The sequence below is a fragment of the Mesorhizobium sp. M0904 genome (assembly GCF_040319475.1).
Taxonomy (GTDB): domain Bacteria; phylum Pseudomonadota; class Alphaproteobacteria; order Rhizobiales; family Rhizobiaceae; genus Mesorhizobium.
Window position 1 is genome coordinate 1 of the sequence record NZ_JAMYOC010000014.1, and the last position, 56082, is coordinate 56082.

The window sequence follows — 56082 nt, forward strand, 5'->3', positions numbered from 1 at the left end:
GGCCGATCCGCCGCATCAGGCGCGGCAGGTCGCGCAGGATGGCGCTAAGCCCCATCAGCGCGATCTCGCTGCCGTCGAACAATGGGGCCAGGCCGAGCGCCTGCAAATGGCGGCCGCCGATGCCGACAAGCCGAACGTCGCGCCCGGTCATGCGCTTTAACGCCTGCACAAGATCGGCGCCAAGCAGGTCACCGGACTCCTCGCCGGCGACGATGGCTATCTTCAACGGCCGCTCATTCGCCATGCGCCGGCTCCGCAGCAGGCAGCCCGATCACGAACAAGCCGAGCGCATTGGCACGCCCGATGGTGGCGGGACTTTCGAGCACCAGCGAGCGGCCGGCTTCTACGGCAATGCCGGCCAGTCCGGCGGCATGCGCCGCCTCGACGGTCAGCGGGCCAATGGAGGGCAGATCGGCACGCAGTTCCTGACCGGGCTTGGCGCATTTGACCAGGACACCGCGCGTCCGGCCCGCCAGCCTGCCGTGCCCGCGCAACTCCCTTGTCCGCTCGAGCAGCCCGTCAGTCCCTTCGACGCCTTCCAGCGCAATGGCGCGGCCGCCGACCGCAACAGCCGCTTGGCCGATATCCAGCCCGCCGATGGCTTTTGCCGCCGCGTGCGCCGCCTCGATGTCGCGCCAGTCGGCTTTGCGTGGCGCCGCCTTGGTCAGCAGGCCTTCGGCGGCGACCAGTTCCGGCACGATCTCGTGAGCGCCGACGACTTTGATGCCGCTGCGCTCGATCCTGCGCACGAACAATTTCAGCACCGTATCGTCTCCCCGAGTTACACCGACGAAGAGGCTGGGCAGCCAGGCGAGCAGGCCCAAATTGAGGCGCATGGCGCTCAGCCTGGGGCGGCGCGTGATATGACCCGCGGTTACCAGATGCGTAACGTGATGCCGCTTGAGGATCGGCAGCAGCGAGCCGACGTCTTCCAGCCTCAGGGTTGCCTGCTCATAGGGCTCGAAATCGGCTATGCGGTCGACCTCGCCCGCCGCCATCACGACGAAGGGCAATTTGCCTTGCCGGGCGAGCGCTCGGGCAATTTCGACCGGGAGGCTGCCGCCGCCGGCGATGATACCGACCTTGGCATCTGGCGCGAGATCAAGGCCCTTTCCGGCAGCCTCAATCTTCGTCATCTGCTCTCAGTCTTCATCATCGGCATCGTCGCCGTCGCCACCCTTGAGCGACGGCACGGCATAGTGCCGCTTGCCGCGACCGGCAATGAAATCGACGATCTTCATGGCAGTCGGCGACGAGGCGAACTCCGCCTTGGCGAATTCGATGTTTTCGCCGACGGTCCGGGAGCGATCGAAGATCGTCTTATAGGCTTTGCGCAGCAAATGGATCTCCGAACGTGGCAGGCCGGCGCGCTTCAGCCCAATGATGTTGAGGCCGCGAAGGCTGGCACGGTTGCCAACGGCGATGGCGTAGGGAATGACGTCGCCGACGATCGCCGAGCAGCCGCCGAGAAAGGCGTTATCGCCGATGCGGACAAACTGATGAACCGCGGTAAGGCCGCCGATGTAGACATTGTCACCGACTTCGCAATGCCCGCCTAACGTCGCTTGATTGGCGAAGGTGGCGTTCTTGCCGACCACGCAGTCATGGGCAATGTGGGCATAGGCAAGGAAATTGCCGTTGTCGCCGATCATCGTTTCGCCGCGGCTGGAATCGGTGCCGACATGCATGGTGACGCCTTCGCGGATCGTGCAGTTCTCGCCGATCACCAGCGTGGTACGGCCACCCTTGTGCTTGGTGTTCTGCGGTGGTCCGCCCAGTATCGCCATCGGATAAACCTTGGTCGATGCACCGATAGTGGTCGCGCCAATCACCGAGACATGGCTGACCAGTTCGACGCGGTCGCCGATCACGGCCTCGGGGCCGACGTGACAGAAGGGCCCGATGCGGGCGCCTTCGCCGATTTGGGCGCCTGCATCGATGACCGACGATGGATGGATGACTGTCTGGATTTTCATTAGCATTCGTTTGTCAGCCGCTTGCGACCATCATCGCCGAGATCTCGGCTTCCGCCGCCTTGGCGCCATCGACGAGGGCCTCGCAAGCGAATTTGAGAAGATTGCCGCGTTTCTTGATTTTCTTCACATGAATTTTCAACTGGTCGCCTGGAACGACCGGCTTGCGGAACTTGGCATTGTCGATGGTCAGGAAATAAACCAGCGACGGCTTTTCCGTACCAAGGCTGCGGATGCAGATGGCGCCGGCCGTCTGCGCCATCGCCTCGATGATCAGCACGCCGGGCATGACCGGCTGGTCAGGGAAATGACCTTGGAAATGCGGCTCGTTTATGGTGACGTTCTTGATGCCGATTGCGGATTCGTCGCCATCTATGTCGACGATACGGTCGATCATCAAGAACGGATAGCGGTGCGGCAGGAGCTTCATCAGCCGCATTATGTCAACCGCTTCGAGCGTCGCCGCTGCGATGTCAGCCATTTCCCCCCTCACCCTGTCTGCGCGTCCGTGCAAGTCTGCGCAAGGCTGCTATCTCGCGCATGGCTTCCGCCATCGGCTGCGCCGGATATCCTCCCCAAATCTCACCGGCAGGCACATTGCTCATAAACCCGCTTCTTGCCGCAAGCTTGGCGCCGGACCCGATGGTCAAATGATCCGCAAGGCCGACGCCGCCACCCATGGTGACGTTGTCGCCTATCGTCACTGAACCGGAAATACCCGAAAGCCCGGCTATTATGCAATTGCGGCCGATGCGAACGTTGTGCGCGATCTGCACCAGATTGTCGATCTTGGTGCCCTGGCCGATGATCGTGTCGGACATGGCGCCGCGATCGACGGTCGTATTCGACCCGATCTCGACGTCGTCCTGGATGATGACGCGGCCGATCTGCGGAACCCGCTCCGGACCCTTTGCGCCGGCCACAAAGCCGAAGCCATCCTGGCCGATCCTGGCGCCGCCATGAATGATAACGCGATTGCCGATCAATGCATATTGCACGCTGGCACCTGGACCGACATAGCCGTCGCGGCCAATTTGGGAGGAAGGACCGATAACCGCATTAGGGGCAATGACGGTTCCGCTGCCGATGGCAGCGCGCGGTCCGATGACCGCGCCCGCTTCGATGATCGCACCGGGCTCGACATGGGCGGTCGCATCGATATGGGCGTGCGGCGAGATACCGGTTTCGCCGGTCATCGGTCCAGGCGTCGCAGCCGCCGGGAAAAGCAGGCGCCCGACCGTTGCGAAAGCCTGCTGCGGGCGCGGATGCACCAGAACCGCGATGCCCGCTGGCGCCTTGGCGGCAAATTCGGCAGGGCAGAGAACCGCTGCCGCCCGCAGTGACTGCATCAGGGCGAAATTGCGCCTGCCATCGACGAAGACAAGGGCGTTCTCGCCGCCTTCGTTGGCGGGAGCCAGAGCGTCGATCGAAACATCGGCGAGAGCGGAATCGACAAGCATCGAGCCGGTCAGATTCGCGACTTCGCCGGCCGTATACCGGCGTGAGGGCGCGAAGAACACCGGATCGGTCATTCCAGAAGCAATATCCAGCTAGCGCATGACCCCGAAATCGGAAATCGATCCTCGGAAAAGGATCATGCGCAAATCAAAGTGCTACAACGTCCTTTGAGCGTCCGATAGGACGCGCTGCGCTGTAGTGTCGGATCACTGCCATCCGGATCCAAACGAGCCGGAAGCATCGTTACCCGCACATCAGAAGCGGGTCGATATGCCGAAGTTGAATTCCTGCACGTCGTCGGTCTTTTCCTTCTTGACCGGGATCGCATAGTCGATGCGGATCGGGCCGAAAGGCGATGCCCACATCAAGCCGACGCCGACAGAAGCGCGCCATTCCATGCCGGTCGTCGACTGATTGACGAGGTTGGAGGCAATCTTGCTGCCGTAGAGCGTTGCCGCATCGGCGAATACCGCGCCGCGCAAACCGAAGCTTTCCGGGATGACCGGCAGCGGGAACTGCGCTTCCGCCGAGGCATTGAAGTAAGTGGTGCCGCCGAGATGGTCATTGCTGTTGTCCGAGGCAACCGGACCGATGCCGCCATATTCGAAACCGCGGATCATTCGATCGCTGCTCTGGAAATGGTCGAAGACACGCAGGTCGCCGCTGCCATATCCCTGGACATGGCCGGCACCGCCAGAAATGAGGCCTACCAGATCCAATTGTTCGGACAACGTCTGATAAATGCTGCCGCGCGCTGTCACCTTGATGAACTTGGCGTCGCCGCCCACGCCAGCCACTTCCGTGCCGACGTTGGCAAAAATGCCTTCATGGGGATTCTTCATGTCGTCAATGGTATTGTAAACTAGGCCGAGACTAACCGACGATTTGAGCCACGGACTCTCTTCGACACCGTTTATAATCGCCTGGGAGACATCGCAGGTGGCAGGGTCGCAGTCCTCGTCGAACTCATACTTCTCCTGAGCGATATTATACGCGAGCTGCGTCGAGATGTTGTCGGTAATCGGCAGGCCGAAGCGCACTGTCGCGCCCGTCGTGTCGCTATCGTAATGGTCATAGTTTCGAGTCTGCTTGTAGATGTCGAATCCGGCAGCGATACGGCGACCAAGGAAGTACGGTTCGGTAAACGAGAAGCTGTAATCGCGCGAGTTCTTGCCGCCGCCAGCCGCCACCTTGATGAATTGGCCGCGGCCGAGGAAGTTCCGCTCACTGATTGAACCTTCGACGGACGGACCAGCCGTCTCGCCACCAGTCGAATAACCGGCACCGACCGAGAACTCACCAGTCGATTTCTCGACCACGTCGACCACCAGCACGACTTGATCAGGCTCAGAGCCCGGAACGGTGGAAATCTCGACTTTCTCAAAATAATCGAGTGCTTCCAGCCGCCTCTTCGCGCGCTGGATGAGAACCTGATTGAAAGCGTCGCCTTCGCTGACATCGAACTCGCGGCGAATGACGTAGTCGCGCGTCCGATCGTTGCCGCGGATCTCGATGCGCTCGATATAGGCCTTGGTGCCCTGGTCGATCGTATAAACGACAGAGATGGTGTGGTTTTCGAAGTTGCGGTCACCGCGCGGCGTCACCTGGGCAAAGGCATAACCAGAACCGGCGACCTTTTCGGTCAGCGCGATGATCGTGTCCTCGACATCCTTGGCGTTATAGACATCGCCCTTGTGGGTCTCGACCACCGATTCAAGCGACTTGCTGTCGACCTCGGGGATCGTGCTTTCGACGCTGACATCCCCGAACGTATACCGCTCGCCCTCCTGCACCGTGATGGTGACGGTGTATTTGTTGGTTGTGTCGTCGAGTTCGCCGACAGCCGAGACGACCTGGAAGTCGGCATAGCCGTGATTATAATAGAAGCGGCGCAGCAGCTCCTGGTCGGCGCGCAGCTTGTCCTCGTCATAAACATCGTCGCGCAGCACGAACGACAGGAAGGACGAGCGCTTGGTGGAGATGATGTCCGACAGACGGCGGCTCGAATAGGCGCTGTTGCCGACGAAATTGATCGCCGCAATCTGGGTGCGGCCGCCTTCGTTGATGTTGAAGACCACGTTTACCCGGTTGTCGCCGAGATCCATGATCTGGGTGGTCACGGCGGCATCGTCGCGGCCGATACGCCGGTATGCGGCCTTGACCGCCTCGACATCGGCGTCGAGCTGCTGTTGCGAGAAGGTGCCGCGCGGCTTCAATTGCACCGCGGCTGCAAGCGCGTTGTCCTTGAGCTTCTTGTTGCCCTGGAACAGCACCTGGTTGACGACCTGGTATTCGGAAACCTTGATGACCAGCGTCGATCCGACCTGGTTGATCTGCACGTCCGAAAACAGCCCGGTGCCAAACAGCGCCTTGACCGCATCGTCGATGTCGGAGCTGGAAAACGCCTTGCCGGGCTTGATTGTCACGTAATTGCGGATGGTGTCCGCGTCGACACGCTGATTGCCGGTGACTTCGACTCTGGAGACGACAGCCGCCTCGGCGGCCGATGTGGCAACGAACTGCACTGCGAGCGCGCCTGGTACAACCAGAGCAGCGGACATAGCCACCGCGGACGCGGCGCTCAGAAACTTGGATGCTGCCTTCATCGGGCTTTTGTACCTTTTCTCGAAGTCCCCACGGCGAGAAAACCGGACGTGCGGTAATTTCCCCTACCGTATTAACCGGATTTTCCCTACACGCAAGGCTTCTGGTTAATTTGTATTTACTTAACCCTGTGGCGTGGCTTTCGCGTCACGCATATCCCCACGCATGGTAAACGGCGTCTCAACATTGGTCGCGCTGAAGCCAAATTTCTTCATGATTTCAGCACCCAAACAGATCGTTCCAGAAAACAAAGCCCATGAAGCCGAGCACCAGGATGAGGCCGCTCCGATAAGCCATTTCCATCATCCGTTCGGACACTGGCCGTCGGATGACAGCTTCCACGCCGTAGAACAGAAGATGCCCTCCGTCGAGGGGGGGAATCGGCAGAAGATTGAGAATTCCTATCCCGACTGACAGATATGCAACAAGCTGGACGAGCAATTCGAAGCCGAGCTTTGCCGCCTGGCCCGACATCTTGGCGATCTTGATGGGCCCGCCCAGCTGGCACTTGTCCTCGCGGCCAACAACGAAACGCTGCAGGAACTGGCCGGTGCGCTGGATGACGTGTCCGGTTTCCTGGACGGCCGCCCCGACTGCCCCGGCCGGGCTGTAGGTGATCAGCCGCGGCTGGCCGAGTTCCTTGTTGTTGACGACGCCGATCACGGCCACCTGGGCTTTGTTGCCCAATGCGTCTTGTTGTTCCATCAAGCGCGGCGTCGCCGTGACGGTGATTTCCTTGCCGCCGCGTAACATAACGAAGGTGATGCTGTCGCCGGCGCGGCCCGAAACCAGACGCTGGACGTCGGCAAAGGTCTCGACCTTGCTGCCGTCGACGCTGACGAATCGGTCACCGGGCATGATGCCGGCCGCCGCTGCCGGACTGCCTGCGGTGACTTCAGCCACCATCGGCTCGTATACCGGCCGGCCATATATTGAAAACAGCACGGCAAAGACGGCGATCGTCAGCAGGAAGTTGAACAGCGGCCCCGCCACGACGGTCGCCGCCCGCTTCCAGATCGGCTGCGTGTGGAAGGCAACCTTGCGTTCGTCGTCGCTCAGCGCCTCGACCTCCTCCGAGCTGGGCTGGCTCGACGTCGCGTTCATATCGCCGACGAACTTGACGTAGCCGCCGAGCGGTATGGCGCAAAGCTTCCAGCGGGTGCCGCGGCTGTCGTTGAAGCCGATGATCTCAGGGCCGAAACCGATCGAAAAGGCTTTTGCGCCGATACCGCACCAGCGGCCGACGAGGTAATGGCCCATTTCGTGGACGAACACGACCACGGTCAGCACGAACAGGAAAGGCACCAGCGTGCCGAGGACAAGGCCGTCCGTGCTGAAAACCGCGTGAAGAATCTCGTTCAATTCATGCCCTCAAATTCATCCACGGCGCAGATCACGCCGCGACTGTGACATCAATCCAGGCGAATCCATGACGCAGCCTCGCGCCGGCCCACCGACGATGCCGTTCAAACCGGAAACAGCCCCTGTGCCGGATGGTCGGCGGTCGCGGAAATCCAGCCGATGACGTATAGGGCGAAAGCCGCCGCGACAAGCCCATCGACCCGATCCATGATGCCGCCATGGCCGGGTATCAGCGTGCCGGAATCTTTACGGCCGTGGCGTCGCTTGACCCATGATTCGAACAGGTCGCCGGCTTGCGCGACGATCGAAAGCACCAGTGCGACCACGCCAAGCACGGCGAGGTTGCCCGTTCCGGCTACTGCGGCCAGAAGCAGACCGGCCACTACGCCGCCGACCACCCCACCGAGCGCCCCGCTCCGCGTCTTGCCCGGCGAGATCGACGGCGCCAGCCTTGGGCCACCGACGGAGCGGCCGACGAAATAAGCAAAAATATCGGTCGCCCAAACCACGGCGAATAGGAACAGAATGGCCAGCAGCCCTGAATGATCGCCATCACGCAAGAAGGCCAGCGACAAGCCCGACACGGCCGCATAGGCAAGGCCGGATGCTTCCCACGGTCCTGCCTTGCGCATCGACGCCGCGATGGCAGTGACAGCAACCAGAGCCGCCACGAGCGGCAGCAGCAAAGACGCAGGCAAGCCGGCGACGAGAGCACCAATAAAGACCACGATCAGCGCCTCGGGCAGAAAGCCGAGACCTGCCATAGCACCAGCACCTGCCGGGGCAACGGGGCGGCTCATCCGCGTCCACTCGTAGAAGATCACCGCCGCCATGGCAGCGCAAAGCAACCGGAAGGGCAGTCCGCCGAGCCAGGTCAGGCCAAGCGTCACGATGGCAAGCACGACGGCCGAAATGACCCGGAGTTGGAGGTTGCTCATTCCTCAGCCTGAGGCGACATCTTGGGCGGCAAGTCCGCCGAAGCGGCGCTCGCGGCCGGCGAAATCGCGCAGTGCATCGGACAGGTGCTCGCGACTGAAGTCGGGCCAGTAGCAAGGCAGGAAAACGAGTTCGCTATAGGCGGCCTGCCATAACAGGAAGTTGGACAGCCGAAGCTCGCCGCTGGTGCGGATGACCAGTTCCGGGTCCGGAATGCCCTCTGTATCGAGCGAGCTGGCAAAGGACTCGGCCGTGATCGCCTCGCTGTCGATCTCACCGCGCGCCACCGCAGCTGCGAGCTTGCGCGCGGTGCGCACGATCTCGTCGCGGCCGCCGTAATTGAAGGCAATGACCAGTGTCAGCGCCTCGTTGCTAAGGGTGAGCGTTTCGGCTTCCTCGAGCAGCCCCCTTATGTCGGGCTGCAGCCCTGCCCTGTCACCGATGACCCTGATCCGCACCCCACTCTGGTGCAGCTCGGCGAGGTCACGTCGGATGAAAAGCTTCAGCAGGCCCATGAGGTCGCTGACTTCGGATTTCGGTCGTGACCAGTTTTCCGACGAAAAAGCGTAGACGGTCAGGAAGGAGATGCCGAGGCCGGGGGCGGCGCGCACTGTCTTGCGCAGCGCCTCGACGCCGGCGCGGTGACCAGCCAGCCGAGGCAAGCCGCGCGCCTTGGCCCAGCGTCCGTTTCCGTCCATGATGATCGCGACATGCGCGGGCGTTGCCATGTTCTCACTTCCGGGCCAGCCGTGGCCAGACCCTAGACCTGCATGATTTCCGCTTCCTTGTCGGAAAGCAGGTGGTCGATGGTGCTGATTGTCTCGTCGGTCAGTTTCTGAACCTGGTCGGCCCGTTTGCGATGGTCGTCCTCACTGATGTCGCCGTCCTTTTCCGCCTTTTTCAGAAAGTCCATGCCGTCCCGGCGAACGTGTCGTGCGGCGACGCGGGCATTCTCGGCATAACCGTGCGAGATCTTGACCAGCTCCTTGCGGCGCTGTTCGTTGAGCTCGGGCAGCGGAATCCTTAGATTGGTACCGTCGACGATAGGATTGAACCCGAGATTGGCTTCACGGATGGCACGGTCGACCGCGCTGACCATCGACTTGTCCCACACCGAAACCGAAATCATGCGCGGTTCCGGAACCGACACTGTTGCCACCTGGTTGATCGGCATGGTGGTGCCATAGGCCTGCACCTGGACGGCATCGAGCAGGTTGCTCGACGCGCGGCCGGTGCGCAGCGAAGCCAGATCATGCTTGAACGCGGCGATCGCCCCGTCCATGCGCCGTTTGAGATCGTCGTATTCGCCACTCATCATCGTCTCCTCGACCCGTTAACCCGGGTTCACTGCTTAGGGTAAGCCCTGTTCGAGCCTCATCCGCAACCGATCCCTTTCGGGTTCATGGTCCGGTCAATCGTCTGCGACGACCGTGCAACGGCCGCCACCCCTCAGGATATCGCCGAAACCACCCTTCTCGTGGATCGAATAGACGATTATCGGAATGTTGTTTTCGCGCGCAAGTGCAATCGCCGCCGTATCCATGATCGAAAGCCCGCGTTTGATGACTTCGTCATGGCTGATCCGCTCGAAACGTGTCGCGTGCGGGTCCTTCTTGGGATCAGCCGAATAGACACCATCGACCTGGGTGCCCTTGAACAGAGCATCGGCTCCGATCTCGGCGGCGCGAAGGGCTGCAGCCGAATCGGTGGTGAAGAACGGATTGCCGGTGCCGCCGGCGAAGATAACGACCTTGCCCTGGTTCATGTAGGCGGTCGCCTGACGCTGCGAAAAACTTTCGCAAAGCTCGGGCATGGCGATCGCCGACAGCACCACGGCGTCGACGCCGATCTTGTTGAGCGAGGTGCGCAGCGCCAGCGAATTGATGACGGTGGCAAGCATGCCCATATGGTCGCCGGTGACGCGGTCTCCGCCTTTTGACGCGACTGCGACGCCACGGAAGATGTTGCCGCCCCCTATGACGACACCGACTTCGATGCCCAATGCGCGGGCCTCGGCGATGTCGGCGGCGATGCGGTCGACCACCGATACGTCGATGCCGAAATGCTGCTCGCCCATTAACGCTTCGCCCGATGCTTTCAGCAAGACACGTCGGTAGAGGGGCTTCACCGTCATCTGGTCCTCGTCATCGTGCGTGTGACGCGTTTCGGTGCGCCCCGAAACACTGGGCGTTCCGATACACGAAGGGCGCCACGATGTCACGCGGCGCCCGAGCCCGAAAACTCTCTTCCAGCTTCAGCTTACACGGCAAAAGCACCTTGCATGAACGGGTTCGGCATGTTGCCAGCCGGCTTGTCACCGACTGTCTGACCTCCGGTAAGGCCATCCTGTATTTCCGAGCCGAAGAACGAATACGAAAAAGGGTGTGAAAGACCGGCTCACCGCATCGAGCCGTGCCCGAAGGTCCTGCGCAATGTCGAAATCGAGCGCGCCGAGGTCGTCCTTGAGTTGATCCTACGCCGCGCAAGAATCGGCCGGGCATCCTCGCGGACACCCGGCCGAAAAAGACTTTTAAACGAATAGTTTACTTCTTGACCGCTGCCGCGACTTCCGCCGCGAAATCGGTCTCTTCCTTCTCGATGCCCTCACCGAGCGCGAAGCGCAGGTAGGCAGCGATTTTGGCTGGCGCGCCGATCTCGCTTTCGGCATCCTTCAGCGCCTTCTCGACGGTGATGTCGGGATTGAGCACGAAAGCCTGCTTGAGCAGCACGACCTCTTCGTAGAACTTGCGCAAACGGCCCTCGACCATCTTCTCGATAATCGCTTCTGGCTTGCCGGACTGGCGTGCCTGGTCGGCGAAGATCGCCTTCTCGCGCTCCACCGCGGCCGGATCGAGCTCTTCAGTGGTCAAGGCCATCGGATTGGTGGCAGCGACATGCATGGCAACCTGACGGGCGAAGGCGTTCGCGGCATGCGCGTTGCCTGTCGTCTCGATGGCCACCAGCACGCCGAGCTTGCCAAGGCCGTCGGCGACCGCATTGTGAACGTAGGTTGCGACAGCGCCGTGCTCGACGGTGAGCTTGGCCGAGCGGCGGAAGCCCAGATTCTCGCCGATGGTGCCGACGGCGTCCTTGATGGTCTCGGCGACCGACTTGCCCGAGCCCGGATAGGGAGCGGCGGCAACGGCTTCGGTCTTGCCGCCATAGGCAAGCGCGACCTTCGCGACATTGGCGACGATCTCTTGGAACGCAGCATTGCGGGCAACGAAGTCCGTCTCGGAATTGACCTCGACGATCGCTGCCTCGCGGACGCCCGAATCGACGCCGATCAGGCCTTCGGCAGCGGTACGGCCAGCCTTCTTGTCGGCCTTGGAAATGCCCTTCTTGCGCAGCCAGTCGATGGCTTCTTCCATATTGCCGTTGGTCTCGTTCAACGCCGCCTTGCAGTCCATCATGCCCGCGCCGGTCAAGTCGCGGAGTTCTTTGACCTGTGCAGCCGAAATGCTCATTGTCGCCTCTTTGTCTAAATGCACTGACGCACCATCGATTTTCGATGATGCGCCTGGTGCCGGTAGCGCTTACCGCGCCAACATATTGGAAAGATGAAGGCCGCAGCCGGCCTTCGCTACTATGCTTCCGGGGTCTGGGCTGCCGGGCTCTCGGCGGCCGGGGTCTGCTCGAGCGCCGGCTCGACCGGAGCCTCGACCGATGCGCCGATATCGACACCGAGCGCGCCCTGCTGACGGGCGATGCCGTCGATAGCTGCCTTGGCGATCAGATCGCAATACAGCTGGATGGCGCGGGCCGCGTCGTCATTGCCGGGGATCGGGAAGTCGATCTTGTCCGGGTCGCAGTTGGAATCGATGATGGCAACGACCGGGATGCCGAGACGCTTGGCCTCGAGAATGGCGATCGCTTCCTTGTTGGTGTCGATCACGAACATCAAATCGGGCGTCGAACCCATATCCTTGATGCCGCCCAGCGCCTTGTCGAGCTTTTCACGCTCGCGATCGAGGTTGAGGCGCTCCTTCTTGGTCAGGCCCTGAGCCTCGCCGGCCAGCATCTCGTCGAGCTTGCGCAGGCGCTGGATGGAATTCGAGATCGTCTTCCAGTTGGTCAGCATGCCGCCGAGCCAGCGCGAATTGACATAGTACTGGGCCGAGCGCTGCGCGGCATCGGCGACAATGTCGGAGGCCTGGCGCTTGGTGCCGACGAACAGCACGCGGCCGCCCTTGGCAACAGTGTCGGAAACCTGCTTCAGCGCCTGGTGCAGCAGGGGCACCGTCTGCGAGAGGTCGATGATGTGGATGTTGTTGCGGGCGCCGTAGATATAGGGCGCCATTTTCGGATTCCAGCGGTGGGTCTGGTGGCCGAAGTGAATGCCAGCTTCCAATAGCTGGCGCATGCTGAAATCAGGCAGAGCCATTCTTATTTCCTTTCCGGTTAGCCTCCACGGACACAGGCATTTTTGGACTTTGTCCTCAAACGCCACCGGAGGTTTCAGCCGGATTTCTCCCGGGCAGACACCAAAGTCCGTGTGTGGAATGAGCGCGCATATAGAGGGGAAGCGCGACAAACGCAAGCGGTGTGGCGTCTTGCGGCTCAGCGTGCGGCGATCAGCGCACCGGTGTCATTGTCGCATCTTCCCCTTCGGCACCCGCACACGCCGGAAAACAGCGACGATCTCCTCGCGGGTGCATTCGATGGCGCCTAACCGCACTGCGCGGTCACGCTCCAGCCCGGTTATGTCATAATGCGGCGCCGATGTCTTGGGTGGCCCTTGATAGGACGAGCGCTTGACGCCGAGCTGCGCGGCGAAGCGATGCAGCTCGTCGGTATCGTCTGCCAGCAGATGACACCAGCGGTGGCCGACCCATTTCCAGATCGCCGCATCGACATAGACCGCCATGAGGTTTGCCGCACTCCTTCATCTTGCGCCGACCAACACGCCGCTAACGATGATAGAAGGGATTGGCACAGAAAATGAAGGCGCCGCCGGCCTCGAGTTGCGTCATCGTCCTGGTGACGGTCTCCTGCATCCGGTCGTGCAGTTCGGCGAGTGCCTCCTCTACGGAGCCTTGATAGGCGTGCAAGCCAAGCGGCTCCGGTACCCGGACATAGGCGCGGCGTGGGCCTGCCGGCTGCGGCACGAAACGGTTGATCGTATCGCGCAGCGTACCTTTGCAATAGTCGTTGCGGATCCGCTTCAAATGTTCGGCGATCTCCTCCTGCGTGATGCGCGGATTGGCTGAGGCCCACGGCCCGACACGCTGCAGTCGCTGGATCGTATCTGCCAGCGTTCGGACCTGCGCCTGGTTTTCGGCGCCGTCTATGTTCTCCCGCAGCCAGCGCCGCGAGCGCCGCAAAAGCTCGGCAGTGTCGAGCGTGTCGGCGTCGACCGAGACAAGTTCAGCAAGGCGACGGCCGAGTTCCGCGAGCAGGTCTTTTTGACGTGCGTCATACGAAACCCGCTCATCGGACCGCAGGCCATATGCAGCCTCATCGCGCGACAGCAACGTCGCATAGATATGATGGATGCGCTCCGGCAGCGAATCGGCGGCACGGCGTTCGATCTTCAGGCTGTGCTCGACATAGGCACATTCCTTTGCCAGCGGTGCCTCGACATTCCCCGTGAAAGCAAGCTTCCAGATCACGGGCGCGATCCAAACCTTGAAATCCGGATCCGTCAGGCGGCCGCGCTTCAGCGCCTCGAACCGCATTTCGACCGCACCTGGCAGCAGCGGGGCAACGATGTTGGCATGCCAGCCGACACCGCCTTCGGGATGCAGGAGCACGCCGTGCCCCTTCAGCGCCCAGGCCACCGAATGTTCCTTGGCGGCCGCGCTGTTGCCCGGGATTTGCGCGATCAGATTGTTGGCCAACCAGAATTTCTGCATTAGCCGGCCAAGCCCGTTGACGACGCCGTGCGTGGCCCAGGATGCCGTCAGCGGGCTTACCCGCGAGACGACCTCCTTGTCGATCATCCAGTCGGTAAAGAATTCGGGATGGTTGGGCGTGATGAACGTCGCCTTGCCCGCACCGCAACAAGCCTTCAGCCTTTGCCGGTCATCCTCTGGAAAATAGATGTGGCGGACATTGGCGACGCCGCGCAAACCGGCCAGACGGTTGAACGGCAACAGGTCGCGAAAGCCTGGAATGCCGTGCAGCATGACAATTCGGTTGACGAACGTCATGGCCTTGATCAGCGTCGCATTGGGCCGCGGCGCCACAAAAACGTCGATCCTGCTCAACCTGCTCCCCCACGGCGCTTACCGTCGTTAGGCGATGATGGGCAATTGCGGCATGCTCAAGTCGATACGACACGCCCGCAAGATCAAGCGCTACTATCCCGGATAGCGGCCGGCGGCTTGTCGTTGGTTCGAGCCTATTTCGACGGGCAGGTCTTTGGCTGATCGAACAGCGACAGATTGACCAGTTTGCCGGTCATCGAGAACTCGCCATAGTCCATGACGAGATCGCGCGTGATGCCGTTCTTGTGCAGCTTGAAGCTGATCCGGTATTCCGGCACCTCCTCGCCGCCTTTGTCGGCATCATCGAAATAGGCGATGTCGACCGGCCAGTATTTGTCGGTGGCGAGCTTGGCCAGCGCCGGCGCTTCCGGATCGGCGTTGTCGGCATCGGCTTGCTTGCCGACGACGACGGTGGTGGTCACCACCTTGTTGGCATCCTCAGAGCCGTCGAACAGGTTGGTTTCGTAGAAGCGCTCGCCCTTTTCCGCCTTGCCGATCATTTCGACCATTTGCTGGGTCGGGAACTGGGTCGGCGCGAGTTCCAGGCTGTTCTTCTCGGGCTTGTCGATATCGACCTTGAGACCGTTGGCCTCCTTCGTTGCGGTACCCTTGACCTCCTTGTCGAGGTTCTGGTCAACAAAGGATTTGTTCACGAAGGAGAAGGTCTTGCCCTCGGCGTCCTCAAAGGTGGTCATCTGCTGGTCTGTCAGCCTGGTGTTGTCGCTGGTTACGATCTGGGTCACCAAACGGAACTTTACCGTATAGCCCTCGCAAGGGGAGCCGTTGAACTCGTAGACCATGCGGCCAGTGATGCCGGTGATGCCGGAGCGGTCGGAGGCTTTGTCGAGTGAAATGTCGTAAACCGCGCGATGCGCCTGCAGCGCCGGCACCGCAAAAGCGGGAGCCGCCCAGGAAGCCGCTGTCAAGAGAACGGCGTTGAATGCGAGGCGCGTTGCGCGCATGGGGTGCTCCGATCATCGCGGCTAATGGCAGGCCGCATGGAAAGATGGTCCAGCTTAAAAAAAGTCGTGGCGGAAGCGAGGCAAAAATAGCAATTTCGGCCCGGCCTGCGCGGCACCTTCAAGCAATAGGGAAATAGCATGAGCGAAACAATCGAAAAGCGGCTAAGCGATCTCGGCGTGACGCTGCCGGCCGCCGCCGCGCCCGCCGCCAATTACGTGCCCTATTGCAGGACCGGCAATCTGCTGTTCACCGCCGGGCAGTTGCCGCTCAAGGACGGCAAGCTCCAGGCGAGCGGACTGCTTGGCAGCGATGTCGACACCGCGACCGGCAAGGAAGCCGCAAAATACTGTGCGATCAACATATTGGCGCAAGCCCAGGCAGCACTTGGCGATCTCGAGAAAATCCGTCGCTTGGTGAAGATCACCGTCTTCGTCGCCTCGGCACCGGACTTTGTCGAACAGCATCTGGTTGCCAACGGTGCCTCGGATTTTCTCGCCGCGGTGCTCGGCGATCGCGGCACGCACGCTCGCTCCGCCGTCGGCACCGCCTCCCTGCCGCTTAATGCCGCAGTGGAAATCGAAGCGATCTTCGAAGTCGAATGACCGGGACTGCAACCATGACCGATCTTTCCTGGCTGACCGCCCGGCCCGTCGCCCATCGCGGCCTCCACGACATGAACAAGACGCGCTGGGAGAACACCCTTTCCGCCTTCGCCGCGGCGGCCGAGCGTGGCTACGCGATTGAATGCGACGTGCACCTGTCTTCCGACGGCGTCCCCGTCATCATCCACGATGGCGATCTGCGGCGGCTGACCGGCGAAAACGGCTTCGTCTGGCAGCGTACGGCTGCCGAAATCACCGCGCTGAAGGTCGGCGGCACCGCCGACCATTTGCCGACGCTGCAGCAGGCGCTTGATCTGGTCGACGGCCGTGTGCCGATGGTTGTCGAACTGAAAGGAGCTGCCGGGCACGACGACGGCCTGGTCGAAAGCGTCGGTAAGATGCTCAAGCAATACAAGGGCAAGACTGCGATCATGTCGTTCGACCATTGGCTGATCCGAGAGTTCCCGAAATATGCTCCCGGCATACCCGGCGGGTTGACCGCCTACGGCAACGACAACCACCTGATCGAGGCGCATTTCGCCATGCTGGCGCATGACATCGCCTTCACCTCCTACGCCGCCGGCGATCTGCCGAACCGGTTCGTCTCCTTCGTGCGAGAAAAACTCGGCATGCCGGTGATCACCTGGACCGTGCACGACCGGCCTGCCGTCGACCTGACCTTCAAATATGCCGACCAGATGACGTTCGAAGGATTCGAGCCAGATCTGGTACGGCTTGCTTGAGCGGGCTTGTATGGGTCAGCAGCGAGCTTAAGTAAGCCTCATGGATCAAGGGGACGACTGCGAAAGACAAACGGCGAACGCGGAGCTGTCGATCCGCATCGCGGCGGGCATCGGGGCCTTTACCAGCGCTGAATGGGACAACCTCGGCGGCACTACACGCGGCGATGCCGAAAACGGCTACAACCCACTTGTTTCATTAGCTTTTTTGAGCGCGCTGGAAGATTCCGGCTGCGCTGTTCGGCGTACCGGCTGGCAAGGCCATCACCTGAGGCTGGAAACCGCCCGAGGCAAGCTGCTCGGGGCGGTCCCCTGCTATCTGAAGTCGCACAGCCAGGGCGAATATGTATTCGACCATGGCTGGTCGGACGCATTCGAACGCGCCGGCGGGCGCTACTACCCGAAGCTGCAATGCGCGGTGCCGTTCACGCCCGTCACCGGCCCTCGCCTGCTGGTCGGCAAGGGCGAGCACAGTCCCACCGTCAAGGCCGGTCTTGCGGCCGGCCTGAAGGCGGTGACGGATAAGCTCGGCGTGTCTTCCGCCCATGTCACCTTCGCGCCGGAGGACGATGTCCAGATATTCGCGGCGGCCGGTTTCCTGCATCGCACCGACCAGCAGTTTCACTTCTTCAACGAAGGTTTTTCGAGCTATGACGATTTTCTCGCGACATTAGCCTCGCGCAAGCGCAAGGCAATTAAGAAAGAGCGGCGCGAGGCGCTCGCCAACGGCATCTCGATCGACTGGCTGACCGGCAAGGATCTGACCGAAAAGGCCTGGGACGACTTTTTCGCGTTCTACATGGATACCGGCAGCAGGAAGTGGGGCCGGCCCTACCTCAACCGCGATTTCTTCTCCCTAATCGGCGAGCGCATGGCCGACGACACCCTGCTGGTCATGGCCAAACGCAACGGACGCTACATAGCGGGCGCCATCAACTTCATCGGCTCAGACGCGCTCTACGGCCGCAACTGGGGCTGCATCGAGGACCACCCATTCCTGCATTTCGAAGTCTGCTACCATCAGGCAATCGATTTCGCCATCTCGCGCAAGCTGAAGGTGGTTGAAGCCGGTGCTCAGGGCGAGCACAAGCTGGCGCGCGGCTACCGGCCCGTGACGATGCATTCGGCGCACTATATCGCCCATCCAGGTCTGCGCAATGCAGTGGCCGACTACCTCCAGCGCGAGCGGCGCGAAGTCGAGCGAATGAGCGAATATCTGGAACAGCACACCCCGTTCCGCAAGGACATGGCGGAGTAGGGTAGCGAGCCCAATCGCCCAGCCGCGCGGGCCCGCACGGCCGATGTCGATCGATCATCTTGCCCGCCCGGAACAGCTTCGCTACACGAGACAGCGAGCCAAGAACCGGAGCGCGCGCCATGGCCGAAGCAACCTACGACAGCAGCAACATCTTCGCCAAAATCCTGCGCGGAGAAATCCCTTCGCATCGCGTCTACGAGGATGAAGCGGTCATTGTCTTCATGGATGTGATGCCGCAAGGACAGGGTCACACGCTGGTGGTGCCGAAAGCGCCGTCGCGCAACCTGCTTGACGCGGATCCGGCGGTGCTTGGCCCGCTCTTCGCTCACGTCCAGAAAGTTGCGCGGGCCGTAAAGAAGGCCTTCGATGCCGATGGCGTCACGGTTATGCAGTTCAACGAACCAGCTTCGGGGCAGACTGTCTTTCACCTTCACGTCCATGTCATTCCGCGCTTCGAGGGGATTCCCCTGAAACCGCACAGCGGACAGATGGAAAAGCCTGAAGTCCTGGCCCAGAACGCCGGCAAGATAAGGATGGCGCTGGCAAGCTGAACCGGCGCAAACTGCTCCGGCGGGCGCCGGGTGCTTAACCGGAGGGTGTCACAAAAAAAGCCCCGTTTCCGGGGCTTTTTTACTGGCTGGTTCGTCAGTTCTTACGCGGCAGTTGCGGCACGAGACTGCGCTTGCCGCCGTCCTTACCTTTGGGCTCCGGCTTCTGCGCCACCGCCTTTTTTGCAGCGGGCTTCTTCGCCACCGCCTTCTTGGCCTTCGGCACGTCGTCCGGCTCTTCCTTCTTCGGCTTCACCGGCGCCTCGTCGGCGAGCGATTCGAGCTTCAGGCCGGTCTCGCCGGTTTCCTTCTTCTCGACGGTGACACGCACCGTGCCGCCCTTTTTGAGCTTGCCGAACAGCACCTCGTCGGCCAGCGGCTTCTTGATGTGCTCCTGGATGACGCGGCCAAGCGGCCGGGCGCCCATGCGCTCGTCATAGCCCTTGTCGGCCAGCCATGCGATTGCATCCTGCGACAAGTCGAAGGTCACGCCACGCTCGGAAAGCTGCGCTTCCAACTGCATGACGAACTTCTGCACCACCTGATGGATGACCGGCACCGGCAGCGAGCCGAACGGAATGATCGCATCGAGACGGTTGCGGAACTCCGGCGTGAACAGCCGGTTGATCGCCTCGACATCGTCGCCTTCGCGCTTGGTCGAACCGAAACCGATCGCCGCGCGCTGCGCATCGGATGCGCCCGCATTGGTAGTCATGATCAGGATGACATTGCGGAAGTCGATCTGCTTGCCGTTATGGTCGGTCAGCTTGCCGTGGTCCATGACCTGCAACAGGATGTTGAACAGGTCCGGATGCGCCTTCTCGACTTCGTCGAGCAACAGCACGCAATGCGGATGCTGGTCGACGCCGTCGGTCAGAAGGCCGCCCTGGTCGAAGCCGACATAGCCGGGAGGCGCGCCGATCAACCGCGAAACGGTGTGGCGTTCCATATATTCCGACATGTCGAAGCGGATCAGCTCCACGCCGAGCGAGGCGGCGAGCTGCTTGGCCACTTCCGTCTTGCCGACACCGGTCGGGCCCGAGAACAGGTACGAGCCGATCGGCTTTTCCGGTTCCCGCAGGCCGGCCCGCGCCAGCTTGATGGCCGAGGTCAGCGCTGTGATCGCGGTGTCCTGGCCGTAAACGACGCGCTTCAACTCGATGTCGAGGCCTTGCAGCACCTTCTCGTCGTCTGCGGAAACCGTCTTCGGCGGGATGCGCGCCATGGTGGCGATCGTCGCTTCGATCTCCTTGATGCCGATGGTCTTCTTGCGCTTGGCTTCCGGCACCAGCATTTGCGAGGCGCCGGTCTCGTCGATCACGTCGATCGCCTTGTCCGGCAGCTTGCGGTCGTTGATGTAACGCGCCGAGAGTTCGACCGAAGCCTTGATCGCCTCGCTCGTGTAGCGGACCTTGTGGAACTCCTCGAAATAAGGCTTGAGGCCCTTCATGATCTCGATGGCGTCCTCGACCGTCGGCTCGTTGACGTCGATCTTCTGGAAGCGCCGCACCAGCGCGCGGTCCTTCTCGAAGAACTGGCGGAATTCCTTGTAGGTGGTCGAGCCGATGCAGCGGATGGCGCCGGACGACAGTGCGGGTTTTAACAGGTTCGATGCATCCATGGCGCCGCCGGAGGTGGCCCCTGCCCCGATCACGGTGTGGATTTCATCGATGAACAGCACGGCGCCGGGATAATCCTCGAGCTCCTTGACGACCTGCTTCAGCCGCTCCTCGAAATCGCCGCGATAGCGGGTGCCGGCCAGCAGCGTGCCCATGTCGAGCGCGAAGATGGTGGCATTGTGCAGCACTTCGGGAACGTCACCCTCGACAATGCGCTTAGCGAGGCCTTCGGCGATAGCCGTCTTGCCGACGCCGGGATCACCGACATAGAGCGGGTTGTTCTTGGAGCGGCGGCACAGCACCTGGATGGTCCGGTTGATCTCGCTCTCGCGACCGATCAATGGATCGATCTTGCCGGCCTTGGCCTTGTTGTTCAGGTTGACGCAATAGGCAGTCAGCGCGTCCTGCTGCTGCTTCTTCTTGCCGCCTTCCTCCTGCGGCTCGGCTCCGCTCTGGCTGCCCTGCTCGTCGTCGGCGCCGCGCGGGGTACGCGTCTCGGAAGCGCCGGGGCGCTTGGCGATGCCATGCGAGATGTAGTTGACCGCGTCGTAGCGGGTCATCTGCTGTTCCTGCAGGAAGTAAGCGGCGTGGCTTTCACGCTCAGCGAAGATGGCGACGAGCACGTTGGCGCCGGACACTTCCTCGCGGCCTGACGACTGCACATGGATCACCGCGCGCTGGATGACGCGCTGGAAACCGGCAGTCGGCTTGGAATCTTCATCGTAGCCGGTGACGAGATTGTCGAGCTCGGTGTCGATATAGGTGAGAACCGTATGCTTCAACTCGTCGAGATCGACGTTGCAGGCACGCATGACGGCCGCCGCCTCGGTGTCGTCGATCAGGGCGAGCAGCAAATGTTCAAGGGTTGCATATTCATGGTGCCGCTCATTGGCGAGCGTCAGCGCTTGGTGAAGCGCCTTTTCCAGGCCTTGGGAGAAAGCCGGCATGTTACCTCACTTCTTCTCCATCACGCATTGCAGCGGATGCTGATTCTGTCGGGCGAAATCCATGACCTGAGACACTTTGGTCTCGGCCACCTCGAATGTATAGACCCCGCACTCGCCCACCCCATGATTGTGAACATGAAGCATTATGCGTGTGGCGGCTTCGCGGTCCTTCTGGAAAAAGCGCTCCAGCACGTGGACCACGAATTCCATGGGTGTGTAGTCGTCGTTAAGAATGAGGACCCGATACAGACTGGGCTTCTTGGTCTTGGTTTTTGTGCGCGTGATGACGGCCGTGCCGCGACCGGCCTCATTGCCGTTGCTGCCGTTCTGCATTCGCACCACGTAGCTCGTGGCAGTCAAACCTGTAGTCACGTAGTCCTGCCTCTTTCGAATCCTCATGCATGCTCGACATGTAGGTGTTCGATGGACGATTTTAAGCCCTTCTGTTTAGCTGACAATATGGCTAGGTGGCCAAACTTGCCCGATTTTTCAAATCGTGAAGACCGTAGGCCCCCGATTTCGAGCTGGCATGAAAAAACCCGGCCGTGCGTTCGCGACCGGGTTTGTCTTTGCAAGCCCAGGGGCCGGCTCGGAATGTTCGTCGAATTTACTTCGCCTTGGCGACGATCGATTCGAACGGCTTGTAAGCTTCCTTGGCGAGTTCGGCATAGAGATCGCCAAGCTTGGTGGCCTCGGTGACGAAGCTCTCATAGGACTGCTTGGCATAGTCGGACTGGATCTCGATCGCCTTGTCCAGCGACTTGGCGGAAAAGAGCTTCTCGACAGCGGCGCTACCGGCTTCGAAGCTTTTCTTGGTGTACTCGCCCGCCTCGGCGGCGATAGCCTGTGCACCCTTGGACAGCGAGGCGAAGCTCTTCAATCCGGTGTCCGCAAATTCCTTGCCGTATTTGCTGAAATCTTCATAGGTCTGGGTCATTTCACGCTTTCCCTTGAACGGTTGCCTTGGACGATAGACGCGCCTTGTCGGGCCGCGTTGTGCAATGCGTGTAAATATATTGTGCAGTGCACAAAAGTCAAGATTCCCGCGGCAATGCGCATCGTGAGCTGCCGGCAATCGCTAAGATTCGAATAAAGAGAAGCTCAATCCCGCAGAAAATGGTGAACGCGGCGGTTACCATAAACGGATTGGTAACGCTGCCCGCGTTAGCGTGGCCGAAGGTGAGGCAGGACCCCTTTGCCGCCTCCAAGGCAACGGAAATTCAAAGGAACTATCAGTGCGTAAGGCGTTGTCGGGCTTCGTTTCCAAATCCGCGTCCCCCCTCAAAACGATCATGATCCTCGCTATGGCGATGAGCTTCGTCGTCGCGGACGCGGCTTCATCCATGGCGGCCAAGTCGGCGGCCATCGTCATCGATGCCAAGACCGGCAAGGTGCTTTATTCGTCGGATGCCGATGGCCGGCGCTATCCGGCTTCGCTTACCAAGATGATGACGCTTTATCTGACGTTCGAGGCATTGGCGAAGGGCAGGATCAGCAAGAATTCCCCGGTCGTGTTCTCGGCCAATGCCGCTGCCGAGCCGCCGACGAAGCTAGGCGTCAAGCGCGGCAGCTCGGTCACGGTCGAGACCGCGATCCTGTCGATGGTGACCAAATCGGCAAACGATTCCGCAACGGCGCTTGGCGAGATGCTCGGCGGCAATGAAGCCAATTTCGCCCGCATGATGACCGCCAAGGCGCGGGCGCTGGGCATGAGGGGAACCGTTTTCCGCAACGCCAACGGCTTGCCTGATCCCGGCCAGTTCACAACCGCGCGCGACATGGCGATGCTCGGCATCGCCCTGAGAGAGCATTTTCCGCAATATTACGGCTATTTCTCGCAGCGCTCCTTTCTTTATGGGCGGCAGCGCATCAACGGCCATAACCGTCTGCTCGGACGCATCAAGGGCGTCGACGGCATCAAGACCGGTTACACCCGCGCCTCCGGTTACAATCTGGTCTCCTCGGTCTCGGATGGCGATCGGCGGATCGTAGCGGTGGTCATGGGCGGCAGATCCGGCGGCAGCCGCGACAGCCAGATGGCCGGGTTGATCAATGCCTACATGCCGAAGGCCTCGTCGAGCGGCGGCGGCGTGCTGATTGCCAAGGCTGGCGGTGGCAATCCGATTTCAGCCTTGGCCAAGGTATTTCTACCGAACCATGACGCGCCGACACCGGACAGTAAGCCGAACGACGATGCCGTTGCCTCCCTTGTCGAGGAAAATGCGCCCGTCGTTGAAGAAACCACTCCGGTCGTTCAGGCCAAGAGGGTCAAGACGACGGCCGCGGCGACCGTGGACGACGTGGCGACAGCCCGGGTCGCCGCAGCCTATGCCGAACCGGCGGCAGAGGTCGATCCGGTCAGCACGGCCTCGGTGCCATCCGGCTGGGCAATACAGGTCGCCTCGTCGCCAAAACAGGCCGAAGCGAAGGCTTTCCTCGACAAGGCGACGAAGCAGGCACCCTCCGTTCTGGCCGATGCCTCCGGTTTCACCGTCGCCTTCGACAAGGACGGCGTCACCTACTACCGCGCCCGGTTCGGTGGTTTCGGTTCGAAGACCGCTGCCTGGAAGGCCTGCAACGCTTTGAAAAAGAAGAAGATCGAGTGCTACGCCGTCCAGCAGTAAGCGGCGCGCGAAACGATATCTTTCCCGAAAGTTCTGCGTCGAAGGAGACTAGTTGTGATTGGAGAGCAAGACGTCCTTGGCTTCATTGATCCGCGCCGCCAGGAAAGACGTGCCACCGATATCGGGGTGCAGGCGCTGCATCAGGCGGCGGTGCGCCTTGCGGACATCCGCCGCGGCAGCCCCCGCTTCAAGACCAAGGATCTTGTAGGCCTCCTCCTTAGTCATGGCGCCAGAACCTGGCGCAACACCCAGCCCTTCGCCGTCATTCGCATCAGCGTCTTTGCGCCAGATGGGAAATCTGCCGTCAAGATACGTCTCTAGCAATTGGCGGCTCTCCGGATCGCCGGAGAGTTCGCGATAGAGTTGCTGCAATTCGGCACGCCCCATCGAGCCAAGCATCTTGCCTTCATGGCGCCCGGCCAGCACGAGGCCTTCGAGGCCGCCGGTATCGTGATCGAGTTCCATTTCAAGCGCCGCGGTACGAACTGTCGAACGCTTGCCTTGTGCCAGTTTTGCCGCCGGCCGATTCATGCGCATGGAGCCGTACCAGGCGAGCGCAACCGACAGGATCAAGCCGCCGATGCCCTCGCGCCCGACCAGCAGCACGGCGACGCCGACCAGCCCGAGCAGTACAGGTCCAAGCGTTCTCATGCCGCCTGCAAGCTTCGCCGCATCGGCGCGCAGGAAGATGGTGAGCATGCCGAGAAGCACTAGAAGCAACGCTACAAAAGCGATAATTGCGCTCATCAGTTTCCGCCGCCCCGCATATGCTCGATCATCAGCCGGTCTTCCGGTCTGCCCCGGGCCTCCAGTGCTTTCAGCCCGCCGGTCGCAAACACGGCGACGGACGAAAGCAGGCCGGCCAAGGTTGCGGCAGCCCGCCGATCGAAGCGGAACCAGGCCCCTTTCGACAGCCGCGCAATCTCCTTGAACGCCTTTTCCGCGGCGGCATCATCGCCCTCCTGAAAGACGAAGACAGGAACGCCGTGCAGACCGAGGCTGCCGGCCTTTTCGGCCAGATCATCTATGTTTTCTTCCATCGCGTCGCCGATATAGACCAGCGCGTTGACCTTGGCCGCCGCCGTCTGTTTCAGGGCATGGGCGAGCACCTTGCCGATCTGGGTATGGCCGCTGCGGCAGTCGATGCGCGTCATCAGCTGCTTCAGAGCTTCGGTATCGGTGACGAATGCGGAGGAGCGGCACTCGCCAAGGCCGCGAAAATAGACAAGTTGAACCTTGAGCGCCCCGGCCTTGCCGACGGCGTCGAACATCTCGGCCTGCAGCGCACAGGCGAGATCCCAGGTCGGCTGGCGGCTCATCGTCGCGTCGAGGGACAGGATCAGCCTGCCTGACCCGGTGGCGGATGCAGCGAGCGTCCTTGCCTGACGGAGAAACGCGTCGATCTCGCCGGTGCTCGATTGAGACTCGACCGGTGCAGGATTGGCCCTTGCAGGCACGGGCTGCTTCTTGTCGCTCATGACATTCAAGATGTGGCGTTGTTCCCCGGCTTGCAAGCCCAGATGAGGCGACCTGGAGGACCGATGATGCAATTGCGGACAAGCACTTCGGCTGGCGGTCTTGGCGTTGCGGTTCTCGGCGTCAGAGCAGGCCGAGATCGGCAAGCTCTCGCCTGAGCTTCGGCGGCATCTCGATCAGCCCGGCTTTGCCCTTGCCGAGATCGGCCGGCGCGTCCGCCTGCTTCAGGTAGCGCCATCCCTGGAATGCACGGCGCGGTTGCCAGTCAGTGCGCACGACGTCGGGATCGAGGATCAGATGGCAACGGCCGATGCCCTCGTCATCGGTGAAGGGGCGGATTTCGGTGATCAGCTGGCGGCATTGGACATTGCCCTTGATCACCCAGTAGAGCGAGCCGCCGTCGGTAATCTCGACGCCGCGTGTCGGCACCATGCGGGTGGTGTGGTAGTGCTCGGCCGGTTCGCCGGCGCGGCGCCGCTCGTCGAGACGGAAGGCAATCCACTCTTCCAGATCCTCGACGCTGTCACAGCCGACGCAAAGCTTTATGAGATTGAGAGACATCGTTTAAGGTTTAGTCCAGCACGCGAACGCGTCAACGGCCTGATCGACTTCTCCACAGTGGTGGTCCAGGCCACCAGATTGGCTCTCAGCACTCCACGACATTGACTGCCAATCCGCCAAGGCTGGTTTCCTTGTACTTTTCGTTCATGTCGAGGCCGGTCTGGCGCATCGTCTCGATCGCGGCATCGAGCGGCACGAAATGAACGCCGTCGCCCTTGATGGCCAGCGAAGCGGCGGTCACCGCCTTGACGGCACCAAGCGCATTGCGCTCGATACACGGCACCTGCACCAGCCCGCCGACCGGATCGCAGGTCATGCCGAGATGATGTTCCAACGCGATCTCGGCAGCGTTCTCGACCTGCTCGGGCGTGCCGCCCATGACGGCGCACAATCCCGCCGCAGCCATTGCCGAAGCCGAACCGACCTCGCCCTGGCAGCCGACTTCCGCCCCCGAGATCGAAGCATTGGTTTTGATGATGCCGCCGACGGCCGCCGCCGTCAGCAGGAAATCGCGGATGCTGGGCTGGTCGGCTTCTGGATGGAAATGCAACCAGTAGCGCAGCACTGCGGGCAGAGTGCCGGCCGCCCCATTGGTTGGCGCGGTGACGACACGGCCGCCGGCGGCGTTCTCCTCATTGACCGCCATCGCATAGATCGACAGCCAGTCGTTGGCGAGCAGCGGGTTGGGCCGGTTCTGCTGCCATTGCTCCTGCAGCTTGTCGTGCAGCATCCGGGCACGGCGGCGCACCTTGAGTCCGCCCGGCATGATGCCGTCTTGCGACAGACCGCGCTCGATGCAGCCCTTCATGGCGCTCCAGATGCCGTCGAGGCCGGCGTCGAGCTCCTCGCGCGACATCTGCGTCTCCTCGTTGACGCGCTTCATCTCGGCAATGGAAAGCCCGCTTTTCGCTGCCATGGACAGCATTTCGACGGCGTTCTTGAACGGATACGGAACCTTCTTGCCTTCGGTTGTCGCCGAGCCCCTTGCTTTCATCCGCTGCAGTTCCTCTTCGGACATGACGAAGCCGCCGCCGATCGAATAATAGACGCGCCTCAGCAGCAACCGGTCGCCGGCATCATAGGCAGAGAAGGCCATGCCATTGGCGTGACCCGGCAGCGGCGTCTTGCGATCCAGCACCAGATCCATTGCCGGGTCGAAACGATAGGACGGATGGCCGGGCGGCGAGATCCGCTTCTCGGCGGCGATTCGAGCGACGATGCCGTCCGCCTGGTCGGGATCCACCGTCTGCGGCGTCTGGCCGGCGAGGCCGAGCACCACGGCACGATCGGAGCCATGGCCGATGCCGGTATAGGCGAGCGAGCCATGCAGGCTGGCCGCGATCCGGTCGACCTTGGCGCCGGCCGGGCGCGGCCAGTCGTCTCCCGCAATCTCGTCGAGAAACCGCCGCGCAGCCGTCATCGGCCCCATCGTGTGCGAACTCGATGGGCCGATGCCAATCTTGAACAGGTCGAAAACCGAAAGGAACACGTGGGCGTTTTCTCCTGGGACCTTGTTGAGGTCTACATATAGGAATTCCCATGGTGTTTTCCGCTGTTTTGAAGATCGCGGCGCTGCGCCTGCCGACCTTGTTTGCTCCGGCAGCGACATTCCAGCTTCGGCCATCGAAGCGTCCCCTCTGCCTGTGGTAAAAGCACCGCATGAGCGATTCCTTTCATCTATCGATGGCCGACCTTGCGGCGTTGGGGTTCTTCCTTGCCGCGTGGGTGCTGCATACGCTCGCCGCGGACGGAATGCTGGTCAGCCGCGTGTCGCTGACGAGGGCGATGAACGCGCAGCGCGAGGCCTGGATGCGGACCATGGCCGAGCGCGAGATCCGCATCGTCGACACCGCCATCATGAGTGGGCTGCAGCAGGGAACCGCCTTCTTTGCCTCCAGTTCGCTGATTGCGATCGGCGGCTGTTTTGCCTTGCTCGGCGCCTCCGACCAGGTTCTGACCGTGCTGAGTGACCTGCCGTTTGGCGCTACGTCCTCACGCGCGGCGTTCCAGACGAAGGTGTTCGGCCTGGTGCTGATCCTGGCCTTTTCCTTCTTCAAGTTCGGCTGGGCTTACCGGCTGTTCAACTATTGCTCGATCCTGATCGGCGCCGTGCCGATTCCGCATGGCGAGGCGTCGCGCAATCCGGTCACCGAAACGGCAGTCTGGCGTGCGGCGCGCATGAACATGCTGGCCGGGAAGCATTTCAATTCGGGCCTGCGCGGCGTGTTCTTCTCGATTGGCTATCTTGGCTGGTTCGTCGATCCCGCCGTTTTCGTGCTATCGACGCTGCTGCTGCTGGCGGTGCTGGTGCGCCGCCAATTTTTCTCGGCGGCGCGGCAGGCGGTGCTCGGTCAGCCGCCCGGCCCGGGAAAAGGCCGATCAATGCGGCCCGACAGCCAGTAGGCGGTGAGCCCTATCCATTCGCGGATCGCAACAGTGGTGACCTCCAGCCAGTCGCCGGGATAGGGGAACGTGGCGATGCCTTCCCCACCGGAGGTGCGATAGTCGACTGGCCACGGAATGGTCGAAAAGCCGGCTTTGTCGAACAGCGCCTTGGCGCGTGGCATATGGAAGGCCGAGGTCACCAGCAACCAGGTTTCGCCCGGTTTCGGCGTCACCAGTTCCCTGGTAAAGACAGCGTTCTCGTAGGTGCTGCGGGATTTGTTCTCGAGGATCAGCCGATCGGCCGCCACGCCGAAAGCGGCAAAAAGACGCGGCGCGGTATCTGCATCGCCTTCGCCGCCGCGGAACGTTTCGATGCTGCCACCGGAGATAACGACTTTCGCTGTCGGAAAGCGCCGCGCCAGCACGACCGCCTCGACCATCCGGTCGCCGCTGGAGTTCATTTCATAGCCGCCACGCACCAGATTGACGGCGCCATCCAGACTGCCGCCAAGCACTATGATACCGTCAACCTTTTCCGGCAGCGGCGGCCTGGGGAAGCGTTCCTCCAGCCGATTGAGCATCATGGGGCCGAGCGGGCTCCAGGTCGAAACCGCCAGAATGAGGAAGGCAAGAGCGCTGCCGGCGGTCGCCAACCGTCGCCGCCCGAACATCGCCGCGACCAGCCCCGCCAGCAGCAGGAAGATCGCGAGATTCAACGGCTCGACGAAGAACCCGAGAACCTTGGAGACATAGAAGAACATCCCTCACCCCCCTCAGATGAGAAACGATCTTACCACCATTTTTCCGGCTGAAATGTGCCGGCCGCCTTTTCGATGACATGGGCGGTCTGGAACAGCGTTTCCTCGTCGAAGGGCCGGCCGATCAGCTGCAGGCCGAGCGGCAGCCCCTTGGCGTCGAGCCCGGCCGGAACCGCTATGCCGGGCAGGCCGGCCATGTTCACCGTCACCGTAAAAATGTCGTTGAGATACATCTTGACCGGGTCGGCGGCCATGTCCTCGTCGGCGATGCCGAAGGCAGCGGAAGGCGTTGCCGGCGTCAGGATGACGTCGACGCCTGCTGCAAACACATTTTCGAAGTCACGCTTGATCAGGGTTCGAACCTTCTGCGCCTGTAGATAGTAGGCATCGTAGTAGCCGGCGGAAAGCACATAGGTGCCGATCATGATGCGGCGCTTGACCTCCCGCCCGAAGCCGGCGGCGCGGGTCTTTTCATACATATCGACAATGTCCTTGCCGGGCACGCGCAAGCCATAGCGGACGCCGTCGTAACGGGCGAGGTTGGACGAGGCTTCGGCCGGCGCCACGATGTAATAGGCCGGCAGCGCGTATTTGGTATGCGGCAGCGAGATATCGACGATCTCGGCACCAGCATCCCGCAGCCAGGCAATGCCTTTCTGCCACAGCGCCTCAATCTCTGCGGGCATGTCGTCGACACGATATTCCTTGGGAATGCCGACCTTCATGCCCCTGATCGGGCGGCCGATCGCCGCCTCGTAGTCCGGCACCGGCAGGTCGACGGACGTCGTGTCCTTCGGGTCGACCGAAGCCATCGACTTCAACAGGATCGCGGCATCGCGCACGTCGCGCGCGATCGGCCCGGCCTGGTCGAGCGACGAGGCGAAGGCTACGATCCCCCAGCGCGAGCAGCGGCCATAGGTCGGCTTGATGCCGACTGTGCCAGTGAAGGCGGCGGGCTGGCGGATCGAGCCGCCGGTATCGGTGGCGGTGGCGCCGGCGCACAGGAAGGCCGAGACCGCTGATGCGGAGCCACCGGACGAACCGCCCGGCACCAGTTGGGCATTGTCCAACGTGCGCGCGGTCCTGGTGCCGCCCGCCGAAACGAAGCCACCCTCGCCCTGATGTGTCGTCGGCATCACCACCGTGTCGAGGCGCGAACGCCGCCACGGGTTGATGACCGGCCCATAATACGAGGTCTCGTTTGACGAGCCCATGGCGAACTCGTCCATGTTGAGCTTGCCGAGCATGACGGCGCCATCCGCCCACAGATTTGCCGTGACCGTCGATTCGTAGCGTGGCATGAAGCCGTCTAGCACATGGCTGCAGGCCTGGGTGTGGACCCCTTCGGTGCCGAACAAATCCTTGATGCCGAGCGGGATACCCTCGAGCGACCCGCCCTCGCCCTTGGCTAATTTCGCGTCGGAGGCCTTGGCCATCTCGCGCGCCTTGTCGTCGGTGACCACGACATAGGCATTGAGCGCCGGATTGGCTCGCTCGATCGCCGATAGATAGGCCTCGGTGATTTCGGTGGCGGTGATTTCCCTGGAACGCAGTTTGGTGCGGGCCTGCGAAATCGTCAGCTGGGTCAGGTCGGTCATCAGGCAAGGCTCTTTTCGTAAAACACCGACCACTCGGAATCGGGATAATCCAGTACCGGGCCGCAGCGCGAAAAGCCGGCGCGTTCGTAGACGGTCCAGGCGGCGGGATGACGGTCCCCCGTCTCCAGCACCAGACGCTTAAGCCCTTCTTGGCGCGCCAGCGCCTCGATGCGCTCGACAATCTTCGCACCGATCTTGCGGCCGCGATGCGAAGGTCGCGTATACATCCGCTTGACCTCGCCGACCACAGCATCGTGGCGCTTCAGTGCGCCGCAAGCGATGGCAAGGCCGTTATCGCGGGCGATGAAAACGGTCGTGTCGCGATCCGCCATCTGCTCGACGGTCAAATGATAGCAATGCTCCGGCGGCGTCAGCTCCAGCAATGTGGCGTTCAGCTCTTCGACCAGCCCACGCACATCGTCCTGCAGCGGCGTCTCAGCGGCGATGTCGATTGCCATCGGCCTGCTACTCCACGACCTTCGGCACAAGGAAGAAATTCTCTTCGGTCGCTGGCGCGTTGGCGACGATGTCAGCTGCCTTGCCGCCGTCGGTGATGACGTCCTGGCGCTTTTTCATTGCCATCGGCGTGACCGAGGTCATCGGCTCGACGCCGGAAACATCGACCTCGTTCAACTGCTCGACAAAGCCCAAAATGGCGTTCAATTCGCCGGTCATACGCTCTGCATCCTCCTCGCTCACCGCAATACGGGCAAGGTGCGCGACGCGCTTCACGGTTTTTATATCAACGGACATGTTTGTGCCTCGGGGAAAACCAGCGCTATAGCGGCGCAGCGCGTGCCGCGCAACATGCATCGTGCTGACAACGGCCCTATGGCATCGTGACGCCGTCGCAGAGGAAATAACTGCCGCCGTTACCGCTCTGCTCGCCTTCGTCGGCGGCAGGCCGAACCGATACCAGGTCGATCTGCTTCGGGCTCATCTGTGTCAGTGAGAGAACATCGGGAAAGACGTAGCCCGGCTCCTGGCATATAGCGGTCACCGCCCAGCTTGGTGAGCGTGTCGCTTTGGTGATCTGCAGGAATTCACAATTATATTCGATGCTTTCCACCCCATTTGCCGACAGCACGATATTGCCGCCCTCGATCACCGTCTGCAGCGTATCCTTTTTGGTCTGCGCGCAGAGATCCTCCGATTGCAGATAGACCCCGTTGATGAAATCCCCGGCGGCCAGCGCCGGCGACGCGGCAACCAGCATGGAAATGCAAAGAGAATTTCTCAGATCCATGTCGTCATTCCGGTTCGCTGTCGCTACAGCGTAATCGTCTCGCCGATCTTCGGCAACGCCACTTTCACACCCGATCCGTCCAGCCCGGCCACAAACTTATCGGCGGTCTGATCTATCATCGGAAATGTGCCGAAATGAGCGGGAACGACCGTCTCGAACTTGAAGAAACGCTGGCAGGCAAGGGCTGCCACCGCGCCGCCCATGGTGAAGCGATCGCCGATCGGCACGATGCCGATCTTCGGTTCATGCAACTCGTTGATCAGGGCCATGTCGGAAAAGATGTCGGTGTCGCCCATGTGATAAAGGGTCTTGTCCTCGGGGAAGTGCAGGACAAGCCCGCCCGGATTGCCGAGATAGGTATTCTCGCCGCCCTCGCCCGGAAACGACGATGAATGCAGAGCCTGAACGAAGGTGGTGGTGAAGCCGCCGCAATCGACCGTACCGCCGATATTGCCGGGATTGATCTGCTTGTTACCGACGCCCTTGCCGACCAGGTACATGCAAATCTCGAAATTGGCGACCACCATCGCGCCGCTCTTCTTGAGCACTTCGATGGCGCCGCTGATGTGGTCGCTGTGGCCATGGGTGAGCAACACGTGCGTGACCCCTTCGGCCGGCCCTTCCCACCCACCCGTCCACGACGGATTACCGACCAGATAGGGGTCGATGAGGATTTTCGCGCCTTCGATGTCGATTCGGAATGCCGAATGTCCGTACCAGGTCAGTTTCATCAATGCTTTCCTCGATTTTTGCTTCGGTAGAGGATAGAACGCCGACGGCGAAATTAAAGTGCCGCGCACGCTTTGCGCGTATAGGACGTGCGGCGTCGCGGTCAAAGGAAAAGCCATTGGGCATCATCACCATCGAGGAGTTGCCGGCCCGGCTCGGCGGCGGCAAGACCCTGGCCGGTCTCGACCTCGGCGACAAGACGATCGGCGTGGCGGTTTCCGATCGCGGCTTGTCCTTCGCCCACCCGCGCTCTGTCATCATGCGCAGGAAATTCTCCCTCGATGCCGCAGTGCTGCTCGCTCTGCTACAGAAGGAAAATGCCGGCGCCGTAGTGATCGGCCTCCCCATCAATATGGACGGCTCGGAAGGCGCGCGCGCCCAAAAATCTCGCGCTTTCGTGCGCAATATGGCTGGATTGACCGATCTGCCCTTCGTCTTTTGGGACGAAAGGCTGTCGACGGTGGCGGCCGAGCGGACGCTGATCGAGATGGATTTTTCCCGCAAGAAACGCGCCGGCAAGATCGATTCTGCGGCGGCCGCTTTTATCCTCCAAGGCGTTCTCGACCGGCTTCAGGTGCTCGGCGTCGATGCCTGGTCGAAATAACGGTTGCGCATCGCCGTGATCCAGCCACCAATCGCCTTGCGGCGGCGAAATGCCCAGAACCCCGTCAGCAGCAGCCCATCGAACACGCAAGCTTTCGCCACCATGCCCGGAATGAGTGCCGGATCGACGCCGAGCATCTGTCCATAGAGCTGGAAGACGAGATCGTGCAATTGACGGCTCAGCATGACGTAGCCGAAATTGATGTCGTTGAGCGACAGAAAGAACCAGCCCCAAAACAAGAGGAGCGGAGCCGCCCAAAGCGCGAACAAGGTGCGCATCAGCGGTCGTCCCTCGAATCCAGCCGGCCGGAAATGCGGGCAAGCGAGGAATTATGCGCCGCTGCCTTGGCCATGACATGCGCGGCCGCTCGGATGTCCCCGGTCCCTGGAACTGCCGCGGCAACGGCCGACCGCCTCTCGGCGAGCATCGCGACATAGGACGCCAGAAGTGCCGCCAATTGCACCGCGACAACCATGAACAGCCCATTGATGCCTTGCGCGGCGCCGCCGATGACTATCAGCGACAGCACGCCCAAGGCGGAGATGAAGGCGATCCGCACGACGCTGTCGGCAGGTTCCGGGTTGGTCGCGTGGCTGGTCAGTGCTTCAACAAAGGCCCAGCAGAACAACACCGCGACGACAAGCAGTGCCACGGCGAGCGGTGCCACGACGACGGCGTTTTCGAGATCGGCAAATCGAGTGTTCTGGACGGGAACGCCCAGTACGCCAAGGGCCGTCGCCACGCCTCGATTCCCGTCGATGCAGATGAACGCCAGCAGGGCGAAAACGGCCGCCCAATGCAATGCCAGAAAAGAGCTCAGAATATGCCGCATGACGCTCCCGCTTCGCAGGGCAAAGCCGCTCAAGCTGAACAGTCCTTGCCTTAACCATAACATTGGGCTTTGCCACCGGCCGCCGCAATGGAAACCATTCGTTAAGGTTAACGGCCATCCACAGGGGCGCGAGAGCGGCAGCGAATTTGGCAACGGCACCTAGTTGATCGGCGGGTAGAGCGTATCGATGATCATGCGGGCATCATGGCGCGAATCGATCATGCCATAGGTATTGCGCCACTGGCCGGCGAGGCGCGTTTCGACGAAGGCGTCGGCGATCCGCCCTGCCCCCAGCCTGCGAAGCTCTGCCGCCGCCGCCGACAATGCCAATTGCTCGGTCAAGAGCCGCGCCGAGCCCTCGTCGGTTGCAGCGACCTGCATTGCCGCCTTGAGCACGCCGACGGTGCCGCGTCCGCCGGCGCCTAGATCACGGTCGATGCCGGCCAGCACGTCGTCGAACAGGCCTGGCGCGCGGCCGAGCACGCGCAACACGTCGAGCGCCATGACGTTGCCTGAACCTTCCCAGATCGCGTTGACCGGAGCTTCGCGATAGTAGCGGGCGAGCGGCCCCTCCTCGACATAGCCATTGCCGCCGAGGCACTCCATCGCTTCATAGAGCAGCGGCGGCGCAATCTTGCAGACCCAGTATTTGACGACAGGCGTCATGGCGCGGGCGAAGGCCGCCTCGCCGCGGTCGCCGGCCGCCTCGTCGAAGGAGCGCGCCAGCCGGAACGACAGCGCGGTAGCGGCGGCAACGTCGAGCGCCATATCGGCCAGCACACGCTGCATCAGCGGCTGCTCGATCAGATTTGTTCCAAACACCTTGCGGTGGCGCGTGTGGTGGACAGCCTCGGCCAGTCCGGCCCGCATGATCGCCGAAGAGGCGACGGCGCAGTCGAGCCGCGTCAGGGTCACCATATCCATGATCGTCTTTACGCCGGCGCCGGACTCGCCGACCATCTCGCCGATGGCATTGACGAATTCCACCTCCGACGAGGCATTGGAGCGGTTGCCGAGCTTGTCCTTCAGCCGTTGAAAACGGAAGCCGTTACCGGATCCGTCGCCGAGCAAGCGGGGCACGAGAAAGCACGACAGTCCCTCCGCCACCTGTCCGAGCACCAGGAAGGCATCCGACATCGGCGCCGACATGAACCATTTGTGGCCGGTCAGGCGATAAAACCCGCTGCCGGCGCGCTCCGCCTTGGTGACGTTGGAGCGGACATCGGTGCCGCCTTGCTTCTCGGTCATGCCCATGCCGAGTGTCAGCCCTGCTTTTTCGACCGGCGGCTTTTGGCTTTGATCGTACTTGCGCGTCGTCACCCGCGGCGCCCATTCGCGAAACAGCTTCGGGCTGGCCATCAGCGCTGCCAGCGAAGCGCTGGTCATGGTGATCGGGCAGAGATGCCCGGTCTCGAGCTCAGCCGTGAGATAAAAGCGCGCGGCGCGCACCTGGTGGCGACGGCCGATCTCGGCGTCGCCATTCTCCCAGACCGACGAATGCAGCCCGTTGGCAACAGAGCGGCGCATGAGCGCGTGATAGGCGGGATGGAACTCGACCTGGTCGATGCGCCGGCCCTGGCGATCATGGGTCCTGAGCTTCGGCGTCTCGACATTGGCAAGACGAGCCAGCTCCTGCGCCTCATGTGTCAGAACGAAACGGCCAAGCCCGTCGAGGTCCTTACGCACCGGATCGGAAAAGCGCTCGGCAAGCTGGATCAGCAACGGATCGCCCCGCCAGGCGTTGCCGCCGGCCAGCGGCGGCGGCTGGTTGGTCACGTCGTCAGTCACGCTTCGTCCTTATCACCTGAAGGCTGCGAATCCAAAGCCAAGGCGGTTTATAGCCTATGGCTAGCGGCGCGCGACGAAAATACCGGGGAGAACCGATCCAATCCCAAGCCGATGCTTGCAGCCGCGGAGCCTCCCCCCTATAGCAGCGACTTGAGATGACCGACGCATCGTCCCTGCCACTTTATCCCCACCGCCATCTTCTGGGCATCCGCGATCTTTCCCCCGCCGACATCGAGCTTCTGCTCGACCGGGCGGACCAGGCCGTTGCCATCTCGCGGCAATCGGACAAGAAGACATCGACGCTGCGCGGCCGCACCCAGATCAATCTGTTCTACGAAGCCTCGACCCGTACGCAATCGTCGTTCGAGCTGGCCGGCAAACGGCTCGGCGCCGACGTCATGAACATGTCCGTAGCGAGCTCTTCGGTGAAAAAGGGCGAGACGCTGATCGATACTGCGATGACGCTGAATGCCATGCGTCCCGACATATTGATCATCCGCCATCAATCGGCCGGCGCGGCAGCACTTCTTGCCCAAAAAGTCGGCTGCTCGGTGGTCAATGCCGGCGACGGCGCCCATGAGCATCCTACCCAGGCACTGCTCGACGCACTGACCATCCGCCGCGCCAAGGGTCCGCTGTCGAAGCTGATCGTGGCGATCTGCGGCGACATCCTGCATTCGCGCGTGGCCCGCTCCAATATCATCCTGCTCAACGCGCTTGGTGCCCAGGTCAGGGTCGTCGCCCCTTCGACGCTTTTGCCCACCGGCATCGCGAAGATGGGCGTCATCGTCACCCGTTCCATGGCCGAGGGTCTGAAGGACGCCGACGTGGTAATGATGCTGCGCCTGCAGCGCGAACGCATGGAAGGCGCTTTCGTACCGTCGGTGCGCGAATATTTCCGCTATTTCGGCCTCGACGCCGAGAAGCTGAAGGCGGCCAAGGACGGTGCGCTGGTTATGCATCCCGGCCCGATGAACCGCGGCGTAGAGATCGCCTCGGAGATCGCCGACGGCCCGCAAAGCGTCATCCAGGAACAGGTTGAGATGGGCGTCGCCGTACGCATGGCGGTGATGGAAGCGCTGCTCGACCCGCGTCGAAACCACGAGGGTCGGGGCCGATGAGCATAACGGTCTTCAGCCGCGCCCGCATCGTCGACCCATCGCGCGGCATCGATGAGATCGGCACCGTCATCGTCGAAGGGCGCAAAATTGTTGCCGCTGGCAAGGCGGCCTTGAACCAGGGCGCGCCCGAAGCCGCCACGATCATCGAGTGCGCCGGCAAGGCGATCATCCCCGGCCTGATCGATGCGCGTGTCTTCATCGGCGAACCGGGCGGCGAACACCGGGAGACCATCGCCTCGGCCAGCGTGGCGGCAGCGGCCGGCGGCGTCACCTCGATTGTGATGATGCCCGATACCGACCCGGTGATCGACAATGTCGCATTGGTCGAGTTTGTGCTGCGCACCGCCAAGGATACAGCCATCGTCAACATCTTTCCGGCAGCGGCGATCACCAAGGGTCTCGAAGGCCGTGAGATGACCGAGTTCGGCCTGCTCCTCGAAGCCGGCGCGGTCGCCTTCACTGACGGTCGCCACATCATATCCAGCGCGCTGGTGATGCGCCGGGCGCTGACCTATGCGCGCGATTTCGGTGGCGTGATCGCCCACGAAACCCAGGATGCCGATCTCGCCTCGTCAGGCGTGATGAATGAAGGCCTATATGCAAGTTGGCTCGGCCTTGCCGGTATTCCGCGCGAGGCCGAATCCATCCCGCTGGAGCGCGATCTGGCGCTGGCGCGGCTGACCGGCGGCGCCTATCACGCGGCCAAGATCTCGACGGCGATGGCGGCGGCTGCTGTGACGCGAGCCAAGGCCGAAGGCGCCAATGTCACATCCGGCGTGTCGATCCACAATCTGTCGCTCAACGAGAACGATGTCGGCGAGTACCGCACCTTCTTCCGGCTGACGCCGCCGCTGCGCGCCGAGGAAGACCGGCTGGCGATGATCGAAGCGATCAAGGACGGCACCATCGACCTCATCGTCTCCTCGCACGACCCGCAGGACGTCGACACCAAGCGCCTGCCCTTTGCCGATGCTGCGGCCGGCGCCATCGGGCTGGAAACGCTGCTGGGCGCAGCGTTGCGGCTCTATCACAATGGCGACGTGATGCTGCTGCGGCTGATCGAGACGCTGTCGACCGCGCCGGCAAGATTGTTCAGCCTGCCCGGCGGCACGCTGAAACCGGGGGCATTGGCCGACCTTGCGCTCGTCGATCTGGACGAGCCATGGATCGTTAGCGAGAGCGGCATCCGCTCACGCTCGAAAAACACCTGTTTCGAAGGCGCGCGACTGCAAGGCAAGGTCTTGCAAACGATGGTGGCGGGTCGCACAGTGTTTTCGGCCTAGGACGAAGCGGGTGTCACGTCTTCAAATTCGCTCAGCCAAGGAAAGTTCGGGGGAACAATGGTTTACAGTCCCGTCTTGGCATTGGTGTTCGGCTATCTTCTCGGCTCGATCCCGTTTGGCCTGCTGATCACCCGTGCCGCCGGCCTCGGCGACGTGCGCAACATCGGCTCCGGCAACATCGGCGCCACCAATGTGCTGCGCACCGGCAACAAGGGCTTGGCCGCGGCCACGCTGCTGCTCGATGCGCTGAAGGGCACCGCGGCGGTGTTGATCGCAGGCCGCTTTGCGCCCGAGCTCGGACTTTGGGCCGGATTCGGCGCGTTTTCAGGTCATCTTTTTCCGGTCTGGCTCGGCTTCAAGGGGGGCAAGGGTGTCGCCACTTACCTTGGCGTGCTGATCGGCCTTGCCTGGCAAGTGGCGCTGATCTTCGCCGTCGTCTGGCTGGCGGTGGCCTTCCTGTTCCGCTTCTCCTCGCTTGCGGCACTGACGGCAGCGGTCGTCGTGCCCGTTGCCCTGTATTTCCTGAGCACCCAGCAGATTGCCGGGCTTTTCGCGGCGATGAGCCTCATCGTCATCGTAAAGCACCGCGCCAACATTGCGCGGCTGCTTGCCGGCACCGAGGGTAAGATCGGGGCCAAGGAGTGAGCGAGCCCGACTCCGGGCCGCGCCTCAGCGACCGGCAGCGGCTGAGCTGGCTTCGTCTGATCCGCACGCCGAATGTCGGCCCGGCTTCCTTTCGCGACCTGATCAACCGGTTCGGTTCGGCCGAAGCAGCATTATCGATGCTGCCCGAGCTGATGATTTCGGGTGGCGCCAAAAAAATCGTCCGCATCCCGTCCATTGCCGAGGTCGAGGCGGAGCTGGAGACGGCCCGGCGGGCCGGCGCCCGCTTCGTCGGCATCGGCGAGGCGGATTATCCGCCGCTGATGAAAAGCATGGATCATCCGCCGCCGCTGCTCGCGGTCAGGGGCAACAGCGCGGTGTTCCGCTTGCCAGCGGTCGCTATCGTCGGCGCTCGCAACGCATCGCTGGCAGGCATCAAGATGGCGCGGATGCTGGCGGCGGATCTCGGCCGCGACGGCTATGGCATTGTTTCCGGCCTGGCGCGCGGCATCGATACGGCCGCTCACCAGGGCAGCCTTTCGACCGGCACGATCGGCGTGCTCGCCGGCGGCCTCGATTTGCCCTACCCGCCCGAAAATGCCGGCCTGTGCGACGAGATCGCCGAGGGTGGCGGCGCCATCATTTCCGAAATGCCGTTCGGCTGGCAGCCGCGCGCACAGGACTTTCCGCGCCGCAACCGGCTCGTCGCCGGTGCTGCATTGGGATTGGTAGTGGTCGAGGCCGCACAGCGCTCCGGCTCGCTGATCAGCGCCCGCCTCGCCGGCGAGATGGGGCGGCTGGTTTTCGCCGTTCCCGGTTCACCGCTCGATCCGCGCGCCGCCGGCGCCAATGGCCTGCTCAAGGACGGCGCCACCCTTGTGACCGAGGCCGCCGATATCACCGGTGCCATAGCGCCGCTGGTCGGCGGCTGGTCGCCAAGGACATCGCCGCTTGAAGAGCCGCCCGACTTTTCGGCAACACCGCCGCCGCGCGAAGACGATCGCGACCGCGTCGTCGAAGCGCTCGGCCCGACGCCGGTATCAGTGGACGAGATCATCCGCCACACCGGCCTGCATCCCGCCCAAGTGTTCATGGTGCTGCTGGAGCTCGACCTCGCCGCCCGGCTCGAACGCCATGCCGGAGGCAACGTCTCACTGATTTGACCCAGAACTTGCGCATGTCCCGGCAAGCAATTCCGACGTGATCGCGATGGCCGATCCGAGCAACAAACCAAAGCAGATGCTGTTCACTCGTATGACGGCCCTTGTCTGGTCAGCGCTGAGTGTCATGCTGGCGCTGCAATGGTCGATGGATCTCGGCATGTCGGGTTTTCCCGACGGCTACATAACGCCCTTCGCAAGAGCGACCAGCACGCTTCTGGGCATTCTGACGGCAGCCTGCATGGCCCAGGGTCTCTACTTTTTCCTGGCCGGCGCGTTCGGCAGGAAGGTAAGCGCCGTCGGTCTTTTCCTGCAAATCCTTGCCGCGGCGGTTCTTACCGTGGCGCCAGTACTTATCGTGAAGGATTGTCCGGGTTCTCAGGTGTGCAGCAGAGCCTATGAGGCGCTCACCGGCACGATGATGGACGATGGCGCGGGCGGCTAACGCCACTGCATGCGTTCGGCACGAGGCTGTCACCCATGTCGTAGGTACAAACTGTTACCCATGTCTCCGGGCCGTACCACTCTGGATTTGGTGAGCGCGATGGGATTCGAACCCATGACCTACTGATTAAAAGTCAGTTGCTCTACCGGCTGAGCTACGCGCTCCCGCGGGCTCAGAAAGGCCGCCCTCGAAATTGCGCGGAACATAGGGAGAGTGCCTCTGCCGGTCAACCGGAAAAAGACGGCTCCCGGACCGTGCCTTCCTGCCGCGTCATCATGCCGTGCGGTGCGCTTCGGCGTTGACGGAATTGCCTCCGTCTCGCGCAAGTCCGAAGCTCGCGCTTGGCGAGACAAGCGCAAGCAGCGAATCGAGAGAACCTTTGCAGATCAGCAACTTGGGATTCTTAGCGGAACAATTTGCGCAGCCTGCCCGTTTTTCCGCGACAAGGGACACGCGTTTCAAGGAGAAGATCATGAATAGGATCATGTCGGGCCTGCTGGCGACCACCCTTTCGATCTCATTCGCTGCCGCGGAGATCGTGCCAGTCAACGCTCAGCCCAGCTATGCGCCCCCTGCCCAAGGGCTCACCTCGAATGTCCAGACCGTCCAGTACGAGCCGTGGCGGAGGCACCGGAATTTCAATCGCGATTTCTCGCGTCGCGATTTCTCCCGGCGCAGTTTTGCGCGTGACGACGGCATGTATTGGCGTGGCCATCGCGGCTATCGCGAATATCGTCGCGGCTATCGCCGCCATGGCGACTACTGGTTCCCGCTGGCCGCTTTCGCCACCGGTGCGCTGATTACCGGCGCTATCATCAACAACCAGAATCGTGTCTATCGCGGCGATGCCCATGTGCAGTGGTGCTATGACCATTATCGGAGCTATCGTGCCTCTGACAACACCTACCAGCCCAATTACGGTCCGCGCCGGCAGTGCCGGTCGCCTTACTGAGTCGTGATTAGAGACTGTAAGCCCGCGCCCGCAACGGCGCGGGTTTCATGGGTGCGAAGCCGGTGCCATCCCTGCTTATTGCACGCTTAGCGTCCTGCGCACAGCGTGGCGCCAACCTGCCAGCTTGGCGGCACGTGTCGAAGCATCCATCTCCGGCTTGAACCGGCGCTCGAGCGCCCAACTCCTGGCGAATTCCCGCGCCTTCGGCCAGACACCGGCCTTCGAGCCGGCCAGCCATGCCGCACCAAGCGCGGTCGTCTCGAGAATTGTCGGCCGGTCGACCGGCGCATCGAGAATGTCGGCCAGCCGCTGCATGGTCCAGTCCGACGCCACCATGCCGCCATCGACCCTGAGCACAGTCTTGGCCGAAGCGCCCTTCCAGTCCTTGCGCATAGCGTCGAGCAGATCGCGCGTTTGGAACGCAACGGATTCCAGCGCCGCGCGGGCAAATTCCGCCGGCCCCGAATTGCGGGTCAGCCCGAAGATGGCGCCCCGCGCCTCGGCATCCCAGTGCGGTGCGCCGAGCCCGACGAAAGCCGGCACCAGATAGACGTTCTGCGTCGGATCGGCCTCCGCCGCCAATTTGCCGCTCTGCTCGGCCTTGCCGATCACCTTGATGCCGTCCCGCAGCCACTGCACGGCGGCGCCGGCGATAAAGATCGAGCCCTCCAGTGCATAGGTGGTCTTGCCGCTCAGCCTGTAGGCGATGGTGGTCAAAAGCCGGTTCTTCGAACGCACCAGATCGCTGCCGGTGTTGAGCAGCGCGAAGCAACCGGTGCCGTAGGTCGATTTCATCATGCCTGGCTCGAAACAGGCCTGGCCGATCGCCGCCGCATGCTGGTCGCCGGCCACACCGAGGATTCTGATCTCTGTGCCGAACAGACTTTTGTCGGTGATTCCAAAATCATCGGCACAGTCTTTCACCTGCGGCATCATTCTTGCAGGTATACCAAGAATGGCCAGCAACTCGTCATCCCAGGCGTTTTGTTCGATGTTGTAGACCAGCGTGCGCGAGGCATTGGTGGCGTCAGTGGCGTGGACCTTGCCGCCAGTCAGGCGCCAAATCAGAAAACTGTCGATGGTGCCGGCCAGCAGTTCGCCCTTCTCGGCGCGTTTTCTGGCGCCCTTCACCTTGTCCAGCATCCAAGCAATCTTGGTGCCGGAGAAATAGGGATCGAGCAGCAGGCCGGTCTTTTTCGTGAATTTCTTCTCCAGCCCCAGCTTCTTCAGTTTCTGGCATAACGGCGCGGTGCGGCGGTCCTGCCAGACAATCGCGTTGTGGATCGGCTCGCCGGTCTCCTTGTCCCAGATGACGACGGTTTCGCGCTGGTTGGTGATACCGATCGCGGCGACGTCCGCTGCGTTGCGGCCGGCTGTCTTCAGCGCGGCCCTCACCGTTTCCACGACGCTTGACCAGATTTCCTCGGGATCATGCTCGACCCAGCCGGAGGCCGGATAATACTGGGTGAATTCCTTTTGCCCGCTGCCGACGACCTTCATCTTGTCGTCGAACAGGATCGCCCGGCTCGATGTCGTTCCCTGGTCGATTGCAAGGATGTATCCGGTCATTCTCTCTCCCGTCGAAGCGAATTCAAGATGCTGCGATGTCTCGGCGCCCGATGGCGCGGAGCCGTTCACGCAAACAGGGGAGACGGCAACATGCCGCCTCCCCTGAGTATGGCGATGCGGGCGCGAACGCCCGCATCAAACAGCCCTATTGCTGCCAGCTCTTCACCAGCTCGTCATAGTTGATGGTGACCGGTTTTTCCTTCTCGTTCTCGATCTTGAGCTGAGGAGCGAGATTGCCCTTCTTGACCGCATCGGCGTTCCAGTAGGCGAGGTCATGCTCTTCGGCCATCTTCGGGCCGATATCGCCCTGGACGCCCGACTTCTCGATGCGGCTCATCACCTTTTCCTGCTCGGCACAGAGCGAGTCCATCGCTTCTTGCGCGCTCTTGGCGCCCGACGAAGCATCGCCGATCGCCTGCCACCAGAGCTGTGCCAGCTTCGGATAATCCGGCACGTTGGTGCCGGTCGGGGACCACTGGACGCGTGCCGGCGAGCGGTAGAACTCGATCAAGCCGCCGAGCTTTGGCGCACGTTCGGTGAAGCTCTTGTCGTGGATCGTGCTCTCGCGGATGAAGGTCAGGCCGACATGGCTCTTCTTCACGTCGACCGTCTTCGAGGTGACGAACTGCGCGTAGAGCCAGGCGGCCTTGGCGCGGTCGGTCGGCGTCGACTTCATCAGCGTCCAGGAACCGACGTCCTGATAGCCGAGCTTCATACCGTCCTTCCAATAGACGCCATGCGGCGACGGCGCCATGCGCCACTTCGGCGTGCCGTCGTCGTTCAGCACCGCCTTGGCGCTGGCGTCGACCATGCTGGCGGTGAAGGCGGTATACCAGAAGATCTGCTGGGCAACCGCGCCCTGCGCCGGCACCGGCCCTGACTCGGAGAAGGTCATGCCCTGGGCTTCCGCCGGTGCATAGGCCTTCAGCCAATCGAGGTACTTCTGGATGGCATAGACGGAAGCCGGACCATTGGTGTCGCCGCCGCGCGCCGTGCAGGAACCGACCGGTCGCGAATTCTCGTCGACCTTGATGCCCCATTCGTCGACGGGCAGACCGTTCGGAATGCCCTTGTCGCCATTGCCGGCCATCGACAGCCATGCGTCGGTGAACCGCCAGCCGAGCGACGGGTCCTTCTTGCCATAGTCCATATGGCCGTAGACCTTCTTGCCGTCGATCTCACGCCCGGTGAAGAACGCTGCAATGTCCTCATAGGCCGACCAGTTCACCGGCACGCCGAGGTCGTAGCCGTATTTGGCCTTGAAGTCCGCCTTGTTCTTCTCGTCATTGAACCAGTCGTAACGGAACCAGTAGAGGTTCGCGAACTGCTGGTCGGGAAGCTGGTAGAGCTTCTTGTCGGGCGCGGTGGTGAACGAGGTGCCGATGAAATCCTTCAGGTCGAGATTCGGGTTGGTGACATCCTTGCCGTCGCCTGCCATCCAGTCGGTCAGGTTGCGCACCTGCTGGTAGCGCCAGTGCGTGCCGATCAGATCGGAATCGTTGACCCAGCCGTCATAGAGGTTCTGGCCGGTCTGCATCTGGGTCTGGATCTTCTCGACGACGTCGCCTTCCTGGATGACGTCATGCGTGACCTTGATGCCGGTGATGGCCGTAAAGGCTGGCGCCAGCACCTGCGATTCATACTGATGCGTGGCGATGGTTTCGGAGACCACCTTGATATCCATGCCGGCGAAAGGTTTCGCGGCATCGATGAACCATTGCATTTCGGCTTCCTGGCCGGCGCGGTCGAGCGTCGAGAGGTCGCCAATTTCCTTGTCCAGGAAGGCCTTGGCCTCGTCCATTCCGGCATAGGCATTGCTTGCCCCTAGCAACAGGACAAGCGCAGTTGTTGATGTCAAGAATTGCCGTCGCATGTATTTCCTCCACTGTTAAAGTTCAAAGTGCGATCTGGATCGGCGGCCGGCACGCCGCCGTTCCAACAGTTTCCCCCTCTATACGTAGCGGAACACGCCGACGGCGAAGACCACGGAGAGAGCGAGAGCCCACCACAGATTGGGTCCGACTAGACCCAGCCAAGCGAGATGGATAAAGGCGCTGCCAAGCAGCGACAGGAACAGGCGGTCGCCACGCGTCGTTTCGAAGCGCAGCACGCCGACGCGCGGATTGCCGCCCCGCGAGACGTATTCCCACACCGCCATGCCGCAAAGCAGCAGAAAGATGGTTCCAAAGAAGGCCGCGGTCGGCCACGTCCAGGCCATCCACGAAAAATCGAGGTTGGACGAGAGGTTAAATCCCCACAGGCGGATATTGGCCGGGTCGCTGAAGCCCACCGTTATCGCCACGAAATCGATTTGAAGTGCCACCCAGGCCACGACGACCAGGGCAAGAAACAGCACGGCCCACCACCATGGGCTTCTGTCGACCTGCTCCATCATACCCTCCCCAGGGCAAAGCCCTTGGCGATGTAGTTGCGCACAAACCAGATGACGAGCGCGCCCGGAATCAGCGTCAGCACGCCGGCGGCGGCGAGCAGCCCCCAATCCATACCGGCGGCCGAAACGGTGCGGGTCATGGTCGCGGCGATCGGCTTGGCATCCGTGGTCGTCAGCGTACGGGCGATCAAGAGCTCCACCCACGAGAACATGAAGCAGAAGAAGCACGCCACGCCGATGCCGCTCGCAATCAGCGGCATGAAGATCTTGATGAAGAAGCGCGGGAACGAATAGCCGTCGATATAGGCGGTCTCGTCGATCTCCTTGGGCACGCCCGACATGAAGCCTTCGAGGATCCACACCGCCAGCGGCACGTTGAACAGGCAATGCGCCAGAGCCACGGCGATATGGGTGTCGATAAGGCCGAAGGCCGAATAAAGCTGGAAGAATGGCAGCGCGAACACCGCCGGCGGCGCCATGCGGTTGGTCAGCAGCCAGAAGAACAGATGCTTGTCGCCGAGGAAGCGATAGCGCGAAAAAGCATAGGCAGCAGGCAGTGCCGCAGCCACCGAAATCACCATGTTCATAACCACATAGGTGATCGAGTTGATGTAGCCCGAATACCAGGACGCGTCGGTGAAGATGGTGCGGTAATTCGCCAATGTCGGCGCGTGCGGGTAGAGAGTCAGCGACGAGACGATCTCGCCATTGGTCTTGAAGCTCATATTGATGAGCCAGTAGATCGGCAAAAGCAGAACGACGATGTAGAGCGTCGGCACGATCCACCACCAGCGCGACTCCTCGCCGCGACGGCGCATCAGCCGTGCGATCTCGTCCTGTCGCAGCGTGCTGGCGAGCCCTTCCGAAGCTGTCGTCTCGCTCACCCTATCGGCTCTCTCTTCGGTGCGGCTCATCTCAACGCTCCGCGTCGTAATTGGTCATCACGGTGTAGAACACCCACGACAACAGCAGGACGATAAGGAAGTAGACCAGCGACATCGCCGCCGCCGGGCCGAGGTCGAACTGGCCGAGCGCGGTCTTGACGAGATCAATCGAAAGAAAGGTCGTCGAGTTGCCGGGGCCGCCACCGGTGACCACGAACGGCTCCGTGTAGATCATGAAGCTATCCATGAAGCGCAGCAGCACGGCGATCAGCAGCACGCGGTTCATCTTCGGCAGTTGGATGTAGCGGAACACCGCCCAGCGCGAGGCACCGTCGATCTTGGCTGCCTGATAAAAGGCATCCGGGATCGAGACCAGGCCGGCATAGCAGAGCAGGACGACGAGGCTTGTCCAATGCCAGACGTCCATGATGATGACCGTGACCCAGGCGTCATATGGGTCTTGCACATAATTATAGTCGATGCCGAGCGCGTTGACGTAATAGCCGAGCAGGCCAATGTCGTTGCGCCCGAACACCTGCCAGATGGTGCCGACGACGTTCCACGGGATCAGCAGCGGCAACGCCATCAAAACAAGGCACACAGGCACGCCCCAACCCTTCTTCGGCATATTGAGCGCAATGAAGATGCCGAGCGGCACTTCGATCGCGAGGATGATAAAGGAGAAGACAAGGTTGCGGATCATCGCCTGCCAGAAGCGGCTCGAGGAAAGCAGTTCCTCGAACCATTCCGTGCCGGCCCAGAAGAAGACGTTATTGCCGAAAGTGTCCTGCACCGAATAATTGACGACCGTCATCAGTGGTATGACCGCCGAGAACGCCACCAGCAGCAGCACCGGCAGCACCAGGAACCAGGCTCTATTGTTCCAGGTCTTTTCCACTTCAGGCCCCCATCTCGACGCGCCAGGAATCGGCATAGATGTTGATACCGGCTGGGTCGAACCGCACCTTCGGATCAGCCGGAACCGTCTCGTCCTCGCCGATGACGGCGGCGATCTCGCGCCCTTCGAGATTGGCACGGACCACCTTGTGGCGGCCGACGTCCTCGACCTTGCTGATCCGGACGGCCATGCCCTGGCTGCCCAGGCGCACATATTCGGGACGGATGCCGAGCTCGATGGCGCCGCCACCGGCCTTAGGCACGCCCGGCAGTTCGATCTGCTGCGAGCCCAGCCGCGCAGTCTTGCCGTCGATCGCCACCGGCATGACGTTCATGCCGGGCGAGCCGATGAAATAGCCAACAAAGGTGTGGCGCGGGCGCTCAAACAGTTCTGCCGGTGTGCCGATCTGCACGATTTCGCCGTCATACATGACGACCACCCTGTCGGCGAAGGTCAAGGCCTCGGTCTGGTCGTGCGTGACATAGACCATGGTGTAGCCGAAGCGGCGGTGAAGCTGCTTCAACTGGGAGCGCAGCATCCATTTCATATGCGGGTCGATGACGGTCAAAGGCTCGTCGAACAGGATGGCATTTACGTCGGAGCGCACCAGCCCGCGTCCGAGCGAAATTTTCTGCTTCTGGTCAGCGGTCAGTCCGCGCGCCTTTCGTTTGGCCATATCGGCCAGCCCGATCATCTCCAGCGTTTCGCGCACCTTACGGTCGACGTCGGCTTCCGGCACGCCGCGATTGCGCAGCGGGAACGCCAGATTGTCGTAGACCGTCATCGTGTCGTAGATCACCGGGAACTGGAAGACCTGGGCGATGTTGCGCTCTTGGGTCGACAGATTGGTCACGTTCCTGCTGTTGAACAGCAACTGGCCGTGCGAGGGATGCAGCAATCCCGAAATGATGTTGAGCAACGTAGTCTTGCCGCAGCCGGACGGGCCGAGCAGCGCATAAGCGCCGCCATCCTCGAAGGTGTGGTGCACTTCCTTCAACGCGAAATCGGCATCCGTGCGCGGGTTCTGCAGATAGGAGTGGCGGATATGATTGACATCGATGCGCGCCATCGCTTCCTCCTAAGCCGCCAGCTTCGGCGCGGCCACGGCGCGGCCGTGCTCGTCGAAGACCATGATGTGGCGCGGGTCGATAAACACCTCGACCTCCTCGTCCGGCTCGAAGTCGCGAATGCCGTGGGTCAGCATGACCCAGCGCGCATCGGCAAAATCGAGATGGATGAAGCTTTCCGATCCGGTGATCTCAGTGATCGTCACCTTTGCGCGCACCGGCACTGCGGCGGCGTTGGGCCGATCGAGGGACAGATGATGCGGCTGGAAGCCGATCGTATAGATCGCATCGGCAATGCCGAAGAGTTCGGCCGGCACTGGCAATTTCACACCGCCCTCGAGCAGGAAATCCAGGCCCTTCTTGGCAAGCACAATGGTGTTGAGCGGCGGATCGGCGAAGGTCCTCGCCGTCACCAGATCGACCGGTTTGCGGAACACTTCGATGGTCGGCCCGAACTGGGTGATGCTGCCCTCGGAAAGCGTTGCCGTGTTGCCGCCGAGCAGCAAGGCCTCGTGCGGCTCGGTCGTGGCATAAACAAAGATTGTGCCGGCGGCCGCGAAGACTTTCGGCAGTTCCGCGCGTAATTCTTCACGCAGCTTGTAGTCGAGATTGGCGAGCGGCTCGTCGAGCAGCACGAGGCTGGCATTCTTGACGATGGCGCGGGCCAGCGCGGTGCGCTGCTGCTGGCCGCCCGACAGACTGAGAGGCGTCCGGTCGAGATAGGGCGTGAGCTTGAGAAGGGCGGCGGCATTGCGCACCTCCCTGTCGATGGTTGCCTGATCCGTGCCAGCTACCCGCAGCGGTGAGGCGATGTTTTCGTAGACCGTCATCGCCGGATAATTGATGAATTGCTGGTAGACCATGGCGACGTTGCGCTTTTGCACCGGCATGCCGGTGACATCCTTGCCATCGAACCAGACCGAGCCCGAGGTCGGCACGTCGAGGCCCGCCATCAACCGCATCAGGCTGGTCTTGCCGGAGAGCGTCGGCCCGAGCAGGACGTTGAGCGAGCCGTGCTGAAGCGTCAGCGAGACATCGCGGATATGTTCCGCCGCACCCACCGTCTTCGTCACGTTTCTCAGTTCAAGCATGATGCCTCCTCCCAGGCTTTCTGCATCAGTCGGCCGTCCCTATTCGGCAGCCGCCACGTGCTGCCGGCTTATTCCGCGCATGAACTCGTCGAGCACTGCGGCCTGCTCACGGCTGAGACGCAGGCCGCGCTTGGTCCGGCGCCACAATACATCCTCGGCAGTCATCGCCCATTCGTTTTCGGCGAGGTAGCGCACTTCGGCTTCGTACAGATCGGCGCCGAAGTTGCGGCCAAGATCGACGTTCGACTTGGCGAGGCCTAGCAGCTTCCTTGCGCGGGTGCCGTAGAGCCGGGTCAACCGGCGGGCCAGCCGGGCGTCGAGGAACGGGTACGCCGTTTTCAGTTTCGCCACCTCGGTATCGAAGCCGGTGACGGGAAAGTCACCGCCGGGCAGCGGCGCGTTTGCCGTCCATGGCTTACCGCGCTTGCCGAGAAAACCCTCGATCTTCTCCAGCATCGATTCCGACAATCGGCGGTAGGTGGTGATCTTGCCGCCAAAGGCATTGACGATCGGGGCGGCACCCTCGCCTCCATCGGCCTTCAGCACATAGTCGCGGGTGGCTTCCTGCGCCTTTGAGGCGCCATCGTCGTAGAGCGGGCGCACCGCGGAATAGGTCCAAACGATATCCGACGGCTTGACCGGCTGCGCGAAATATTCGCTTGCCGCAGCGCAGAGATAGTCGATCTCGGCATCACTGATCCTGACGTCGTGCGGATCGCCGGGATAGTCCCGGTCGGTGGTGCCGATGAGCGTGAACTCGTCTTCATAGGGGATGGCGAAAATGATGCGCCCGTCCTTGTTCTGAAAGAAATAGGCGCGTGGGTCGTCGAATTTCTTGCCAACGACGATGTGGCTGCCTTGCACGAGGCGGACATTGTGCACGTCGTTCAAGCCGACGGTGGCCGACAGCACCTGATCGACCCACGGGCCGGCGGCATTGACCAGCAGCCGCGCCTTGACCTCCTCGGCATCGCCGGTCCGCACGTTTTCAAGCCTGACCGTCCAGAGATTGCCTTCGCGGCGTGCGCTGACGACCTTTGTTCGGGTTCGAATGGTTGCGCCGCGCTCGGCAGCGTCGCGGGCGTTCAACACAACCAGCCGGGCATCGTTGACCCAACCGTCCGAATATTCGAACGCCTTTCGAAACAGCGGCTTCAGCGGTTTGCCGGCGGGATCCTTGGCCATGTCCAGCGTTTTCGTCGGCGGCAGCAATTTGCGCCCGCCAATATGGTCGTAGAGGAAAAGCCCGAGCCGGATCAGCCAGGCCGGACGCAGCCCCTTGGCGTATGGCAGCACGAAGCGCATCGGCCAGATGATATGCGGCGCGTTCCTCCACAGGACCTCGCGTTCCATCAGCGCTTCGCGCACCAGGCGAAACTCGTAGAATTCGAGATAGCGCAAGCCGCCATGGATCAGTTTGGTCGAACCGGAAGAGGTTCCGCTGGCCAGATCGTTCATCTCGGCAAGAAATACCGAAAACCCACGCCCCACGGCGTCGCGGGCGATGCCGCAGCCATTGATGCCGCCACCGATGACGAAAATGTCATGGATCGGTGATGCGCCCAAAGAGTCCTCCCTCGATTTCGCATTGCGGCATTTTTGGGTTCTTGCGAAACCGTACGGGGATTATTTCGAAATGATAACGAATGTCAAACGAAATATCATTGGCGACAGATGCCGCAACGGCATCTCTAGGAGAGCGACGTTTCGATCAGCTGAACTTCTGCCTCCTGGCAGATCCTACGCACCGATGGGATGTCGCAACGATCGGTGATAAAGGTGTTTACCTGCGACAGATGGCCGATGCGGACGGGCGCGGTGCGCTCGAATTTGGTCTGGTCCGACACGAGGATCACATGCCGCGCGTTGGCGATGATCGCCTGAGCGACCTTCACCTCGCGAAAATCAAAGTCGAGCAGTGCGCCGTCATGATCGATGGCCGAGGCGCCGATCACCGCAAAATCGACCTTGAACTGCCGGATGAAATCGACCGCTGCCTCGCCGACCACACCGCCGTCGGAACCGCGTACGACACCGCCGGCGATCACCACCTCGATCGAAGGATAAACGCGCATCCTATTGGCAACATTGATGTTATTGGTGATGACCATCAAGCCGCTGTGATCGAGCAGCGACTTGCTGACAGCTTCCGTCGTTGTCCCGATATTGATGAAAAGAGACGCGTTGTCGGGGATCAGCCGGGCTGCTGCGCGGCCGATCGCCTCCTTCTCCTCGGCGGCGATCTTGCGCCGAGCCTCATACTCCATGTTCTCGATGCCGGACGGGAACAATGCCCCGCCATGAATGCGAGACAAAAGCCGCTGGTCGCAGAGATCGTTGAGATCCTTGCGGATCGTCTGCGGCGTCACGTTGAAATGCGTCGCCAACTCCTCGACCAGTACGCGGCCATGGTCCTTGGCCATCTGGATGATTTCGGAATGACGCGGCGACAGATACATCTAGCAACCTCTCGTTTTCGTTTTACTTGTCTATAACGGAAAACGAAAGCCATGAACAGGAAGATCAGGTGACTGCAAGAAGAGCCCCGGCGCAACCTCGATGATGCCGGTCAACCCAGGCCACGCGCAATTTCAGTAATGACCTCGAAAGCAGTATGGACATCCGCCGCAGTCGTTTCGAATTGTCCGACCTGAAAGCGGATCGCCACCTTCCCGTCCACCCGGGTTTGCGTCAGATAGATGCGGCCGTCATCGTTGATCGCGCTGACCAACCGCAAATTGTGCTCGTCAGAGTCGGCGCCCGCAGCCGCGAGATGCCGGAACGAGAACAGCGACAGCATCGGCTCCGTGACGATCTCGAAATCCGGTTCCTTTGCCAGCCTTGCGGCGAGGCTCTCGCTCCAGGCGACATGGTTGCGGACCATGGTCCGCAGATTTTCCAAGCCATGTGCACGCAGCAGGAACCAAAGTTTCAGCGCGCGGAACCTCCGGCCAAGCGGCACCGACCATTCGGAGTAGTTGATGACTCCGTCGCGGCCATGCGTCTTGAGGAATTCGGGCTTGATCGCCAGCGTGCGCACGAGGTCTTCCGGCTGACGGATGAACTGCATCGAGCAATCGAACTGTGCGCCCAGCCATTTATGCGGGTTGAAGACAATGGAATCCGCATGTTCGGCGCCTGCCCAGAAATGCCGGAACTCGGGGCAGATCATGGCGGAGCCAGCCCATGCGGCATCGACATGCAGGTAGAGCCCGTGCCGCTTAGCTACCGCGGCAACAGCCGCCACATCGTCGGTGCCGCCGGTACTTGTGCCACCGACGCTGGCGATGATCCCCGCCGGCAGCATGCCGTTTTCGCGGTCGGTGACGATCGCTGCTTCCAGAGCCGCCGTCTGCATGGCGCGGAAGCGTCCGGCGACCGGAATGCGCACGAGGTTCGCCTCGCCGATGCCCGACACCCAGATCGCCCGGTCGATGGAAGTATGGACTTGGCCGGAAGAATAGACTCGCACGACCGGCTGGCCTTGCAAGCCGTTCTTGTTACCTTGCCAGTCGAGCGCGCGCTCGCGAATGGTCAGCACGGCGGCAAGCGTCGCCGATGAAGCCGAATCCTGCATGACGCCGGAAAATCCCTCCGGCAGACCAAGCGCCTGCCGCATCCAGTCGACGACACGCGTCTCGAGTTCGGTTGCCGCCGGCGAGGTCTGCCAAAGCATGCATTGCGCGGCCATGGCGGAAACCAGATACTCGGCCACGACCGAGGCCGGTGCCGCATTGGCCGGGAAATAGGCGAAGAAACGCGGATGCTGCCAGTGCGTCATGCCCGGCAGAATCTTTTGCTCGAAATCGGCGAAGATTGCCTGCATCGTTTCGCCGTTTTCCGGCGGCGCAACATCGATGCTTTTGAAGATTTCGCCCGGCTCGACAAACGGCCGCACCGGTCTTTCGCGAAGGCTGTCTCTGTAGTCGGCGCCCCATTCGGCCGCTCGCAGCGACCATTCGCGGAATTCGTTGCTATTCATCTTCGCCTCCGTAGCGCCTCGTCGAGCCGCCATCAAAGAGCACGAAAAACGAAGGTTTTCATTCGGGAAAATCAGGCAAGCTGGCAAAGGCAGTCTTCAGCGCGTTCGACCAGCTATCCGAGATCGTGCGATAATATTGATCATCCTGGGTTATTCGCTTTTTGAGGCCAACCTTGAAGGTGTCCTTTTCATAGAACAGCAGGTCGAGCGGCAGGCCGACCGACAGGTTCGACTTCAGCGTCGAGTCGAACGACACAAGCAGCAACTTCACCGTCTCGGCGAAACTCATCGTCCTTTCATAAGCGCGGATGATGATCGGCTTGCCGTATTTGGTCTCACCTATCTGGAAGAACGGCGTGTCGTCGGTGGATTCGATGAAATTGCCTTCCGGATAGATCATGAACAGGCGCGGCGCGCTGCCCTTGATCTGACCGCCGAGGATGAAGGAGGCGTTGAAATAGGAATCCGCCTTTTCGCCCGCCGGCGACGAACTGGCGATGACCTCCTTGACGGTGTCTCCGACCAGCCGCACTGTCTGGTACATGGAAGGCGTTTCGAGCAGCGTGGCACGGCGCTCCGCCACTGCCTTGGTGCGTTCGTCGAGCAGGCTGACTACGGCCTGCGTCGTCGCCAGATTGCCGGCCGACATCAAAACGATGACGCGCTCGCCCGGCTCTTCCCAGACATGCATCTTCCTGAAGGTCGAGATCGAATCCATGCCGGCGTTGGTGCGCGTGTCCGACATGAACACGAGCCCGCGATCGATCTTCAGCCCGACGCAATAGGTCATCGAATCTCTTTGGCAACAATCTTGGCGGAGATTACTGCTCCACGGTGACGGTGACGGCAAGCTGTTCTTCCGCCTGTCCCAGCCGAATTCCCGATACCGGTGTGGCGTCGCGATAATCGCGGCCAGTCGCCACCTTTACATAACGCTCGTCGGGAGAAATGCCGTTGGCGACGTCGAAGGCGACCCAGCCGAGGCCCGAGACATGCGCCTCGGCCCAGGCGTGGCTTGCCGCCTGCTCGATCGCTGCATTCATCATCAGATAGCCACTGACATAGCGCGCGGGAAAATCCATGGCGCGCGCCGCCGCAACGAAGATGTGGCTGTGGTCCTGGCAAACGCCGGTCTTGAGCGCCAGGGCCTCTTCGGCCGGCGTCGTCGCGTTGGTGGTGCCCGGCGTATAAGCGACGCGCTCGCCGATCATCGCCATCAACCGGTGCAGCCTTTCGATGTCGGTGCCCTTGCCGACCGAGGCAGCAAGCTCGCGAATGTCGCTGCCGATCGTCGTCAGCGGCGTTTCGTGGCCGAACAGCCAGAGCGGCACGAAACCCTGGTGCGGCCCGCAGACGCCGGCGGTGTCGCGCGTCACCACTTCGCCGGCTGCTTCGACGGTGATGAAGTCGCGCTCACCCTCGACGCTCAACAGCCGGGTATCATTGCCGAAATGGTCGGTGAAGCGCACTTCCTCGCGTGCGCCTTCGATCTTCAGCGCCCAGGACAGTACCGTCTGGGTGCGCCCGTTCACCGGGAGCAGCCGCAAACGCTGCAACAAATAATGCACCGGCGCATCGTAGCGGTATTCGGTCCGGTGGGTGATCTTCAGCCGCATCGCACTCGTCCCTGGAGCATGAGCTTTTCCGAAAACCGGTCTCCGCTTTTTGGGGTCATGCTCAATAGAACCTGTAATCCTGCGCGATCTCGTCGCCGAGTCTGGTGTTGTCGCGGATGAAATTGGCCAGGAATTCATGCAGGCCAGCGTCGAAAATATCCTTGATCGAGCCGGCCGTAAGCATGGCCTGGGTCTTGGCAGCCGTCGCATGGCAGGCGTGGCGCTCACCATAGTCGTCACCCAGGAATTTGAGATGCTCCGTCAGGAAGCGGTAGCAAAAGGTCAGCGAGCGCGGCATGCGGACATTGAGGATCAGATAGTCGGCGATGTTGCTCGGCTTGTAATCGGCGTCATAGACCCAGCGGTAGGAGCGGTGCGCCGATACCGAGCGGAGGATCGATTCCCACTGGTAGTTGTCGAGCGTCGAGCCGACCCAGGAAATCGACGGTAACAGCACGTAGTACTTCACGTCCAGGATGCGGGCAGTGTTGTCGGCGCGTTCGACATAAGTGCCGAGCTGCGAAAAATCGAAAATCTCATTGCGCAGCATCGTGCCGTAGAACGAGCCGCGGATCAGCGCCGTCTCGCGTTTGATTGCGTCGAGCGCGTTGGGCAGGTCGCGCTCGTCGATCGGCTTGGCTAGCATCCGCTTCAGCGACATCCAGGCTTCGTTGATGCTTTCCCAGGTTTCACGCGTCAACGCGGTACGCACCATGCGAGCATTGTTACGGGCCGTTTCGATAGACGACATCGTGCTCGACGGGTTCGATGTGTCGCGCAGCAGATAGTCGGCGACATTGGCGGCGGTGTAGTCGGAATATTTCTGCGTGAAGCTGGCGTCCGAACCGGCGCTGAGCAGCACCGAATTCCACTCCTCCGAAGCGTTCTGAGTACGGGTTAGCGCCATGCGCAAGCCGGCGTCCACCAGCCGCGCCATGTTTTCCGCCCGCTCGATATAGCGGTTCATCCAATAGAGCCCGTTGGCGGTGCGACCGAGAAGCATGTCAGGCGGTCCTGTGGCGAATGGTGGATGGTGGACGGTGAATGGTGACTATCCAGACTTTAGGCCACGATGCCGCGTGCTTCACTTCAGGGCATTTCACCAACATCAACAACATATATCCTTATCTATTCACTATTCACTATTCACTACTTCCACTCTAATCATCCAACACCCACGTATCCTTTGTGCCCCCGCC

The 56082-nt window shown here is 61.7% G+C and carries 58 protein-coding genes, 1 tRNA gene and 1 pseudogene (1 of these 60 only partly in view); 13 read left to right on the forward strand and 47 right to left on the reverse strand.

Features of this window, described 5'->3' with window-relative positions; genetic code table 11:
• The 16 genes and pseudogenes from NKH80_RS16060 to NKH80_RS16135 all read right to left on the reverse strand — a co-directional run.
• Positions 1-244 (reverse strand): annotated as a pseudogene (locus tag NKH80_RS16060) (lipid-A-disaccharide synthase); the annotation flags it as partial.
• Positions 234-1136, reverse strand: coding sequence for an LpxI family protein (locus tag NKH80_RS16065; RefSeq protein WP_502900964.1), 903 nt, complete (start codon positions 1134-1136; stop codon positions 234-236). The pseudogene NKH80_RS16060 and the gene NKH80_RS16065, both read right to left, overlap by 11 nt.
• A gap of 6 nt (positions 1137-1142) precedes the next feature.
• Positions 1143-1976 carry an acyl-ACP--UDP-N-acetylglucosamine O-acyltransferase gene (gene lpxA, locus NKH80_RS16070; RefSeq protein ID WP_352992494.1) on the reverse strand — a complete coding sequence of 278 codons (834 nt, stop codon included), beginning with the start codon at positions 1974-1976 and terminating at the stop codon, positions 1143-1145.
• A gap of 13 nt (positions 1977-1989) precedes the next feature.
• On the reverse strand, positions 1990-2454 hold the full coding sequence (fabZ, locus tag NKH80_RS16075; RefSeq protein WP_023674942.1) for a 3-hydroxyacyl-ACP dehydratase FabZ: 465 nt from the start codon (positions 2452-2454) through the stop codon (positions 1990-1992).
• Positions 2447-3505, reverse strand: coding sequence for a UDP-3-O-(3-hydroxymyristoyl)glucosamine N-acyltransferase (lpxD, locus tag NKH80_RS16080; RefSeq protein ID WP_352992496.1), 1059 nt, complete (start codon positions 3503-3505; stop codon positions 2447-2449). Before lpxD ends, fabZ begins: the two co-directional genes overlap by 8 nt.
• A 180-nt stretch (positions 3506-3685) precedes the next feature.
• The gene (bamA, locus tag NKH80_RS16085; protein WP_352508490.1) at positions 3686-6037 is read right to left on the reverse strand and encodes an outer membrane protein assembly factor BamA; all 2352 of its coding nucleotides are present in this window, start codon (positions 6035-6037) and stop codon (positions 3686-3688) included.
• Positions 6038-6254: 217 nt separating this feature from the next.
• Entirely contained in the window at positions 6255-7397 is a 1143-nt protein-coding gene (gene rseP, locus NKH80_RS16090; RefSeq protein WP_352899869.1) for an RIP metalloprotease RseP, read from the reverse strand.
• A gap of 104 nt (positions 7398-7501) precedes the next feature.
• Positions 7502-8335 carry a phosphatidate cytidylyltransferase gene (locus NKH80_RS16095; protein ID WP_352801695.1) on the reverse strand — a complete coding sequence of 278 codons (834 nt, stop codon included), beginning with the start codon at positions 8333-8335 and terminating at the stop codon, positions 7502-7504.
• A 3-nt stretch (positions 8336-8338) separates the two neighbouring features.
• Positions 8339-9061: an isoprenyl transferase gene (locus NKH80_RS16100; RefSeq protein WP_352801697.1), complete on the reverse strand. Its 723-nt coding sequence runs from the start codon at positions 9059-9061 to the stop codon at positions 8339-8341.
• Between the two features lie 32 nt (positions 9062-9093).
• The gene (frr, locus tag NKH80_RS16105; protein ID WP_084640965.1) at positions 9094-9648 is read right to left on the reverse strand and encodes a ribosome recycling factor; all 555 of its coding nucleotides are present in this window, start codon (positions 9646-9648) and stop codon (positions 9094-9096) included.
• A gap of 96 nt (positions 9649-9744) precedes the next feature.
• Complete coding sequence (gene pyrH / locus NKH80_RS16110; RefSeq protein ID WP_023674934.1) at positions 9745-10467, reverse strand: UMP kinase; 723 nt, start codon at positions 10465-10467, stop codon at positions 9745-9747.
• Between the two features lie 409 nt (positions 10468-10876).
• Positions 10877-11800 carry a translation elongation factor Ts gene (tsf, locus tag NKH80_RS16115; RefSeq protein WP_352471655.1) on the reverse strand — a complete coding sequence of 308 codons (924 nt, stop codon included), beginning with the start codon at positions 11798-11800 and terminating at the stop codon, positions 10877-10879.
• Between the two features lie 119 nt (positions 11801-11919).
• Positions 11920-12717 (reverse strand): 30S ribosomal protein S2, encoded by a 798-nt coding sequence (rpsB, locus tag NKH80_RS16120; RefSeq protein WP_254817316.1) that lies wholly within the window; start codon positions 12715-12717, stop codon positions 11920-11922.
• A gap of 204 nt (positions 12718-12921) precedes the next feature.
• Positions 12922-13200 (reverse strand): DUF4031 domain-containing protein, encoded by a 279-nt coding sequence (locus NKH80_RS16125; protein ID WP_352508484.1) that lies wholly within the window; start codon positions 13198-13200, stop codon positions 12922-12924.
• A gap of 43 nt (positions 13201-13243) precedes the next feature.
• A complete protein-coding gene (locus NKH80_RS16130; RefSeq protein WP_352688317.1) occupies positions 13244-14542 on the reverse strand; it encodes a lysophospholipid acyltransferase family protein in 1299 nt (432 codons plus the stop codon).
• A 134-nt stretch (positions 14543-14676) separates the two neighbouring features.
• On the reverse strand, positions 14677-15504 hold the full coding sequence (locus NKH80_RS16135) for a cell envelope integrity EipB family protein (RefSeq protein WP_023674927.1): 828 nt from the start codon (positions 15502-15504) through the stop codon (positions 14677-14679).
• 138 nt (positions 15505-15642) lie between these two features.
• Here NKH80_RS16135 and NKH80_RS16140 point away from each other — a divergent pair, with 138 nt between their 5' ends.
• From NKH80_RS16140 to NKH80_RS16155, 4 genes are all read left to right on the forward strand, one after another.
• A complete protein-coding gene (locus NKH80_RS16140; RefSeq protein ID WP_352508482.1) occupies positions 15643-16107 on the forward strand; it encodes a RidA family protein in 465 nt (154 codons plus the stop codon).
• Positions 16108-16121: 14 nt separating this feature from the next.
• A complete protein-coding gene (locus NKH80_RS16145; RefSeq protein WP_352508481.1) occupies positions 16122-16850 on the forward strand; it encodes a glycerophosphodiester phosphodiesterase in 729 nt (242 codons plus the stop codon).
• A gap of 40 nt (positions 16851-16890) precedes the next feature.
• Positions 16891-18105, forward strand: coding sequence for a GNAT family N-acetyltransferase (locus NKH80_RS16150; protein WP_352992500.1), 1215 nt, complete (start codon positions 16891-16893; stop codon positions 18103-18105).
• Between the two features lie 119 nt (positions 18106-18224).
• A complete protein-coding gene (locus tag NKH80_RS16155; RefSeq protein WP_352508479.1) occupies positions 18225-18656 on the forward strand; it encodes an HIT family protein in 432 nt (143 codons plus the stop codon).
• A gap of 94 nt (positions 18657-18750) precedes the next feature.
• Here the strand turns inward: NKH80_RS16155 and clpA are convergent, their stop codons facing one another.
• The 3 genes from clpA to NKH80_RS16170 form a co-directional block, all read right to left on the reverse strand.
• The gene (gene clpA, locus NKH80_RS16160; RefSeq protein WP_023674922.1) at positions 18751-21219 is read right to left on the reverse strand and encodes an ATP-dependent Clp protease ATP-binding subunit ClpA; all 2469 of its coding nucleotides are present in this window, start codon (positions 21217-21219) and stop codon (positions 18751-18753) included.
• Positions 21220-21225: 6 nt separating this feature from the next.
• Positions 21226-21552 carry an ATP-dependent Clp protease adapter ClpS gene (gene clpS, locus NKH80_RS16165; protein ID WP_023717744.1) on the reverse strand — a complete coding sequence of 109 codons (327 nt, stop codon included), beginning with the start codon at positions 21550-21552 and terminating at the stop codon, positions 21226-21228.
• A 274-nt stretch (positions 21553-21826) separates the two neighbouring features.
• Positions 21827-22156 (reverse strand): phasin family protein, encoded by a 330-nt coding sequence (locus NKH80_RS16170; RefSeq protein WP_023674920.1) that lies wholly within the window; start codon positions 22154-22156, stop codon positions 21827-21829.
• A 298-nt stretch (positions 22157-22454) separates the two neighbouring features.
• On the opposite strand from NKH80_RS16170, the gene NKH80_RS16175 reads away from it, so the two are divergent.
• Positions 22455-23843, forward strand: coding sequence for an SPOR domain-containing protein (locus tag NKH80_RS16175; protein ID WP_352508478.1), 1389 nt, complete (start codon positions 22455-22457; stop codon positions 23841-23843).
• Positions 23844-23891: 48 nt separating this feature from the next.
• On the opposite strand, the gene NKH80_RS16180 is transcribed toward NKH80_RS16175, so the two are convergent.
• The 4 genes from NKH80_RS16180 to NKH80_RS16195 form a co-directional block, all read right to left on the reverse strand.
• A complete protein-coding gene (locus tag NKH80_RS16180; protein WP_254817325.1) occupies positions 23892-24590 on the reverse strand; it encodes a DnaJ domain-containing protein in 699 nt (232 codons plus the stop codon).
• A complete protein-coding gene (locus tag NKH80_RS16185; RefSeq protein WP_352508477.1) occupies positions 24590-25321 on the reverse strand; it encodes a vWA domain-containing protein in 732 nt (243 codons plus the stop codon). The genes NKH80_RS16180 and NKH80_RS16185 overlap by 1 nt, the downstream gene beginning before the upstream one ends.
• 121 nt (positions 25322-25442) lie before the next feature.
• The gene (locus tag NKH80_RS16190; RefSeq protein WP_352508476.1) at positions 25443-25880 is read right to left on the reverse strand and encodes a DUF1489 family protein; all 438 of its coding nucleotides are present in this window, start codon (positions 25878-25880) and stop codon (positions 25443-25445) included.
• An 85-nt stretch (positions 25881-25965) separates the two neighbouring features.
• On the reverse strand, positions 25966-27369 hold the full coding sequence (locus NKH80_RS16195) for an L-serine ammonia-lyase (protein ID WP_254817328.1): 1404 nt from the start codon (positions 27367-27369) through the stop codon (positions 25966-25968).
• Between the two features lie 170 nt (positions 27370-27539).
• On the opposite strand from NKH80_RS16195, the gene NKH80_RS16200 reads away from it, so the two are divergent.
• Complete coding sequence (locus NKH80_RS16200; protein WP_352801719.1) at positions 27540-28283, forward strand: DUF599 domain-containing protein; 744 nt, start codon at positions 27540-27542, stop codon at positions 28281-28283.
• Here NKH80_RS16200 and NKH80_RS16205 read toward each other — a convergent pair.
• The 6 genes from NKH80_RS16205 to NKH80_RS16230 form a co-directional block, all read right to left on the reverse strand.
• Positions 28232-29026 (reverse strand): YdcF family protein, encoded by a 795-nt coding sequence (locus tag NKH80_RS16205; RefSeq protein ID WP_352992504.1) that lies wholly within the window; start codon positions 29024-29026, stop codon positions 28232-28234. The two genes, NKH80_RS16200 and NKH80_RS16205, sit on opposite strands and share 52 nt — an antisense overlap.
• A gap of 29 nt (positions 29027-29055) precedes the next feature.
• Positions 29056-30621 (reverse strand): amidase, encoded by a 1566-nt coding sequence (locus tag NKH80_RS16210; protein WP_352992506.1) that lies wholly within the window; start codon positions 30619-30621, stop codon positions 29056-29058.
• Entirely contained in the window at positions 30621-31079 is a 459-nt protein-coding gene (locus tag NKH80_RS16215; protein ID WP_254817332.1) for a GNAT family N-acetyltransferase, read from the reverse strand. Before NKH80_RS16215 ends, NKH80_RS16210 begins: the two co-directional genes overlap by 1 nt.
• 7 nt (positions 31080-31086) lie before the next feature.
• Positions 31087-31374, reverse strand: coding sequence for an Asp-tRNA(Asn)/Glu-tRNA(Gln) amidotransferase subunit GatC (gene gatC / locus NKH80_RS16220; RefSeq protein WP_352992509.1), 288 nt, complete (start codon positions 31372-31374; stop codon positions 31087-31089).
• A gap of 76 nt (positions 31375-31450) precedes the next feature.
• Complete coding sequence (locus tag NKH80_RS16225) at positions 31451-31867, reverse strand: hypothetical protein (RefSeq protein ID WP_352705470.1); 417 nt, start codon at positions 31865-31867, stop codon at positions 31451-31453.
• Between the two features lie 23 nt (positions 31868-31890).
• A complete protein-coding gene (locus NKH80_RS16230; protein WP_352705472.1) occupies positions 31891-32598 on the reverse strand; it encodes a metal-dependent hydrolase in 708 nt (235 codons plus the stop codon).
• A 116-nt stretch (positions 32599-32714) separates the two neighbouring features.
• Here NKH80_RS16230 and ruvX point away from each other — a divergent pair, with 116 nt between their 5' ends.
• The gene (ruvX, locus tag NKH80_RS16235; RefSeq protein WP_352478941.1) at positions 32715-33200 is read left to right on the forward strand and encodes a Holliday junction resolvase RuvX; all 486 of its coding nucleotides are present in this window, start codon (positions 32715-32717) and stop codon (positions 33198-33200) included.
• Here the strand turns inward: ruvX and NKH80_RS16240 are convergent.
• From NKH80_RS16240 to NKH80_RS16250, 3 genes are all read right to left on the reverse strand, one after another.
• A complete protein-coding gene (locus NKH80_RS16240; RefSeq protein ID WP_352478942.1) occupies positions 33167-33478 on the reverse strand; it encodes a DUF6105 family protein in 312 nt (103 codons plus the stop codon). The genes ruvX and NKH80_RS16240 overlap by 34 nt on opposite strands.
• Positions 33478-34032, reverse strand: a complete 555-nt coding sequence (locus NKH80_RS16245) for a hypothetical protein (RefSeq protein ID WP_352705474.1) — start codon at positions 34030-34032, stop codon at positions 33478-33480. Before NKH80_RS16245 ends, NKH80_RS16240 begins: the two co-directional genes overlap by 1 nt.
• A gap of 159 nt (positions 34033-34191) precedes the next feature.
• On the reverse strand, positions 34192-35820 hold the full coding sequence (locus NKH80_RS16250; protein ID WP_352705476.1) for a DNA alkylation response protein: 1629 nt from the start codon (positions 35818-35820) through the stop codon (positions 34192-34194).
• A 155-nt stretch (positions 35821-35975) separates the two neighbouring features.
• Between NKH80_RS16250 and NKH80_RS16255 the strand changes: the two genes are divergently transcribed.
• Genes NKH80_RS16255 through NKH80_RS16275 form a run of 5 tightly spaced genes read left to right on the forward strand, consistent with a single transcriptional unit; the run spans position 35976 to position 40432 of the window.
• On the forward strand, positions 35976-36941 hold the full coding sequence (locus tag NKH80_RS16255; RefSeq protein ID WP_352705477.1) for an aspartate carbamoyltransferase catalytic subunit: 966 nt from the start codon (positions 35976-35978) through the stop codon (positions 36939-36941).
• Positions 36938-38224 carry a dihydroorotase gene (locus NKH80_RS16260; RefSeq protein ID WP_352705478.1) on the forward strand — a complete coding sequence of 429 codons (1287 nt, stop codon included), beginning with the start codon at positions 36938-36940 and terminating at the stop codon, positions 38222-38224. Before NKH80_RS16255 ends, NKH80_RS16260 begins: the two co-directional genes overlap by 4 nt.
• Before the next feature lie 57 nt (positions 38225-38281).
• Positions 38282-38869 carry a glycerol-3-phosphate 1-O-acyltransferase PlsY gene (plsY, locus tag NKH80_RS16265; RefSeq protein ID WP_254817341.1) on the forward strand — a complete coding sequence of 196 codons (588 nt, stop codon included), beginning with the start codon at positions 38282-38284 and terminating at the stop codon, positions 38867-38869.
• Positions 38866-39990 carry a DNA-processing protein DprA gene (gene dprA / locus NKH80_RS16270; protein WP_352705480.1) on the forward strand — a complete coding sequence of 375 codons (1125 nt, stop codon included), beginning with the start codon at positions 38866-38868 and terminating at the stop codon, positions 39988-39990. Before plsY ends, dprA begins: the two co-directional genes overlap by 4 nt.
• Positions 39991-40036: 46 nt before the next feature.
• Positions 40037-40432: a hypothetical protein gene (locus NKH80_RS16275; protein WP_352705559.1), complete on the forward strand. Its 396-nt coding sequence runs from the start codon at positions 40037-40039 to the stop codon at positions 40430-40432.
• Between the two features lie 88 nt (positions 40433-40520).
• On the opposite strand, the gene NKH80_RS16280 is transcribed toward NKH80_RS16275, so the two are convergent.
• Positions 40521-40596, reverse strand: a tRNA-Lys gene (locus NKH80_RS16280).
• Positions 40597-40904: 308 nt separating this feature from the next.
• Here NKH80_RS16280 and NKH80_RS16285 point away from each other — a divergent pair.
• Positions 40905-41384 (forward strand): BA14K family protein, encoded by a 480-nt coding sequence (locus NKH80_RS16285; RefSeq protein ID WP_254817344.1) that lies wholly within the window; start codon positions 40905-40907, stop codon positions 41382-41384.
• A 75-nt stretch (positions 41385-41459) separates the two neighbouring features.
• Here NKH80_RS16285 and glpK read toward each other — a convergent pair whose 3' ends face one another.
• From glpK to NKH80_RS16355, 14 genes are all read right to left on the reverse strand, one after another.
• Positions 41460-42953, reverse strand: a complete 1494-nt coding sequence (gene glpK / locus NKH80_RS16290; RefSeq protein ID WP_352705482.1) for a glycerol kinase GlpK — start codon at positions 42951-42953, stop codon at positions 41460-41462.
• Between the two features lie 145 nt (positions 42954-43098).
• Positions 43099-44826: an ABC transporter substrate-binding protein gene (locus tag NKH80_RS16295; protein WP_352705484.1), complete on the reverse strand. Its 1728-nt coding sequence runs from the start codon at positions 44824-44826 to the stop codon at positions 43099-43101.
• A 78-nt stretch (positions 44827-44904) separates the two neighbouring features.
• Positions 44905-45171, reverse strand: coding sequence for a DUF2160 domain-containing protein (locus NKH80_RS16300; protein WP_352705560.1), 267 nt, complete (start codon positions 45169-45171; stop codon positions 44905-44907).
• Between the two features lie 173 nt (positions 45172-45344).
• Entirely contained in the window at positions 45345-46259 is a 915-nt protein-coding gene (locus tag NKH80_RS16305; protein WP_352478954.1) for a carbohydrate ABC transporter permease, read from the reverse strand.
• Between the two features lies 1 nt (position 46260).
• Positions 46261-47127: a carbohydrate ABC transporter permease gene (locus tag NKH80_RS16310; protein ID WP_023674893.1), complete on the reverse strand. Its 867-nt coding sequence runs from the start codon at positions 47125-47127 to the stop codon at positions 46261-46263.
• A gap of 1 nt (position 47128) precedes the next feature.
• Positions 47129-48196, reverse strand: a complete 1068-nt coding sequence (locus NKH80_RS16315) for an ABC transporter ATP-binding protein (protein ID WP_352705486.1) — start codon at positions 48194-48196, stop codon at positions 47129-47131.
• A 9-nt stretch (positions 48197-48205) separates the two neighbouring features.
• Entirely contained in the window at positions 48206-49285 is a 1080-nt protein-coding gene (locus tag NKH80_RS16320; protein ID WP_254817350.1) for an ABC transporter ATP-binding protein, read from the reverse strand.
• A gap of 39 nt (positions 49286-49324) precedes the next feature.
• Positions 49325-50851 carry a glycerol-3-phosphate dehydrogenase gene (glpD, locus tag NKH80_RS16325; RefSeq protein ID WP_352992514.1) on the reverse strand — a complete coding sequence of 509 codons (1527 nt, stop codon included), beginning with the start codon at positions 50849-50851 and terminating at the stop codon, positions 49325-49327.
• Between the two features lie 125 nt (positions 50852-50976).
• Positions 50977-51744, reverse strand: a complete 768-nt coding sequence (locus tag NKH80_RS16330; RefSeq protein WP_352478957.1) for a DeoR/GlpR family DNA-binding transcription regulator — start codon at positions 51742-51744, stop codon at positions 50977-50979.
• Between the two features lie 110 nt (positions 51745-51854).
• On the reverse strand, positions 51855-53267 hold the full coding sequence (locus NKH80_RS16335; protein WP_352992516.1) for a pyridoxal phosphate-dependent decarboxylase family protein: 1413 nt from the start codon (positions 53265-53267) through the stop codon (positions 51855-51857).
• A 58-nt stretch (positions 53268-53325) separates the two neighbouring features.
• Entirely contained in the window at positions 53326-54057 is a 732-nt protein-coding gene (locus NKH80_RS16340) for a proteasome-type protease (RefSeq protein WP_254817354.1), read from the reverse strand.
• Positions 54058-54088: 31 nt separating this feature from the next.
• On the reverse strand, positions 54089-54883 hold the full coding sequence (locus tag NKH80_RS16345; protein ID WP_352992518.1) for a transglutaminase family protein: 795 nt from the start codon (positions 54881-54883) through the stop codon (positions 54089-54091).
• Between the two features lie 61 nt (positions 54884-54944).
• The gene (locus NKH80_RS16350) at positions 54945-55886 is read right to left on the reverse strand and encodes an alpha-E domain-containing protein (protein WP_023674885.1); all 942 of its coding nucleotides are present in this window, start codon (positions 55884-55886) and stop codon (positions 54945-54947) included.
• Positions 55887-56043: 157 nt separating this feature from the next.
• A protein-coding gene (locus tag NKH80_RS16355; protein WP_352478961.1) for a circularly permuted type 2 ATP-grasp protein crosses the window boundary here: on the reverse strand, positions 56044-56082 show its final stretch. The gene runs 1374 nt beyond the window's last position; the window shows 39 of its 1413 coding nt (coding positions 1375-1413); its start codon lies off the right edge, out of view; it ends in the stop codon at positions 56044-56046.

Bases quoted from the DNA above. Each gene is read 5' to 3' on its own strand.
- NKH80_RS16285 (WP_254817344.1), top strand. From the start codon at position 40,905: ATGAATAGGATCATGTCGGGCCTGCTGGCGACCACCCTTTCGATCTCA.
- clpA (WP_023674922.1), bottom strand. From the start codon at position 21,219: ATGCCGGCTTTCTCCCAAGGCCTGGAAAAGGCGCTTCACCAAGCGCTG.
- NKH80_RS16240 (WP_352478942.1), bottom strand. From the start codon at position 33,478: ATGCGCACCTTGTTCGCGCTTTGGGCGGCTCCGCTCCTCTTGTTTTGG.
- plsY (WP_254817341.1), top strand. From the start codon at position 38,282: ATGGTTTACAGTCCCGTCTTGGCATTGGTGTTCGGCTATCTTCTCGGC.
- NKH80_RS16125 (WP_352508484.1), bottom strand. From the start codon at position 13,200: ATGGCGGTCTATGTCGATGCGGCGATCTGGAAATGGGTCGGCCACCGC.
- fabZ (WP_023674942.1), bottom strand. From the start codon at position 2,454: ATGGCTGACATCGCAGCGGCGACGCTCGAAGCGGTTGACATAATGCGG.
- NKH80_RS16145 (WP_352508481.1), top strand. From the start codon at position 16,122: ATGACCGATCTTTCCTGGCTGACCGCCCGGCCCGTCGCCCATCGCGGC.
- NKH80_RS16275 (WP_352705559.1), top strand. From the start codon at position 40,037: ATGGCCGATCCGAGCAACAAACCAAAGCAGATGCTGTTCACTCGTATG.
- lpxD (WP_352992496.1), bottom strand. From the start codon at position 3,505: ATGACCGATCCGGTGTTCTTCGCGCCCTCACGCCGGTATACGGCCGGC.
- NKH80_RS16260 (WP_352705478.1), top strand. From the start codon at position 36,938: ATGAGCATAACGGTCTTCAGCCGCGCCCGCATCGTCGACCCATCGCGC.
- rpsB (WP_254817316.1), bottom strand. From the start codon at position 12,717: ATGGCTCTGCCTGATTTCAGCATGCGCCAGCTATTGGAAGCTGGCATT.
- NKH80_RS16190 (WP_352508476.1), bottom strand. From the start codon at position 25,880: ATGTCTCTCAATCTCATAAAGCTTTGCGTCGGCTGTGACAGCGTCGAG.
- NKH80_RS16345 (WP_352992518.1), bottom strand. From the start codon at position 54,883: ATGCGGCTGAAGATCACCCACCGGACCGAATACCGCTACGATGCGCCG.
- NKH80_RS16320 (WP_254817350.1), bottom strand. From the start codon at position 49,285: ATGCTTGAACTGAGAAACGTGACGAAGACGGTGGGTGCGGCGGAACAT.
- NKH80_RS16340 (WP_254817354.1), bottom strand. From the start codon at position 54,057: ATGACCTATTGCGTCGGGCTGAAGATCGATCGCGGGCTCGTGTTCATG.
- pyrH (WP_023674934.1), bottom strand. From the start codon at position 10,467: ATGACGGTGAAGCCCCTCTACCGACGTGTCTTGCTGAAAGCATCGGGC.
- NKH80_RS16210 (WP_352992506.1), bottom strand. From the start codon at position 30,621: ATGACCGACCTGACCCAGCTGACGATTTCGCAGGCCCGCACCAAACTG.
- NKH80_RS16300 (WP_352705560.1), bottom strand. From the start codon at position 45,171: ATGGCCTGGACGTGGCCGACCGCGGCCTTCTTTGGAACCATCTTTCTG.
- NKH80_RS16180 (WP_254817325.1), bottom strand. From the start codon at position 24,590: ATGAGCGCAATTATCGCTTTTGTAGCGTTGCTTCTAGTGCTTCTCGGC.
- NKH80_RS16100 (WP_352801697.1), bottom strand. From the start codon at position 9,061: ATGGCAACGCCCGCGCATGTCGCGATCATCATGGACGGAAACGGACGC.
- NKH80_RS16155 (WP_352508479.1), top strand. From the start codon at position 18,225: ATGGCCGAAGCAACCTACGACAGCAGCAACATCTTCGCCAAAATCCTG.
- lpxA (WP_352992494.1), bottom strand. From the start codon at position 1,976: ATGAAAATCCAGACAGTCATCCATCCATCGTCGGTCATCGATGCAGGC.
- NKH80_RS16065 (WP_502900964.1), bottom strand. From the start codon at position 1,136: ATGACGAAGATTGAGGCTGCCGGAAAGGGCCTTGATCTCGCGCCAGAT.
- NKH80_RS16350 (WP_023674885.1), bottom strand. From the start codon at position 55,886: ATGCTTCTCGGTCGCACCGCCAACGGGCTCTATTGGATGAACCGCTAT.
- NKH80_RS16315 (WP_352705486.1), bottom strand. From the start codon at position 48,196: ATGGCGCGCATCGATGTCAATCATATCCGCCACTCCTATCTGCAGAAC.
- glpK (WP_352705482.1), bottom strand. From the start codon at position 42,953: ATGACCGGATACATCCTTGCAATCGACCAGGGAACGACATCGAGCCGG.
- NKH80_RS16205 (WP_352992504.1), bottom strand. From the start codon at position 29,026: ATGTTCTTCTATGTCTCCAAGGTTCTCGGGTTCTTCGTCGAGCCGTTG.
- NKH80_RS16200 (WP_352801719.1), top strand. From the start codon at position 27,540: ATGAGCGATTCCTTTCATCTATCGATGGCCGACCTTGCGGCGTTGGGG.
- clpS (WP_023717744.1), bottom strand. From the start codon at position 21,552: ATGCAGAACGGCAGCAACGGCAATGAGGCCGGTCGCGGCACGGCCGTC.
- NKH80_RS16305 (WP_352478954.1), bottom strand. From the start codon at position 46,259: ATGAGCCGCACCGAAGAGAGAGCCGATAGGGTGAGCGAGACGACAGCT.
- NKH80_RS16140 (WP_352508482.1), top strand. From the start codon at position 15,643: ATGAGCGAAACAATCGAAAAGCGGCTAAGCGATCTCGGCGTGACGCTG.
- NKH80_RS16335 (WP_352992516.1), bottom strand. From the start codon at position 53,267: ATGAATAGCAACGAATTCCGCGAATGGTCGCTGCGAGCGGCCGAATGG.
- NKH80_RS16330 (WP_352478957.1), bottom strand. From the start codon at position 51,744: ATGTATCTGTCGCCGCGTCATTCCGAAATCATCCAGATGGCCAAGGAC.
- bamA (WP_352508490.1), bottom strand. From the start codon at position 6,037: ATGAAGGCAGCATCCAAGTTTCTGAGCGCCGCGTCCGCGGTGGCTATG.
- NKH80_RS16255 (WP_352705477.1), top strand. From the start codon at position 35,976: ATGACCGACGCATCGTCCCTGCCACTTTATCCCCACCGCCATCTTCTG.
- frr (WP_084640965.1), bottom strand. From the start codon at position 9,648: ATGAGTGGCGAATACGACGATCTCAAACGGCGCATGGACGGGGCGATC.
- gatC (WP_352992509.1), bottom strand. From the start codon at position 31,374: ATGTCCGTTGATATAAAAACCGTGAAGCGCGTCGCGCACCTTGCCCGT.
- NKH80_RS16225 (WP_352705470.1), bottom strand. From the start codon at position 31,867: ATGGATCTGAGAAATTCTCTTTGCATTTCCATGCTGGTTGCCGCGTCG.
- NKH80_RS16230 (WP_352705472.1), bottom strand. From the start codon at position 32,598: ATGAAACTGACCTGGTACGGACATTCGGCATTCCGAATCGACATCGAA.
- NKH80_RS16135 (WP_023674927.1), bottom strand. From the start codon at position 15,504: ATGCGCGCAACGCGCCTCGCATTCAACGCCGTTCTCTTGACAGCGGCT.
- NKH80_RS16170 (WP_023674920.1), bottom strand. From the start codon at position 22,156: ATGACCCAGACCTATGAAGATTTCAGCAAATACGGCAAGGAATTTGCG.
- NKH80_RS16095 (WP_352801695.1), bottom strand. From the start codon at position 8,335: ATGAGCAACCTCCAACTCCGGGTCATTTCGGCCGTCGTGCTTGCCATC.
- NKH80_RS16215 (WP_254817332.1), bottom strand. From the start codon at position 31,079: ATGGCAATCGACATCGCCGCTGAGACGCCGCTGCAGGACGATGTGCGT.
- NKH80_RS16245 (WP_352705474.1), bottom strand. From the start codon at position 34,032: ATGCGGCATATTCTGAGCTCTTTTCTGGCATTGCATTGGGCGGCCGTT.
- NKH80_RS16185 (WP_352508477.1), bottom strand. From the start codon at position 25,321: ATGAGCGACAAGAAGCAGCCCGTGCCTGCAAGGGCCAATCCTGCACCG.
- NKH80_RS16295 (WP_352705484.1), bottom strand. From the start codon at position 44,826: ATGCGACGGCAATTCTTGACATCAACAACTGCGCTTGTCCTGTTGCTA.
- NKH80_RS16150 (WP_352992500.1), top strand. From the start codon at position 16,891: ATGGATCAAGGGGACGACTGCGAAAGACAAACGGCGAACGCGGAGCTG.
- tsf (WP_352471655.1), bottom strand. From the start codon at position 11,800: ATGAGCATTTCGGCTGCACAGGTCAAAGAACTCCGCGACTTGACCGGC.